Raw genomic sequence first — 57671 nt, forward strand, 5'->3', positions numbered from 1 at the left:
CACCCGTTCCCATTCCGAACACGGAAGTTAAGCCCACCAGGGTCGACAATACTTGGGCGTTAGGCCCCGGGAAAATAGATCGTCGCCAGGTTTTATTTGAAAATAGCCTGCTGTTCATCAAGAACAGCAGGCTATTTTTGTGTGACTAATATCTAATGCAGTGAGCCGTATCACATTCTGGCTTTTTTGGTATCGTGGCAGGTCTCGGGAGGCGGATGATAGAGAGCCTCGCTGGGTCGACGTTTCTGCTCCATCAAAGATGTCTGTGGACTGATCGCCTTGAGCGCTGTATGCAGCCCAAATGCCAGATAACCGGCACAACTTGCGTTCGCCATACCACTGAGGGCATGGCCGGTTTCATGATCTGCTACACTGCAAGCGATCTCATCATCGAGTGAGGCGCGCCTGAGAAAATTAAGCCCCTCTTTCTCGCGGCCCGACAACAAGTCGGCAACTACACTTATGATCGATGGTCCAGAACCGTCACTTACCAACTGAGCTTCAAATGCATTGCCCTTGCCCGAGAGCGTATTGTGCTCCGAATGAATCCATGTAACGGTGTTTTTGTATGTCTGGTCACCTGGAGAACAAAAGCCGAAATAACTGAGCAGTTGCAGGCTGCCGGTCGGATCATCACCGAGCTGATAATTGCCATTCAGATCGATCTCAAACGCGTACATTTTGCCGTAGGGACCGTCCACAATGAAATTAGCCTGTATCGCTGCCTTGATATTCATTGCAAGGAGTTTGGCTTCCTCAGCCCGGTCAATGTCCCGAATTCGATCATAAATGTAGCTTATGTCTAATAGAGAACGCCATACAAGCACATTGGAAAAACAGACATACGGATATATGGAAGCCTCGCCGGAAGGCAAAAGCAGAGTCTCAAAAAGCGCTATCTCGAGATGCCTCTGTGCAGCCAGTATCTGCTGAATGGTATTTACACCTGTCTGCACACGCCTGTCAAAGAGGATCGACATATCCGAGGTCGCTTCCACATACATATCGAGCGCGCGAATAGGTGAGCACAACTGGTCGAGTTGAAGTCCCGGCTCCAACACGATCCCGTCGATAAACCGCGAACGCGTTCCCACGTTGGCCAATTGAGTAGTAAAAGCATATATCAGCATGTTGCGAGCGCGAGGCCAGTCGACCTGCAATACCGCGGGCAACGACCAGCGCATGGCATCACGATCTCTATATGATGCGCACGTGTCGTTTCGGCTGCTGCGTGAGGTCATAAGAATCAACTCTTCCGTATCGAGCGTTACAGCCTGCGAATAAAAATAGTTATAGAACGAATTGACGTTCATCATACGCCTAAAATAAGGATCATCACATTCCATGATGTGCTTGTCCAGCCATTCTCTAAGCCTGGACAACATCCGATCCCAGCTCTGAACATGCATCTCTTCGGCTGATGCGATTGCCGATACCTCTTCAAGCCCCACACCCACATAGACAGGGATATCCATGGTTCGCCCCGGCTTTAGCACATAATCGTCAATCAGTTCGTAATACACCGGTACTCCGGCGGCTGCAGTAAGACTCTCGCCGGTCCACTCTGTTATCTGTCTGTGCTTGTCAAGGTCGCTAATCATCGCAGGAACGGAATTTCCGGACACAAGCGCCATTGCAAACAGGGGAGTGTGACCTCGATACTCGACAATAGGCACACCGGGTTTCCAAGAGCTGATATTGGCGTATTTCATACCGGACATTTGTTTTGAAAGGTTGGCAGTGTGATAACTTGACTTCCAACAACCCTTCCATCCGGCTCTGACATTTACATCGCTGTCGGATGTGTTTTGAAGCGTAAGCACGCACACAAATCCCCTGCGTTCCAGCGGCGCAAATATCACTGATGTCGCTTTCAGACGGGGGGAAGAGACCTCGAAGTTTGGTATCCAGAACGATGTCAGGTCGTGCTTGATATCTTCCTCAAATAGGTCCTCACCGTCGAGTTCGACCACAGGCTTTAGCAGAGGTACCTCTTGCGAGCCATGAAGCTCAACATTCGCTCTGAATGCACGCAGCATAAAACCGATGCACCCTACCCCACCGTTGGCTGTGAGAATTTCAGGTATGGAAACGTACTCATTTCCTGTGCTCAGTCGGCTGATACCCATCTCGCTAGTCCATCTTTCGCAGCACAAGGCCGCTCAGGAGTTTAGGATAAAAGTAGGTCGCTTTCTGCGGCATCTTCTCACCCGCAGACGCGATATCCAATACAGCCTTTACTTCTATATTGTTGAGAAGAAATGCCATCTGCTTCTGGGCGGAGTCGACAAGGCTCATGGCCTCATCGGCATTGCGCGTGTAGATAATGTGCGTCTGGTCCCGAAGCTTATCTTTATCTATGCCGAGCATAGGCTCAAGCACCAGCTTATGTAAAATATTCAGTTCGAGGTTTCGGCTTGCGTCACTGCCTTCAAGCAGTGATCCGGTATCGCCTCTGAGCTTTATAGTAGCGGCTCTCCCAGGTCGATATATACCGATAGCTCCACGCCTGCTCATATCATTTATCAGTTCCGACTTTGTTGATTCCTCGACATCAAAAAACTCAGTGAGACGGTCATCGAGGTTCGCGAGCATATCATCGGGTAGATTATCGACAACCCTGTGCGTGGGAAAGATCGTCATATCCTCTTGATATACGTTTGCTATAGTCATCAGAACGTAATCGGAAGCAAGCTCGCAGCTTCCAGAGCAACAACAGCCGCCTTTGCGGGCTTCTTTTGAATAGGCCAGAGCTGTCTCATAGCGATGATGGCCGTCTGCGATCGCAATCGGCTTATCCGCCAGAAAATCGACTGCCCTGCGAATTTCATCCACATCAGATAAGACCCAAAGCTGGTGGCGGACACAATCGGCGTCGCGCACATCCTCATTGGGCTGCGCGTTCATTACCCGGCTCATCATATCGTCAAGCACGCCATTCTCATCGGCATAAAGGCCGTAGACGCTGTCCAGGTTGGCACGTGTCGCGTTCAAGAGTGGAATAAGATGGCTTTTGGGCTTGGCGAGTGTGTTTTCATGCGGGAGGATCACGCTATCTTCATAATCATGCAGCTTCACAGCCACAGTGAGCCCGCATACAGCGCAGAGCCTGCCGTCACGCTCAAACTCCTGCTTGTATATATAGATAGACGGCTTCTCGTCCTGCAGCATAACGCCCTTTTTAAGCCAATCTTCGAGGTAGCCTCTGGCCCGTGTGAACCGATTGTCCGAATCGCTGTCGGCATCATAGTCCTCGCCGAGGATCAGCCGCACAAAATTGTTGGGGTGAAGCTGCAGATATCGCTGTTTTTCCTCGGGTGAGATAACATCGTAAGGAGGGCATGTAACTTTGCCCATATCTACCGCGTTTTTGTTGTAACGAATCCCTTTGAATGGTGATATTTCCGCCAATGGCAAGCTCCAGTTTCCACATTGAAAGCGGCTGCCGTCATTGCAAGCCGCTCGCTTATTATACCATATGGCGCAGGCGATTCCTATGCCACGCCGGCGTAATCGATGATTTGTGGAGCCTGATCAGTATTGTCGGGTTTGTCCGCTTCATCTTCCGGCTCGGCAGGCGCATATCGAGAGCGCAGACGGCGGTTTACCCAGCTTCTGGCGGTAATCGGATGAGGGGCGTGGCGATGGACAAGTCGGTCCGATCCTATCTCCGGATCTACCGCGCATAGAATGTAGCGCCTTGACCACACTGTCTGTTCGTTACGGGAAAATGGTTTCATCAGAGCAACGATAATTACGCATGCGATAGCTAACACGAATGCCCCCATCATAGATGATGCGGTAGTCGATTCATTTGGAGCCGGATCAAGATAAGTGCTGACAGAGTCCGGTTTGAACTGCATAGACGCCGGTGACAAAACATATCGTCCACCCTGATTTTGCACTGTCTGCATGACAAGGCTCTTGATTGCCGCTTTATATGTGTTGCATCTGGCATCAAAAGACTCGTTGTTTTGTGTCTCCAGCAAATATGCCGCATATCCGAGTGAGCAGTAGTGCCGGTGAAAAAGTCTTTTATCGCTATAAGGGTGACATAATACAAGTGAAAGACCGCTTGAAGCGCCTGCATGTCTTGCGATAGCAGTCATTGCGCTTGCGCGTTCACCAGTCCCTGCGTTCGGCGCTTCTATGGCGTTTCCGGGAGTGGACGATGGCTCGTTCCAATTATGAACGTCAATGAGCAGGTTCGGCTTCCAGGCGCTTATTACGCCGTTTACGAACCGACTCTCGCGAGTGGTCATGGCTATCCAGTCACGGTTTATGTCTACATCCACGCCGTTGACGCGCCTGCAGTCAGCAACACCGTCCGGGTTAACCATAGGGATAACGATTATCGCACATCTCTTGAGCAGATCAGGATCACTGCCCACCGTCAGGCTTTTGCACAGCGCAAGCACGGACTTTACCGGATCAAACTCGTCGCCATGCTGGCCGGCGCATATCAATATCCGGGCTTTGTTTTGCGAGGGAATAGTAAAGTCGGATAATACAAACGCCGGAATATCGCGTTCGTTATGAGATTTGCCAAATGACAGGAGCCTGACGCAAGAAGAGTCCGAGAGGACTCGGACTGTATGCATAGCCTCGGCGTATGGATTGGCTGATACAGCGCCCGCAAGCAAGAGCAGGACTGCTGATATTGCCCATCGAGTCATCTCTGCTTATCCAAAAAGTTCGGCACTGCATGCTTGTGAGCAGGACCGTAGGCGGCATCCAGCTTTCTGCGCTGAACCGACGTTTTTAGCGCACGTGAGGTAGATTCCAGACGCGATTTGAGAATTATCTCGCACTGCTTTTGGCAGTCAAGTATTTCCTGGGCGAGCGAATCAGACTTGCTCTTTTGCACAAGCAGTTCACTTGCAGCATGTCTCAACTGCCCATCCGCTTGCCCGACGGCATTTCTGGCGGTTTCAATCAGAGCTTCGTCGTCTCTGGTTTGCCTGCATATTTCGACAAATTCCAAGCACTGCTGCCCGCGCTGGGCAAGAATACTGTCAATTGATTCGGAAAGATCGTGATCAAGAGCCGTTCGCAGAGACAAGCTTGACTGAGCTATTGAGATCAGATGCTTGTTTTTTTCTTCAAGGAGCGCAATATAATCCCTGATCCGACTTGCGTCTGCCCTTGTCGATGAGTGCTCGGTCATGCCGCATTCTCCCTCAATGAATCTTCCCTCAGGATCCTCTCTGCTTCCACCCAGGCCTCCTGCAACTGAGACAGTATCCTTATTGCCTCGGCCAGTGCAGCCTGATCCTGTTGAAGATTGGCTCGGGCGAGTTTCTCTATGACGTATGTATAAAGGCTTTTCAGCCTGCCTACAAGCACTGGATCGATATCTTCTCGAAGTGTCGAGAGGAGTTCGGCAACTATTGCAACTGTCTTATTTATATATTTGCTTTGCTCCGCCAGGTCGCCCTCTTTCATCTTTTGAGAGGCAATATGCGCGAATTTGATCGCGCCTTCATAAGCAGCCAGAAGCAGCTTAGCGGGAGAAGCAGTAAGAAGCTGGTTTTGCTGATATTGAGCATAACCGTCTGTAGGCATGGATATTGCACCTTCAATTAGTCATTGGATGATAAAGTTATTTGTTCCACATTTTGCCCGATATGCTCTACCCGCATTATGCGCTTTCCACATAATCCGGGCTAGCTGCTACTTTTGCTGTTGCTGGATAGTGCGGACGATAGCCAGTTTCCCTGCTGCTGCAGATCGGCCATCTTCGACTCCATGGCATTGAATTGGGTCCACAATTGGTCTTCTTTTGCGGTTAATTTTGCTTTTTCGTCCGCAATCTGATCGTCGAAGTCACTTATAGTCGTGTTAAGTGAGTCTTGGGCCTGTGTGATGGCGCCAGTTGACGATGTCATATTATTCAGTAAACTTCTGAGCCTGTCGCCTACACCCTGAGTATACTTGACATTGGATGTCATCGGCGCATTGGCAGTAATAATGAGCGACAGACCATTGGCGTCGTTTTTTTCATCTTTTACTGTAAGTATCTGCCCGCTTCCCTTGCACGTCGCACCGTTAATTGTTCCCTCAACATCTTTTCCTGGCACCCCAGTAAGATTTGGGGAAATCAATACACTGCCAACTCCCGTGGTCCCCGACGCGGATTCGACATTACTGCGCACAGAGAAGTTGGTGTTGGAGCCATATCTGACGCTTTTGAATGTGAGATAACTGCCGGTACCAGTGCCGTCGTATCCTGTTGCAGAGACTGTGATGCCGGTATCATTGGAGTTTGCGTTTATCTCCTCTACGACCTGGTCTGTGGTCCAGCCTTCCTTTAGCTGTATATCCTTACCATTGACTGTCAGTGTTTCATCAGCGCCGAGCGTGTCTGCCATCGCAGTTCCTGCCGTGACGCGCGACTGCGTAGCAGCCTGGGTAATTTGAACGCTCCAAGAGCTTTTTCCGGATGACTTTGTGTCGGATGTAGACGTGGCAAAGCTGACATAAGTACTGTCTGAGTCCAAACCCGCGCTGAACACCCGGTTTACACTATCCATGTTGTTTTCCAGAGCTTTACTGAGGGTCGAATTGTTGACTTGCAAATGGCCGTCGGTGTCGTGCGTAATGCCTAAGGAAGCAAGCGAGTTCAAACTGGAATCAAGGCCCGCCACAGGATTGCTGAGGGCAGAAATAATGTTTTGCTGGACCGACTGAAGCTGAAAATCGCCGAACAGAGTTCCGGTATCTCCAGAGCTGGTGTCATAACTGAATTGCTCTTTGAACTGATCTACGAGACCGTTGTATTCGTCCACGAAATCCTGAATTGCGGTCTTTACTGTGCCGGAATCTCGCGCGATGTCGATCTTGATTGGTTTCGTATCGTCAGCAGAAATAAGGTTCAAAGTCACACCGGGAATAAGGTCGGTGACAGTATTTGTGCTCTTAGTAATGGTAATAGCGTCGGCACCCGATCCTAATTTTATCTCGGCATTTTGACCTTGCTGGATAACTTTCGTCAGGACAGGCGCTGTTCCACCGGTTAGAGTGTTGGAGACTGTGAACTGCGAGTCAGCGCCTGAATCTTTGCTGGTCAACAGGAGCTGATATTTAGGATCAGCGGCAGTCCCGGAGTTTATAATAGCTGCCTTAACACCTTTGCCCGCGCGGTTTATGGCGTCACGCATACCGGCAAGTGTGTTATTGTTTGAGTCCAGACTGACGGTGAAGTTCTTCGTTGTATCTGTAAATGCAAAGCTTACATCGCCCGTGCCGACGACATCGTTTGTGCTGGCGTAGGTAATGTCGGTTGGTGACGATATCTGATGCACTTGTGCGCGCTTTGATACCGTCAGATAGTAACTGCCCGGATCGGCAGAAGTGGACGCGCTCGCGGTGAGGATATCTTCGTTGCTCGACGTGACAGTATTGGTTTTGAAATCAGCGGCATCCGCTATTGCGGCGACCTTGGTATTGAGCGACAAGACTTTGGAGTTGAAGCCCTGCCATACCGTGAGCTTTGTTTTTGCCACTGCCTGGTCTGCTTCAAGAGACTGCTCTGTCTTTTTGGCATACTCCATGATCTTGGTGATGATCGATTGAGTATCAAGACCGGAAGACAAACCTGCTACCGACATACTACCAGACATACAGATACCCTCGCTTTCCATGCCAACCAATAACCAAAAGGCTCAGCGACCGCGAGCGACGATGGATTTTTGTTGCGGTCGCTTTGCCTTATGTTTTGGGTTATGGGAAAGAACCATAGTAATGCGGCTCTTTCCCACTAGTTATTGTCGGTTTATCGGAACAAGGACAATAGGTTCTGTCCGCTGGAATTTGCCTGCGAAAGCATAGAAATACCAGCCTGCTGCAGGATCTGATACTTCGTGAAGTTGACCATTTCCGAAGCCATGTCGGTATCGCGAATCGTTGATTCGGAAGCCGAAATGTTCTCGGATGCGACCGTCAGTGAACTGATGCTACTTTCCAGAGTGTTCTTCTGAGTAGCGCCGAGGTTGGCTCGGATGGTGGAAACGTCGGCGATAGCCTTATCCAGAATGTCCAACGCATCCTGCGCGCCGGAAGCTGTGGTAACATCGATGTCGGCAAGAGTCTTAGCTGCGACAGCGCCTATGCCGAGGTCAGCAGTAGCTGTCGAAGCGATGTTGATCTCTCTGGTCTGGCCCGAGTAAGCGCCCACCTGGAAGACCAGGCTTCCAGATTCCGTGGAGACCTGTGCGCCTTTATCACCGGTTGCGGTAGCGGCAGCCACTGTTAGAGCAATCGTGTTGCCCAGGGTGTCCTGAAGCACAGTGCCGTTTCCTGATGTCCATGACCCATCCGATATGGCAGTAGGAGCTGCATCAACCAAGTGGGTGACTGTGGCCTCTGCATCGATGCCGGTTTTGGCATCAGCAGTCTTTCCCATAACAGCTGTTGCACCAGCGCCACCAACATACGAAATTGCAGCTTGTCCGCCATAATCCTGGCTTGTCAGGACAAGATGATCGGAGCCATCATTAGTTGCGACGATTCCTGTCTTATCCGTATGCGCATTGACGGCTGCTATCGCATCATCAATGTCGTCACCAGTGGCTAGATTGATCGCGACGGTTGTGCCATTACCTGTGAGATTGAATGATGCGTCTGCTGCCAAAGCAGTACCAAGATCAACTGTGCCGGTTAATTTAGCCTGCGCAGCGGCTGTAGTCACGTTCACACTTACTGTATCCGTTGCAGCCAGCGTAGTGGCATAGTTCAGATTAGCGCCGGTGACGTCCAGGCCGGTAACTGTGGTCTTAACACCAGCGGAGCCATCGAGCAGTTTCTTCTGGCCGAACTGGGTCTCTTCGGAGATCTTGTTGATTGATGCGAGAGCATTTGCTATCTGCTGCTGGTCTGCAGCAACAGCGGCCGTGTCGTTTGCACCAGCGTTGGATGCATGCACTGCTAGGTCTCTCATAGAGCCCAGAAGGCTGTTGACCTGGGTAAGAGCGCCTTCAGCGGTCTTTATCATGTTGACCGCGTCACCCGCGTTGGATATGGCCTGATTCAGACCGCCAACCTGCGCGCGCAGTTTCTCGGAAATGACCAGTCCCGCCGGGTCGTCCGCGGCGTTGTTGATCTTATAGCCCGAGGACAAGCGCTCGATGCTCTTTGAGAGGGAACTGTCCGATGTGGACAGGTTCCGATACGCGTTGAGAGCTGAACTGTTGAAATTGACTTTTAGACTCATGTTCTATACTTCCTCCCTGAACTAATTCGCCAATCCATTGGCGACGGCGCTAGGCCGAAATACTAGTCGGTATCGCTACCAAGGAAGTTGTTCCATGAAAGATGACAGTAATTCCAACTGTATTTTCAGAAAGTATAGAACTTTTATTTTGGAGCTACCGGACCCCCGGCGCATTTTCTGCGCCGAGAGCCCGATTTAAGCGTTACTGCAGCAGCTTCAACAGGGTCTGCGGTGTCTGGTTTGCTTGAGAAAGCATGGACACACCCGCCTGCTCCAGTATCTGAGACCTTGTCAGGTTCACGATTTCTTCAGCCATATCGGTATCGCGGATTGTCGATTCCGACGAAGCGATGTTCTCTTTCGCTACGCTCAAACTGTTGATTGAGCTTTCGAGAACGTTTGTCTGGGTTGCGCCGAGGTTTGCCCGCAAGCTGGAAACGTCGCTGATCGCTTTATCAAGCACATTGATAGCTTCCTGGGCATCATCAGGCGTCATTACATTCAGGTCCGAGACACTGAGCATTGTCAGGGATGCGCCCATGCCAAGACCGGAAGTGTTGCAGGATTGAATGTTGATATCTCTTGTCTGGCCGGCGTAAGCGCCAACCTGGAAAACCAGACTTCCTTTTTCAACTGCAAGCTGGTCTAAGTAAGAAGTATTGATTCCGGTGGTAGCGGCAGCCACTGTCAGGTTAATAGTATTGCCAAGGCTGTCTTTAATAGTTGTGCCGTTGCCGGAGGCCCATGTGGCATCCGAAACGTTCTCCGTATTGCCATTATGAGTTACGGTTGCTTCTGCATTGACTCCACTCGCGGCTGTCGCCAGTCCGCTTGTCAATATATCTCCTGCGCCGGTGATCGAGATTGTGGTATTTGAACCATAATCCTGGCTGGTGAATTTGATTACGCCTGAACCATCAGTAGTGGCGACTATTCCAGTCTGGGAAGTTTTGGCATTTATTGCTGCCGCCAATTGAGCTACAGTGGTTGAAGACGTATAGTCTATATCAACAGTGGTGCCGTTGCCTGTAAGCTGGAATGAGCCATCTGTTAGTGAAACTGCGACATCGTCATCCGCGCCGAAGTCTTTGCTGCTGAATGTTGCCTGCTCAGCTAATTTAGTAACCTTCACACAAACACTGTCTGTATCATTCAAAGTTTTGGCGTAGTTCAAGTTGCCGCCTGTAACCGCCAGGCCGGTAACGGTAGTTTTGACGCCTGCGGAGCCATCCAGCAGTTTCTTGTTGCCGAACTGGGTCTCCTCAGCAATCTTATTAATGGATGCGATGGCGTTGTCGATCTGGGCCTGGTCGGCGCTTACGGCTGCAGTGTCATTTGCGCCTGCGTTGGCTGCGTGCACGGCCAGGTCTCTCATAGAAGACAACAGACTGTTGACCTCGACAAGAGCGCCTTCTGCGGTCTTTACCATGTTTACCGCGTCACCCGCGTTGGAGATGGCCTGGCTCAGACCACCGACCTGCGCCCGAAGTTTCTCGGAAATTACCAACCCCGCCGGATCGTCTGCGGCAGAGTTTATCCTGTAGCCCGAAGACAATCGCTCTATTGTCTTCGACAGTGTGCTGTCCGTTTTAGAGAGCAATCGCTGCGCGGTTAGAGCCGCTGTGTTCAGATTTATTCTCAGAGACATTTGAGTTTTTTCCTCCTTGAACTTTTGCAGCCTGCCGCAGTAGTTGGTAAATGTCTAAAATTGCAGGCTCTAGTTCTCATTTGTATGGCGCAAACTTCGTGATGCCCGCTCCATCCTTGGGCTGGGCTCTAAGCCGCAAACCGGCTTGAGTTTGATCCATATGACGTATCGACAGTCGATATGGAGGGCTTTAGCGATTTTTTGAGGATTCTGAAAATAATTTTTGCGCAATAATAGCGAAAAGCTAAAGTGAGGGTGGTTTATGTGGGCTATATCCGTGTGTACACGCCAATTTCCCTCCCGAGCCGACATTTGCTTCGGGAGACGGCGCTTGTTATCGCTCCAGACAAGACCTAATCTATGGGCAGTTTGTTAACGGCCCTGGAGACGATGTCAAGATCGGCTTCGGACGCAGCCTGGACGTTTTCCGCCCGGATCTGCTCCAGCAGTTCCTTGCGATGCACGGGGATTGTTCGGGGAGCATCAATGCCCAGACGCACCTGATCTCCACGCACCTCGATTACAAGGACCTCTATATTATCGTTAATTATTATCGACTGACCGATTTTTCTTGCCAGTACAAGCATGATGAGTGCATCCTTTCACTCGCCGTTATATGCTAGGCAGCAACTTTTACAACTGTCCCGGCGTCGGTGTTGCTTGAAATTGCTTCCAGGGGATGGGTGACCGCGTAGCGGTTATCCTGCAGGACAATCTGCAAGCCCATCATGTTCCTTGAGTTGATGACGATCGGCGCCGCGAGGTTCAAAGTTATCTGCTGACCGCCATCACCGATTCTGGCAATTGCCAGTACGAAAGCGTCTTTATCACTTTCCAACTGCAGCTTTTCGACATCCATGTCTGAAATCTCGATGTCATAGTTGTCCATAAACGTGGACGGGTCGACCACCACGAATGCCAGAGACGGTTCCTCGACGCTTTGCAGCCATCGAAACGCGGTGTCGGCTCTGTGCTGAATAGTGATGAACCGTGTGTTGTCCTCGAACCCGAGTGGGCCTTTGGGCATCTTGATTATAGACTCCTCATCTATTTCCAGTGCTCCAAATCTTGTCGTTTCAATCTTCATTTGTTGACCATCCTTTCCTAGGACATGTAATCCATACTAGCAAGAGATACGCTCAGTATTTGAGAAGTGACCGAAAGCGCGGCTTGATAGACATTCTGCTGAGTCTTTAAATTCACCACTGCTTCGGTCATGTCTACATCTTCGGTGTCGGAGAGCATCTCCTTCAATCTTGTTTTTGTATCGGCCAGCGTGTCTGACGCATTTTCCATTCTTGACTCCCATGAGCCCATTCTTGCCTCGCAAGAGAGCAGGTTGTCAAGGTTGTCATCAACATTTTTCAACTCGGCACTTACGTCCTTTACACTTCCATGGAGGATCTTGTCTTTCAACTGCGTGACCATGGTAAATACATCGGTAGATCCTGCTCCGGCGCTGCCATCAAAGTTGAACACGCTGCTGCCCGGTATGTTCACCTGGAGATTAACCCAGGATAGAACCTGTGTTGTACGCGTCCCTGCATTTCCATCATATTGATACGGATTCGTTGCCGATCCGCTAAGAGAAACAGCAGGCTTGTCAGTTGCCGTTCCGCTGAACACATACTGGTCGGTATGTTTCGTATTCGCAATGTCCGCCATCTGCTCCAGTATATCGTCCAACTGATCGGAACATGTTTTTGGCGTATCATCAGAAGCATCCGAAGCTGCCGTCATTAAAATATCTCTAACCGATTGCACACAATCCACCAGAGACGAAAGTGCATCCTCCGTAGCCTGGACTAACGGCTTGCTCACGGTAATATTATCGGCAAACTGTTGCGTAGTACTTATATCAGATCGCAAACTTAGCGCTTTATTTGTCCCTGGCACATCATCTGAGGGTGTTATTATGCGTTTACCGCTGACTGCCTGGTTCTGCGCAAGCGAGAGTTTCTGGCTCGAATTGTTTGCATATATCAATGCGCTCTGTATTTGTTGACTCAGCGATGTTCTCATAACGTGCCTCCTAATAACCAAGAATTGAGAGTGGAGAGCAAGAGCCCGGAACTACCACTGCTCAGTCGCTCTTAAAATTGCTCCGATCGTCTATGTGCCGGTGTTTATCAACACTTGTAGCATCTGATCCATTACAGTCAATACCCTTGATGCGGCATTATATGCCTGCTGGAACTTGATCATATTGGTCATCTCTTCATCGAGCGACACACCTGAAATCGCCTGCTGCTGGGTGGTAAACTGCTGCAAAGACAGGCCGCTGGCTTCCGACTGCGTTTCAGCCGACGCTGAAGAGCTTCCGATATCACCAATGAGGGTCGCATACATCTCGTTGATCGTGTGTCCCGTGCTTGTCGCAGTGCTCTTGAGGTTCGCAATGGCTTTAGCTATGTCCCCATTGCCCGCTCCGGCGCTTGTCGGATCTGAGCCTGATGCGGCCACAAGCTTGGGATTTGACGCGACATTCGGGTCGAGACTGATATTCGCAGCGGTTGTGCCTGCCTTGAAGAAATCTCCACCGGCCACACCCGTAAGCGTCTGGCCTGTATGGTGAGCCGCATTTACGGTAGAGACAAGCTCCGTTGCGATATCATCGAGCTGCTGCATATAACCCGGTATTGTTTCATCACGCAGTTGTAAAGTTGCGTACAACTGCCCGCCGTTTATATTGACCGGCTGCGAGTCTCTCTCCCAAACAACAGCCTGCTGGCCGTTTGTTCCGGTCTCTGTCGTCAACAAGTTTACCTTTGTGCCCTGAACTAATACGTTGCCTCCCAAGGACACCACCAGATCGCTGCCGCTCTCTCCGTTAACCGTCACATCCATGTACTTGGCAATTTCCTGCACCAGAGCGTCCCGGCGGTTCAAAAGATCGTTTACCGGCATCTCGCCGGATGACAATGCGCCTATTTCATTGTTGAGCTTTCCAACTTCCTTAGCCATCAGGTTTATCTGGTTTACCGAATCAACTACTGCCAAGTTAAGATCGTCAATCATGTCGGACATCTGGCCATACTGATACTGTATTCTCTCGCACATGGCGCTCGTGTCTTCAAGCAGCGAGCTTCTGATCGATTCATCTTTGGGAGTATTGGCAACTGTCTGCCATGCGTTCCAAAAAACGTTTATATCATTTTGAAGTCCGGTATCGCTCGGCTCACCGAGCATTGTTTCAAGTTGGGATAGAGTGTTCTGCGTATAATCCCACTGGGCGCTTTTGGTAGTGGCGTCGCGAAGACGGTTTTCTATGAGCCTGTCAACAATTCGCTCGACATCACCACTGGTCACGCCGGAGCCTATCGCGGAATTGCCGAGCGGCGAGGCTTCCTGCGAGGTTGCGAGCACCGCCCCCTCGACCTGAATTGTCTGTTGACGCTTATAGGTAGGGTCATTTGCGTTCGCAATGTTGTAGGCGAGCACATCCATGGCGCGCTTTTGCGCCGACAGCCCCGAATATGCAACTCCTAACCCAAAGAAAGTGCTTGACATACTTTATAACCTATACGCGAGTATCCAGGCTCAAGACCATTGTCTGGCCCGCTGATATGTGCGCGTCCTTTGAATATGACGACGGTCCGGGGTCGTTTGCGATTGCGCGCATTGACCCGGTGATGATCTCAAGTCCATTGGAGAGCAGCTTACGATTGATCTCGTTTGCTCTGCGCATCTTCTCCGCAAGCGACGATATCTCTTTCATCTCGGCCTCAATGGCCAGCGAGTATGGCAGGCCCGCCGCCGATGCAAGAGAGTGAGGGTCCGTATTATTAGGGTCCATATCCGCAGCGATAGCAAGGTCTACAGCCAAAGCTGCCGCCCTCTGGTCGGCCTCGGCGACTCGGCGCAGTATCTCTTCGTGCGCTTTGCAGGTTACCGATATACCTTCAGGATCGCTTGCAACAAGCGCATCACGCTGTTTCAGTGTGATTGTGTGGGCGTGCGCAAGCAGGGAGCTCACTTCTTTCAGGCAGCCTGCCAGCGCCTCGCCGAGTTCTTTACAAGTCGACATATCTACACCTGCCCTTCGACCGCGCGGTTGATAAGCGATGATGCAATATCACTGCTGCCGGCGAGATTGCCTTCGGCAAGAGCTGCTTTTGCTTTCTCAACTACATCGGTCCTGATATCCGGCTGCGCCATAGCACAGGCTCTGGCATGCTCAAGCAGCTCTGAAAACTTGGAAATAGTCACGTTGTCGCTCCTGCCCGTCTGCTGTGCAGATGTGATTGACTGTGTCTTGTATACTTTGTTCAGGTGGACGCCCAACGCGTTGTCCGCGCTATTGATCGGCAGTATCATTGGTCTTCACCTCGCGATTTGCTATGATTCGACATATTGAGTTGTGAGCTCAATTGATTGTAAAGCGCACTTGCTATTCCGACGGAATTGCTCTCGGCGGCCGATTTGCAGATTTCGTCGTCCATCATGCCCTGGTATATCTCCTCTTCCTGGCTCGAACCCATCAGATCGCTCTTTTCAACGGTCTTGCGCATTGATTTGAGCAGGTAGCCAAGGAATATGGACTCAAAATCTTTACATGCCTGCCTGAGCTTTTTGTCATCGGAATCGCTTGCGCCGGTTTTGCTTTTTGTCTTCGCCGCAGATGTGCTGGAACTCGTCGAATCCAGTAAACTGCAAGCCGTGCTCTGAACTTTCATCAGATGATCTCCAACTGAGCCTGCAGAGCGCCGGCTTCTTTGATTGCCTGAAGAATAGAGATTAAGTCTCTTGGCGTCACCTTAAGTGCGTTAAGAGCGCGTACCAGTTCTTCAATGCTTGATCCGTCGATCTCGACCAGATGGCTTGGCGGCTCACTTACGTCGATGTCCTTATTCTTTGTCACAACCGTCTTTCCTTTTGCGAGAGGATTCGGTTGAGAAACAGTCACATCGGACGAAATCTTAATCGTCAGCGCACCGTGAGATATCGCGACCGGCAGCACCCGGACCTGTCCACCGATTATGATGGTGCCTGTGCGCTCGTTAACGATAACCTTGGCAGTCGTATCTGTTGTCAGTTCGACCGACTCGAGCATGGCGATCAGCGGTACCGGGTTATCTTTATACTCCACCGGCAGCTTGACGGATATTACATTGCCGTCCATTGCTTCGGCATACTGGCCGCCTATGCGGTCGTTTATTGCATCGGCTGCACGACATGCTGTCGTAAAGTCGTTCTGGTTGAGTGTTACGTTGAGCTTGTCTTCGGTAGTAAGCTGAGTCTTGGTCTCACGCTCTACAATTGCTCCGCCGGGAATCCTGCCCACTGTGGCATGGTTTTTGGAGACGGAATCTCCGCCGCCGCCCGCATTGAAGCCGCCTATCGATAACGGCCCCTGAGCTACTGCATACACTTCACCGTTTCCGGCCTTAAGTGGAGCCTGGAGGAGCGTGCCTCCCTGCAGAGAACGCGCATCACCCAGAGATGAGACTACGGCATCGATTGTGCTGCCCTGCCTTGTAAACGGGGGCAGAGTGGCCGTAATCATAACCGCCGCCACGTTCTTCAGTTTCAGCTTGTCCGCGGACACCGTGATCCCATAACTTTCGAGCATGTTCGCGACAGTCTGGATCGTAAACTTGGACTGCTGGCTGTCACCGGTGCCGTCAAGCCCGACCACTATGCCGTAACCGACAAGCTGGTTGCTGCGCACGCCCTCTACATTGGCGATATCCTTGAGCCTGACCTGCGCCTGCGCCGACCCGGCTACAACGGTAAGCAGCATTACCGATATTATGATTTGTCTCAAATAAGTTCTCAACTCACAACCCTCAACTCTTAACTCTTAACTAAAACAGTATCTTGAAAATCTTGCTGATAATGCCTTCTTTTTGCCTGCTGCTGATGGCGCCGCTTCCGACATGGGTGATCTTGGCATCAGCAATGCACGCGGAAGAGACAGTGTTGTCCGTAGTTATATCCTGCGGACGGATAATACCGGATAGCTTGACCTCTTCCTTCTCTGCGTTTGTCTGCACAAAACGGCTGCCCTCTATCTGAAAGTTGCCGTTGTCGTTTATTTTAGTAATGGTAGCGGTCATAGTAGTTGTGAACGTGCTGGTTCGCGTGGTGGCCCCGGAGGCCTTCATGCTGTCACCGCCGCTGTAACTCACTGCGGGAATATTCTTTAGAATGGCGCCTGTACCACCGCCGGTGCTAAGGGATGAGTCCTTTTTTGCGTTTGTAGAAGCCGACTGGCTGGATGTAGCCGTCTCCACGATGATCACCGTCACTATATCTCCGACTTTGGCCGCGCGCTTATCGGCGTATTGCGACTTCGCCGCCTCCGGCTGCCACAGCGATTCCGCGCAAGCCGAAGCTGCCATTGTAAAAACAAGCGCTAGAATTATAAATGATCTTCTCATAATGACCTCTTTGATATCCCTTGATATCCCTCCAGGTATCTTACCTGGAGGCCTTCTCTATTTCTACCTGACTATCTCCACCATGCCGGGCTCGACAACCTGTGCCCGGACTTCATCCTGTGAAACCGCGGATACTACACGGACCGTATCACCGGCCCTGCCGTCCTGTTTGACCTGAGCCGTTGTGTGTAGAATCACGTTGCCGCACTTGACGACAAGGTTCACCGTATCGCCGCGGCGCACATCCGGCGGAAGCTCGACCGATTCGGTCGTAATAGTGCTGCCGGGCTGAATTGTCCGCTTCGCTATCAATTCCTGGTTGCCCTGATCGGTATTGCGTATAATCGCGCTCTGGACAAATGTAATGTCTCTTCGCTCCCAGGATGTGTTGGAGGCCGTAATGGCCTCACCCTGGCGCATTGACTTTGTCGCGACCAATACTTCGGCTACCGTCTTGATCGTCAGCGCTGCGCTGCTGGTCGCCACCGTCCTGCCGTCTGAGACAACATCGAGCACAATGGTATTTACTCCCGGCCTGAACCCGCCGCTTGCAAGCCTCGGCCTCACTTCGACATTGTCGCTCTGCGCGATTGTGATCTCTCTGGGAGCGCGATCCACAACTATATCGTAGGTCATCCCTTCGGCAGAAAGACTATTCATAACAAACGACTTCGCCTGACTGCTAAGATCGTCCGAACTGATCTTGATGCATTTACCGACTATGTCGACCGAATCGGGTCCCACGAGATCGACTTTCTTGTCGAGGTTTGCGGACTTCAGCCTTACCTTTATATACTTGGTCTCCACGCTTCGGTGCTTGCCGGGCAGAAGACTTGAAGCCACGACGATATCGCCTATACGCTCCGCCAGTTTCTGTGGAGCTTCTATGCGCGCAATATCCTCGATCTTGACAGACTGTGCGGGCTGCACCTCCGACTCGGGACGCAGGATTACCCTGGCCGCTGCCGCATCAGCCGCGACGCAAGCAAAGAACGCCATATAGACTGTCTGTATGATCAAGATCGCGCGCTTCATCACAATTACCTCTTCAGATTGTTGGCTATGCTGAGCATATCATCCGATGTCTGAATGCTCTTGGAGTTGACTTCATAGGCTCTCTGAGCCTCGATCATGTTGACCATCTCGTCCACTACACTGACGTTTGACATTTCAACCATGCCCTGGCTGAGTGTGCCTGCGCCGTCCTGACCGGGTGTGGCGGTTGCAGGCTCACCGGAGGCGTCCGTGGCGGCATATAAGTTTTTGCCCAGGCTGTTCAGACCTGCCGGGTTAAGAAACTTGACGATCTGGATTTGCCCGATCTGCTGCGGGGCTGTCTGACCCGAAACAGTGACTGTTACCGTCCCATCTTCACCGATTGTAATGTCATCAGCCTCAGATGGAATTGTGATCTCAGGCTGCACTGCGTAGCCGTCGGATGTGACCAGTTTGCCGTCGCTGTCCTTCTTAAATGAGCCGTCACGGGTATATGCAGTTTCACCCGACGGCTGCATCACCTGGAAGAAACCATCACCTTCGATCATGACATCAAGGTCATTATCAGTCTGTTTGTAATCGCCCTGAGTAAATATCTTCTGCGTGGCAGCCATGCGGGTTCCAAGACCTACCTGTATTCCCGTGGGAACCTGCACTCCCTGAGCCTGCGAAGACCCGGCGGAGCGAATAGTTTGATAAAGCAAATCCTGGAAGTCGGCGCGGGTCTTTTTAAAGCCCGACGTGTTGACGTTTGCCAGGTTGTTTGCAGTGATATCCAGATTGGTCTGCTGGGCTGCCATTCCGGTTGCGGCCGTATATAAAGCTCGGATCATTCAAATGCCTCCATGTATTTCTGCTATACGTTTCCTGCGCTGTTGATCAGCTTGTCCAGTGTGCCGTCAACAGCGGTGATTACCTTTTGATTGGCTTCAAAGGAGCGGACGTTGGTGATCATATCCACCATTTCTCGAACAATGTTTACGTTCGCGCCCTCTATGCAGCCCTGCATGATTTTTGTTTGACCGGCCTGCGCGCCGACTATCTTTATCTTGCCTACGCTTGTTCCGTCCACGCTCACTTCGCCATCGGCGGCCACACTCATATTGCCGTTGGGTATCTTGATAGTCCCATTTTCACCAAGCACTTTCGCCCCGTCGGCTGTGCAAAGCTCTCCAGCGGCGTCGAGCCGGAAGTTGCCTGCACGAGTGAGATTTGTTCCACTCGATGCGCTCACTTCAAATGACCCAGGCCCGTCTATAGCAAAGTCGAACGAATTGCCCGTGTCGCGAATCGGCCCCTGAGAGTTGTCAGTTGCAGAGGCTGCGCTTACGATCACCGGGTCCACCGGAGAATCCGGATAAGACGGACGCTCGCGTTCGACTGCCGTTATCATCTGGCTCTGGAGTTCTTTTGCGAACGAAGATGAGACCACCTTTTCGCGTTTGAAACCAGGGGTCTGCGCGTTTGCGATATTGTTGGCTATGACATCCTGCCTGTTAGCCTGGGCGACCAGGCCGCTTGCTGCTGTGTAAAGTGCTCTAATCATATCTCTCTCCAATTGACGTATCGACAGCGTGCGGCATCTTGTTTAGCTGATTTTGGCATGTGATCGGTTATTTTTCAGCGCTTGATTTATTTTTGGGTCAGGGAAATTCGCCATTGACAGACATTAACTCATGTGGTAACTTGCACTTATCAAGTGATCGCTGCGTTTGGCAACTGGGCGACGGCGGCACGAGTAATTATTTCCGACAGCGACAATTATAGACGGTAAAAGCCGCGAGTTGTCGTGTCAGGCACTAATGTAGTAGAAATGGAAGGAAGTGTGAGGATGAGGATACTGGGTTTGTTGGCAGCATGCCTGATCCTTACCGCGTGTGTCGGACCTGCCCTGGCTAATGATGTGGGCAGGACCATCGCCTCAAGTGGGCTGACAGTTCCTGAGCCTGGGAGTTTGCTTGCGCTTTCAACCGGACTTATAGGTCTTGTCGGTTTTGTATTTAGAAAACGTGGTAAGTTCTAAAAAGCAGACAGTAAAATCATATGACTAGCCGGAGGCGCGATGACCTCCGGCTTTTTTTTTATTGCTCCTTACAGGAGGTATTTTCCGGCATGGGGCAGCGATGAGTTGTTCCAGCCATTGGCATGGTCAATAACCGGCTGGAAATCCGACGTCTCAACCACATTGCGACATTTGTTTCGCGCAATTGCAGCCAGCCGATGAATCTCTCAGGGTCGTCCAGTTAAGGATCTCGCATTCACGTTTATTGACATGTGTTCGTTTGCCTGAGTATTATATTGCAGTATAATGCACCATTGTATGAGGTGGCGACAAGTGCCGGTTATCAACGTGGATGGCCTGCGGGTCAGCTACACCGACACCGGTAGCGGTATGCCGATAGTTTTTGTCCCCGGGCTTGCAGGATCGAAGGACTGGTTCGATTATCAGGCTTTGGGACTGGCCGATCACTATCGCATAATCAGCTACGATCTGCGTCAGACCCGCGGTCAAAATGCATATAACCTTGATGTTCTGGTCGATGATCTGGCTCGTCTGCTATCCAGACTGAGGATATTCGCTGCCGTGGTAGCCGGGCATGGCCTGGGTGGATTGATAGCTTTGAAGTTCGCTGCAGTGCATCCCGAATGCAGCCCTGCACTGGTTTTATGCTCCACCACTCCATCATTTCCTCACTCATCCGATGATGAGTTTATCTCACATATGCTTCCGGGAGAGATTAAGTTTGAGAGCGCAATTATCAGGTGGTGGAAAAAGTGGTTCGGATGCAATAACGCCAATGGGCGCAACGCACTAACCAACTGCCTGACTAATATAGACCATGCGACACTGACCAGGCGTTTGGACATCCTGCGAAGCTCTGATTTAACTCCCCTGCTCGGCGATATTGAAGTTCCCACACTGGTAGTAGCTTCCACAGACGATGTGCCTTATGTGCTTGCCGGATCGCAGATTTTGGAAGAGGGCATACCTGATACAAACTTGGAAATAATCGAAGGCGCGGACCGCTTCTATTTCCACACCAGGCATGACCTCTTCAATGCTTTAATCGCTGATTATCTTTCCGAGAAGATTGCGCAGTTTTAGCCTAAAACTTCGTCGACCGCTTCTTCAAACACATCAATCGACTCATGCAGCGCGTCTTCGGCAATTGTAAGCGGAGGCGCTATCTTGAGGCACTCTCCCCCTATGCCGACAGGCGCAAACATCAGCAGACCCTTGTGCACGCACTTGAGATTGATCGCAGTGGCGGTCAATGAGTCCGGCTCTTTGGTTCCCGGCTTTACCACCTGGATGCCGCCGACCAGTCCCAATCCGTGGAAGCAGCCCAACCGGTCCGGGTATTTCTTCTGTATGCGCTCAAGCTCAGGGTTCATTATCTCGCCAAGGCGAGCCGCTCTTTCGGTGAGCTTCTCGTCGAGTATAAGTTTCAGATTCGCTACAGCGGCAGCCACAGGCAGCGGCGAAGCAGAGTGAGTAGATGTCATCGATCCGGGCGGGTACAGACCCATGATATCATCACGACCCATAACCGCCGATATAGGCAGTGATGACGATATTCCCTTGCCGCAGGGGATCAGGTCCGGCTTGACTCCATAGTGCTCAAAGCAGAACAGCTTACCGGTGCGCCCGAAGCCGGACTGCACCTCGTCAAATGTCATCACAATATCATATTTGCGGCAGAACTCCTGCAGCTTTTGAGCATACTCCACAGTCAGAAAATCGGGGCCCACACCCTGATAGCTCTCAGTCATAACCCCAGCTATATCTTCCGGCTTGATCCCCTTTGCTTTGAGTGTGCTCAGGAACAGATCAAATGACCTGTCTACAGTCTTGTAGCCGTCCGGGAAGGGAACCTGGATAAATGTCTGGTCCCTGTCAACCATCCATTCCTTCTGCCTTTCCATTCCGCCTGCAAGCTGCGAGCCCATCGTCCTGCCGTGGAAAGCATTTTCAAATGAGACAAAATACTTCTTATGCGGTCCATGCTTTTTCAGCGCATATGTTTTTGAGAGCTTGACGCAGTTCTCAGTGGCCTCGCTGCCAGTTGAGAGAAGAAATACACGATACTTCTCCGGTTCCGGCGCAAGCGACTGGAGCATCCCGCAAAGTTCAGCACGCTGCTCATGCACAAATACATAACTGGCCAGCAGCCCCTGGTCTACAATCTTTTTAAGGGCATCACGTATCTCTTTGCGGCCATGACCCGCGTTAGCGACCAGCACACAGCTCGACCAGTCTATCCAACGGTTTCCCCAGCGGTCTTCTATAGTGAAATCATCAGCCTTGTGCCAGATTACCGGCGGCTGGCCGGACATACTCTGCGGTTCGCACTGCCTTAATTTCTCGAGTATCGGCAGCGATTCCGGCACCGGAAACTTTGTCTTTATAGTCCTGTATTTTGTATTGACCTGCGGCACATCCACAGGTGTAAGATCATAAACAGCCATTTTTTACCTCAACTTGATTACTTCGCCTGTCTTAACGCTCTCATGAACAGCGACAGCGATGCGTGTAACTTCTCTTCCGTCCTCACCTGAAGCCCAGCAGCCTTTTATCTTGTCGATAGTGCCGCCGTTTTTAAGAAAAGAGACGTTGTATGCAAAGTCTTCAATGCTCTCGATTCCATAACCGCGCAGTATCTTGCGGCCGTATTTGTCATCGAGTCTGCGTGTGAAGTTGTTGTTGTACGTTGCCATACCTTCATCAGTAACACAGGAGCTGGTGCCTCTGTCCTGGCTGTCGCACTCAAAGATTCCCTTTGTGCCGACAATCCGCATCCCCTGGTTTACTACCGCTTCGAAACCTTGAGGGATAACCCACGACGTGTCGCATGCGAATGCAGCTCCGTTTTCAAATGTTATCTTGGCATTAATGCAATCATATGTGTCCACGCCATAGTCTTTGAGAAGCGTGTTTTTAGTGCCGGTCGCGTAGATGCTTTTAGCCTCACTCTTTACGATCCAGCGAATGAGATCGTAGAAATGAACACCAAGAAACCATGCCGGCGATGAGTTTGGAGCCCAGTGCGGGAACCATTTACTTGGCACCTCAATGCGGTCCTCCATGTATATGCTGCCGTAGAGTATGTCCCCAAGTTCTCCCGACTGCACTCTGCGCTCTATAGCCTGATGGTCCGGGTCATATCGCTTGTGAAAATCCACCTGAAGAAGCACACCAGAGCCCTTTGCTGCTTGAATAATCTCCTCGCACCCCTCAACGGTGATATCGAGCGGTTTTTCAACCAATACATGCTTGCCTGCCTTGGCTGCTGCCACGGCGATATTCTTATGCAGATGGTCGGGAGTGGCTATGCTCACGGCATCAATGTCCGCCTTAGCAAGCATCTCGTTGTAGTCCGTATAGATCGGGCAATTGTACTCTTTGCGCAGCTCATCCGCGCGTTTCGGGTTTGCTTCTGCAATAGCGGCGAGTTCGGCCACACCCGTATACCCGAGCTGAGTGAATGCGTCCAGATGCATTTGGCCGAACTTGCCAGCGCCTACTACTGCAATTTTTACTGACATCTAACAACCTCCAGATTATTTATCTGTGATCTCGCGCGATATCTGATCGCGACCGTATGATTAAGCTCCGCACCAGTCAATCAAGAAGAGCGTCAAGACCTGCGCGGCACGCAGTATATCGTCCATTTTGATCTGTTCGTTAAGAGAATGCGCATACCCAAGATCGCCTGCGCCGAAGACGATTGTGGGCATTTGCCCGCCGTGATAGAAGAGCCTGCCGTCGCACGATGCAATCCAGCCCAACGGTGGTTCCGGTCCAAGCACTGATCCCGCGGCATCACAGAACGACTTCACAGATGGGTGCTCAACATCGGTTTCAAACGCTTCGTTATGCAACCGCGAGAACTCGAGCTTGTAATGCTTTTTTGTCCATTCGCTCGCTCTGGTTTCGATAAGTTTGCGCACTTCTTCGTATATCTGAGCAATCCGCTTGTTCGGCAGAAATGCGATTCCACCCTCGATCCAGCACTTTTCAGAGACCATTGAAGGCCAATCGCCACCCTTTATCTGGCCGATATTTACATTCACCGGACTCGGTTCGAATGGAAACAGAGGGTCGCCCTTCGACTCTTCACGCAGCGCCTGCTCATAATCTCTGAGTACATTGATGACGCCTACCATCTCATCAATGGCGCTGACACCGTCCCAATACTTGCCCATATGCGCTGATTTGCCGGTGACCGTCAGCTTATACCATACGGCTCCCCTATTGGCCGGGTGCACCTTAAGGCCGGTCGGTTCCAGCACCACCACAACATCGGCTCTATTGCCCTGCCTGATAACAGAGAGAGAGCCGTTTCCACCCGGTTCTTCTTCGATTACCAACTGCGCTTGCAGGTTGCCTTTTAGCTTTATTCCCAGCGCTTTTAGGGCTTCAATAGCCAGAATAACGGTCAGCACCTGGCCCTTGGCGTCACAGGCGCCGCGGCCATATACTACACCATCTTCATATCTTGCTGAGAACATATTGTCCGGCGCGGGCACAACATCGCTGTGTGAGTTGATGATCGCACTCTTCCCCTGCCCCGATCCGGGGATGTTTACAAGTACATTACTGCGGCCGGAATAGTTCGTGTGTCCTGGAACGATCGTGTAATCGGGATCGCACACGATGTTTTCATCAACAGGGGCTAGTTCGGGTGAAAAGCCCTGCTTGTTCAAGTAATCGAACAGAAAAACCTGTACGTCATGCTCAAATCTCGCGGTGCTCTTAAATGCAATCAACTCCTGCAGAAGCTTTGCGGCATGCTCTTTTCTCGATGCGAGATACTCAGCCAATCTCTCTTTGATCTCCACGGCACTACTGATCCTTTCTTTGTATAAGCGTTTCACCTCTCCTGACGCCTACCGGCACTATAATGCTCTCAGGCGGCATCAGAGGGTCTTCCATTTTCTCAAATAGTCTGTGCATGGCAGTCCTGGCCATTGCCGGATAGATGTCATCAAGGCATGTGATTGTCGGAAACGGGAAGAGCGCTGCCGAGTATGATTGTGCCCACCCGACATAGCTTAAGTCTTGTGGAACTCGGCAGCCCATTGCGCTCAGAGTGCTCAAGATGATTGCATGATCGGATGTAGTCCATGCAAATATTGCTGTCGGTTTTGCAGCCAGCAGATCGCTCAGCAGCTTAGTGTAGACTATGCGTGATTTATGTCGCACCAGCGAGATGTCCGCAGTAATGCCGGCATCCTCATGAGCCTGATGGAACCCTTCCATAGGACCCGACCAGGCGACGTTTTCTGGAAACTGAACAATTGCGGCTATTCGCTTATGGCCTGCCTTAATAATTGCACTGGTCAGATCGTATCCCATCCGGACATAATCCACCTGCACTCTGTCTACGTCAGGGGTTTGAAATTTATCGTCTAGCAGCACAACCGGCATCACATCTGCAAGGTTTCGGGCAAGTTCTTTTGAGAAGCTGCCTGTGAGGATAACTCCGTCCGCTGCAAGTGGGTTTACATACATACTTACCTGTTTGTATGACGCAAGCTCAGGCATGCCTACCAGAAAGACGCGATAACTGTTATGAAATGCTTCATTGCATATCGCCAGATGGAGTTCATGTTGAGCCGGAGCCATCTCTCCGCACACGACAAACGCAATATTGCCGGTGCGCCGTCTTCTGGGTATATATCCCATCTCCCTAGCGGTTTTGAGAATAAGTTTACGCGTGTCCGAAGCAACCCGGTGCAGCGGATCATGGCCGAGCACGCGTGTCACAGTGCTCCGAGAAACACCGAGCTTGTCGGCTATGGCCTGCTGGTCTATTCTGCTTTCAGACATGCATCTCCCGCTTTCTATTTGCATTGCACAGTGGCGCACTGTGCGCAGTGTATCTCAACCTGTTTGAAATGTCAACCAGGATTGCTTGACCTTTGTCGCCGAATGAGGGTATACTTTGCCGAACACAAGTATCCCAAGAGGTGCAGTAAATGGACATACCGGAGTATCCCGATTCAAGAGAAATAACCCTGGAAGACAAGCCGATCTTTGATGTTGTATTCGCAGAAAAACCGCTGGAAATATCGGCTTATACTTTCACCAATATATTCGCATGGCGCGAGCCGTATAACACTAGATTATCGCGCATTGGTGATTTTCTAATACTTACTCAAAGGGTCAAGGATAAAGTTTTATGCCTGGAGCCTTTGGGCATGGGGCATGTTGCAAAAGCAATAGATGATGTGTTTCGACTCTCCAAGAACGATATCGAGTTTAAGTGCATCCATGCGAATGTAGCGCACCGGATCAGTGCTTCAGACTACATAATAGAAAAAGATCGCGACAACAGTGATTATGTGTACCTCGCCTCAGACCTGATCGAGCTAAACGGCAGGAAATATGACGGCAAGCGCAACTGGATTACTCGTTTCAAGTCTCAATACGAGTATGAATATATACGCATGCCGCATGTCAGCCCCGGAGAGGCCATGGAGTTCGCCGATTACTGGTGTGAGCAGCGTGACTGCCGGAGCAGCGAAGGCCTGCAGAATGAACATACGGCAGTCTATGAGATGCTCGCAAACTTCGAGGAGCTAGGTATTATAGGCGGCGCGGTTAAGGTAGACGGCAGCATTGCGGCTTTTTCTCTTGGAGAGGCGCTCAATCCTGAAACTCTTGTTATCCACGTGGAGAAAGCCGGTTCGGGGATGGACGGCATTTACCAGATCATCAACAACGAGTTTGCAATCCATGAAGCATCTGGATTCAAATACATAAATCGAGAGCAGGATCTGGGAATTACCGGCCTGCGCAAGGCAAAGAAATCTTATCATCCCGTTAAAATGGTGGATACCTATCGAATCAGGCGGGCTTGATATTGTTTCGGTTTCATTCCCTATGGAAAAAAGTGTTCTTGAACCACTTTACAGGGGGGATGATAATGAATGTCAAAGAGATAATGACGACCAATGTGGTCACGTGCGGCCCTAACGAGACCCTTATGCAGGTTGCCCAGAAGATGCAGAGTATGGACGTGGGTTCCTGCCCCGTGGTCTCTCAGGACAACCTGGTTGGAATCATAACCGACCGCGATATCACCGTCCGTGCAATTTCCAAAGGCTTTGATCCCGCCAATACGTATGTAAACGAGATCATGAGTAAAGACCCCATCTTCGGCAGCCAGAACATGAGCGTGGAAGACGCATGCGCTCTCATGCAGGATAATCAGATCCGCAGGCTCCCAATAGTAGACAAAGGAAAACTGGTGGGAATTGTAACTCTGGCCGACCTGGCGATAGACCTGGAAGAAGATGAGATGGTCGCAGAGACTTTAGAAAAGGTCTCCATGCCGACTTATTAGAGCTTTTAATCACGGGGCTGCCTCAGTGTTAACTTGAGACGGCCTCTATTTTATACACTTTTGTCCCTCCAGGTATCCCTACCTGGAGTGGTAAGCTATTGTCGGACTTACCCGCCCCCGGCAATAACCTGCCGCACCACCTCAAAGTTGTCGAACGGCGGCATAAAGTATACTCCGCCAAACTCCTGCTTCGCTGAAAGATATATTTGGCGCGCTATCTTGATGCCCTCTGCTTTTGCGGCCTCGGGGTCGGCTGAAGCGAGAGCCTTGCGGATGTCGGCGGGTATATTTATCCCCGGCACCTCATTATGAAGGAACTCGGCATGCCGCGAGCTGCGCAGGGGCAGCACCCCGACAAGTATCGGAATATTCCAATCGCCGGGAATTCTCTTTACGACCTGTCTCAGAGGTTCGAGATCAAAGACGGGCTGGGTCATCAGAAAGTTAGCCCCTGCCTCCCGCTTCTTGGCAAGCCGGGCGATCTCCTTGTCGATATCTTCTGCAGCAGGATTCAGGGCAGTGCCAATCGCAAAGCTGGTCGGCCCGCCTATTTCTCTGCCTGTGTAATCCAGGCCGTGGTTGAGTGAGTTTATTATCTTGACCAGGCCGTCGGATGTGACATCAAAGACAGAGGTTGCGGCAGGATAGTCTCCCGCGCTGGCCGGGTCTCCAGTCAGGGCAAGGATGCCGTCGATACCCAGCGCCGAGGCGCCCAGCAGTATTGAATGCATCCCCAGCAGATTAAGGTCACGGCAGGTAAGATGAAGGATTGTAGCAACCCCTAATTCTTGACGCACAAGGTGGGCAAATGCAACTGCGCTCATATGCATGCGAGCCATAGGGTTGTCCGTGACGTCTATCGCAGATATCCCCGCTGCCACCAGCGGCCTGAGTTTGTCTATAAGTGTATGGTAATCGGCATTTTTTGGAGGTGTGACCTCGACCGTGACAAAGTTGCCGTTCATCCTGCGCAGCAGTGGAGATCTTTCACTCGCCTTGCTGATGGCGACACTCTCTCTTTTTCTTGCGTCTCTAACCTTTGCCGGAGCGGGTCTGGCAAGCGTCTTGACCTTTGCCGAAAGGGCTTCTATATGCGCCGGGGAAGTGCCGCAGCAGCCTCCCACAATAGATGCGCCCGCCCGGACTATCTCAGCGCCTCTGTCGGCAAAATATCCTGCGCCTGAGATAAACAGAGTCCGGCCCTCGATATTTGTGGGGTAGCCGGAGTTCGGTTGAGCCGATATCGGAAGGCCGCTGATCTCATGCAGAGCCTCCACAGCTCGAATTGTCTGCTCTGGGCCAACGCAGCAGTTGACTCCGATAGCGCTCACGGGGTAGTCCGACAGCCTTGAGACGATGTCGTCCAGGCTATCGCCGCGTTCTGTAGTCAGGTCGGTCCCTATCGCGAACTGTACTATGACCGGCAGGTCGCAGTTTTCTATTGCCGCTTCGAGCATTATGCATGCCTGGTCGAGATCGGTAAGGGTCTCGAATATGAGCAGGTCTACTCCGCCGTCGACAAGCCCTCTCACCTGGCCCTTAATGCTGTCTTGCACGTCCTCGATATTTACCGACCCGATAGGGGGCAGGCTCACACCGAGCGGGCCAATCGAACCGGCGACCAAGACCTTTGAACCCGCTACGTCTCTTGCAAGTCTGGCTCCCGCGAGATTTATGTCGTAGACTTTACCTTCAAGGCCATGATGAGAGAGTTTGAACCGGTTTGCGCCGAATGTGTTGGTCTCTATCACGTCCGCGCCCGCCTTGATGTAGTCTGCATGCGCCTGGCAGATGAGATATGGCGAGGATAGATTGAGTTCTTCAAAGGGGTGTTTGTGGCTGACACCGCGCTCAACAAGGAGCGAACCCATAGCTCCGTCAAATACTACGACTCTCTGGTTGAAAATATCGGGAAGTCTTATGGGGTCGGGCATGATTAGCTCCCTAAAAAACAGCTGAGAGCGAAGAGTGGAGAGCTAAGAGCCCGTACTCATGAGCGCTCAGTTGTGCTGTAAATTGCTTCTGTTTATACCTCCAGGTATCCTACCTGGAGGTAAAGGTCAGTTATTGAAAAATTTTAGCCAATACCAAGCTGCTTGAGTTTCTTTTTGCTGCACTCGGAGCATCTGAACTCGGGATCAGGGTCGTCGCGCCTATCATAGCCGCGCGGGTCGAACCGCAGCCTCTTTACGGCAGTGTATTTACCGCAGTCATGGCACCTGCCCAGTTGCATAAACTCCCATTCCTGGACTTTGGCGCTGAAGATAAACCGGTCAACCCAAAAGAATATGCTCGCCCCGATCAAGTTGGCCAGGGCGACGGACCAGAACCCCGTACCGAATATGCGCACTATGGGGTAGAGGATCGGGGTTGAGAGCTGCCAGCGCAGCGCATAGAGAAGAAATTTAAGCATAGGGCTATATCCTGCTTACAATCTTATTGTGCTCATCAACCAGCACAACCTTGCGCTGCACCGGTTCATCAGTCAAACAGAATGCGGCAATGATGACTTTGTCGCCGACACTGCATCTTCTGGCGGCGGCTCCATTGAGGCAGATCACTCCACTGCCTCTCTCGGCAGGTATGGCGTATGTCTCCAGCCTTTCACCATTGTTGATATTCCAGATGTGAACAAGCTCGCCGTCGACTATATCAGCCGCGTCCAACAGGTCCTGATCAACAGTTATACTGCCGACATAATCTACATCACATTGCGTGACGGTGGCTCTGTGTATTTTTCCCTTGCAGATAGTTAACAGTTTCAATTTCCTTGCTCCAATTTTCACTAATAGTATATCAAATTGAGAAGCGAGAAGCGAGAGGTGAGAGGCGGCAGTAGATCGAATTAATCTTTGGAGGCGTGTATTGTGTCAAAGCTTGTCCAGTGTGTTCCTAATTTCAGTGAAGGCCGCAGGGCTGAGGTCGTTACAAAGATAGTCGAGGCGATAGACTCGGCTTCCGGGGTAAATATTGTCGATTACTCCATGGATGCCGATCACAACCGCTCGGTCGTCACTTTTATAGGCAGGCCGGAAGATATCCACAGGTCGGTTCTCGCAGGCGCGCGAGTCGCGGTCGATCTGATTGATTTGAACAAACATACCGGCGGTCACCCGCGGATAGGCGCGATGGATGTTGTACCGGTGGTGCCTCTGGACGAGATGACGATGGACGAGGCTATTGACCTCGGCCATGCTATTGGCCGTGACATAGCGGACACACTGCAAGTTCCTGTATATTTTTATGAGCAGTGCGCATTGCGCAGTGAGTGCGTGAACCTTGCAGATGTGCGCAAGGGCGGATTTGAGACTCTGAAAGAGCGAGGGCTTACAAACGGACGTGAACCGGACGCAGGCCCAAGTCACGTCCATCCGACGGCCGGAGCGACAGTAGTCGGCGCGCGAGGTCCGCTGATTGCATATAATGTAAATCTCAAGAGCAACGATATCTCCGCCGCAAATGCAATAGCCGCAAAAATCAGGCAGCTTAGGAACTCGGGCGAGGCAATGCCGGGTGTGAAGGCGATAGGTGTATACCTGAAGTCGCGAGACATTGCTCAGGTCTCCATGAATATCACACAACCGCATCTTGTGAGCATGTGGGGTGTCTACTCGTTCATCAAGCAGCAGGCGCATGAAATGGGGATAGAGATTTTAGAGTCAGAGCTTATCGGAGCCGTCAGAGAGCATGACCTGACCGATGAAATGGTTTCTGCGATGAATCTCAAGGGCTTTAGTCGCAAGAGAGTGCTGGATTACTGGATGCGCGAGTTTGAAAGGTAGCAATGAAGATAAATATCGCCCTCCATTATCATCCTCCGATATTAATGCTGCATTCAGAGCTGGAAAAGTCGCGACAAAACCAAACTATTTAAAATCTTGATAACTCAAATTCATTGTGGTAGAATATTAAAGATGGAGAGGTGGCTGAGTGGTCGAAAGCGATCGCCTGCTAAGTGATTGCGGGGGGAAACCTCCGCCCCGGGTTCGAATCCCGGCCTCTCCGCCATTTTTTGTATGTGTAGTAACAGCCCTCACTCGTTTTGATTGAGGGCTGTTGTTTTTGACTCTGTTGCATCAAATGAGCAGATTAGCCTGCCGAACGCTTCATAGCTTTTGCAATTTTTGCCCACGAATCGCGTAAGGTAACTGTTCGATTAAAGACGAGCTTCCGGTCAGTAGAGTCGATATCTACACAGAAATAACCCTGCCTCTCGAATTGGTAGCGTGTTCCAGGTTTTGCTCCGACCACACTCGGCTCTATGTAGCACGCGGCTACATTAAGCGAGTTCGGGTTCAGGTTGGAAAACCAGTCTCTGCCTTCCTCAACATCGTCCGGGTCGGGCTTGCTGAAGAGGTGATCGTAGAGACGGACTTCCGCCGGTATAGCCTGGTTAGCAGCAACCCAATGCAGAGTGGCCTTTACTTTGCGGCCGTCAGGAGCATCGCCGCCGCGTGTCGCTGGATCGTACGTGCAGTGCAGTTCTGTTATCTCACCGTTTGCGTCTTTTATTACATCATTGCACTTAATAAAGTAGGCGTTGCGCAGCCGTACCTCGCGGCCCGGAGCCATGCGGAAAAATTTAGGCGGAGGGACCTCACGGAAATCTTCACGCTCGATATAAAGCTCCCGCGCAAAAGGCACTTTACGCGTCCCGGCGCTCGGGTCTTCAGGGTTATTGATAACATCCAGCTCTTCGGCTTGACCCTCAGGATAGTTTGTAATGATAACCTTCAGCGGGTCCATAACAGCCATAACCCGCTGCGAGCGCTTATTGAGGTCATCGCGAGCACAGTCTTCCAACACGGCAACATCCACGACGCTGTCTGTTTTTGCTACTCCGATCCTGCGGCAAAATTCATGAATCGCTTCGGGTGTATAACCTCTTCTACGCAGACCGGCCAGTGTTGGAAGTCGAGGATCATCAAATCCGCTGACGTAACCGCCATTTACAAGCTCGATAAACCGCCGCTTACTCATCACTGTATGGGTGAGATTAAGCCGCGCAAACTCGATCTGACGCGGGTGGTATATCCCAAGCTGATCTAAAAACCAGTCATACAACGGTCTATGGATCTCATATTCCAGTGAACACAGCGAATGTGTCACTCCTTCGATGGAGTCCTCCAAGCCGTGAGCCCAGTCATACATCGGGTAGATACACCACTTGTCACCCTGGCGATGATGCTCGGCATGGCGTATGCGATACATGATAGGGTCACGCAGGTTCAGGTTCGGCGAAGTCATGTCTATCTTGGCGCGCAGAGTTTTTGCCCCATCGGGAAACTCACCCGCGCGCATTCTTTGGAACAAATCCAAATTCTCTTCAACGCTGCGGTTTCGGTAAGGGCTTTCTTTGCCCGGCTCGGTCGGCGCACCGCGCATATCTATGACCTCCTCGGCAGAGAGGTCACAAACGTATGCCTTACCTTTTTTTATAAGATCGATAGCCCACTCATACATCTGCTCAAAATAGTCTGAGCCGAAGAATAGCCGATCGTCCCAATCGGCTCCAAGCCAGCGGACGTCTTCTATAATTGCATCGACAAACTCCTGCTCTTCCTTGGCGGGGTTAGTGTCGTCGAAGCGCAGGTTGAATTGGCCGCCGAACTCCTGGGCAATGCCATAGTCTATCCATATGGCCTTGGCATGGCCTATATGTAGGTAGGCGTTTGGTTCGGGAGGAAACCGCGTGTGAACATGGTCGAATCGACCTTCGCGCAGGTCTTCTTTGATGGCCTCGCGAATGAAGTCTGTAGATTCGCCCCGGTCCGCACCCGCAGGTTCGGTATCTGGTCTGTTTGTCTCATTCATAATCAAGCATCTCTTTTCCCAAGGTTTGACGACTAATTTTGACACATCACACGCACAAGGTCAAGGCAGGTTTCAAGCAGGCTGATAAGCGGAACAATAACTCCGGTCACAACGTAATCTTAAAAAGGTTGGCCTGCCATTAATATATAGTATCGTGCAACCAAAATATAAAATATAATATACTCAATATAAAATAGTCTGACTGGAGGCCGGCGACTTGAACGAGAATAAACCAAAAGATGAAGCGCAGATTCTTAAAGACAAGTTGAACCGCGCTCTGCGACGCCTTGAAGGGCTGAAGGAAAAGAGCAAACTGCTTGAAATGCAGTATGAGGACGCGAAGTCGCGCGAGAATAACTCCAGCGAGCTCGTCATGGAACTGCTCGAACGCCAGCGTGAACTCAATGTGATGCTCAACCGCACCAACATAATGCTCAATCGGACTCAAGAGGCCATGGCCTTAACGTCTATGGAGTTCAATGAGATCGCCAAGGCATTGCCGGAACCAAAGAAAGCTGAGTGGTCCGAACGTGTGGCAAAGGTCAATGAACTCTTTAAGAAAACAGGCATTCAGGACGCTGAGGTGCTTGGGCTGGACTCTCCGGACCCGACAAAGTTTAGTGCTGAAGAAATAAGAAAAGAGTCTGAGCAGGCTTTTGGCCGCAAGGAATCGTTCTGGACACGAGAAGCACACAGCGAGCCTCCGCGTGTGGAAGCTGAAATAGTCGATGAGCATGAGGCGGATGTGATCGCAGCAAAGCCTGTTGTGGAAAGCGCAGTTTCAGACAAAGACCCACTAAATAAGATCACTGAGGATTATGCTGAATCCGGCGAGTCATGTAAGAAAAGCTGGTGGCAAAAGGCTTTCGCCAAATCCGGAACGGATGACTGATCTATAACCTCTGGAGGCGCCGAAATGGCACGCAAACCCGCTGTGGCAGGCATGTTTTATGAAGCCGATGAACAGGACTTGATTCAGAGCATCGAAAAGTGCTTTGCGAGCAGGCTCGGTCCCGGCAAAATCCCCGAAGCAGCGAAAAAAAGAGTCGGTAATGTGCTTGGGCTTGTCTGCCCGCATGCCGGATATATTTATTCAGGCCAGGCAGCCGCGCATGCATACTCCGAGCTTGCGAAAGACGGCCTGCCGGATACAGCCGTTATTCTAGGGCCCAATCATCATGGCTTGGGCGCCGCGGTGGCTGTCGGGACTCAGGACGAATGGATCACCCCTTTCGGATCAATGCATGTTGACCTGGAAATCGCCAATGAGATCGTACGTCTTGCCGAGTTTGCGAAAGCAGATGATTCGGCTCATGTCCGTGAACACTCCATTGAAGTGCAGCTTCCTTTTTTGCAGTATATAAGCCGTGGTCATAAGGAAATCCGCATCGTTCCGATTGCGATTGCATACATGAACAAATCAGACGCTCTGCTTTTGACGAAGGACCTTGGAGATGCGATAGCTCAATCGGTCAGGGGAAAGAGTGCTGTTATAATTGCAAGCTCCGACCTCACACACTATGATTCACGCGAAAGCGCTCGAGCAAAAGATACTCTGGCATTAGAGTATGTAATGAACCTAGACCCCGAAGGACTCATAGAGACTGTGTATGAACGGTCGATAACAATGTGCGGTGTCTTGCCGGCAGCCGTGATGCTCCATGCCTGCAATGCGCTTGGCGCGACCGGCGCACGCAAACTGGCCTACTACAGTTCCGGTGACGTCACCGGCGAAACGGACCAGGTGGTCGGCTACGGAGCGCTTAGCATAGAAGCTTGACACCTAACTGCCCCGCTCATATAATCTACCCAGGGTAACTCGCTCCACCCAATGCTATTCAATCCAATGCAGGACGCTGCTAAGTTTGTGAGTTAAATACATGAAGCACATTAATATCTTTTCAATGATTACCGTTTTTCTAATTCTCGTCACGAGTGCCTCGGTTGCTGATACGACAAATACTACAACAGCTAAGCCCACGGTTCAAACTCAAACTGGAACAAACAACGGTACTAACACTAATTTCAGGACCCAAAAACAGGGATCCACGCCCGTAGAGGGCGCTGTTGCTGAGCAAACAAAGGCCGAGGAACTGCAGGAATCCGAAGTTCTTGTCCAGCAGAAAATGGCGGATATAAAGGGTGTGCTTGAAGACGTTAATACTCGCATTGACGATCTGCGCAGACAAACATCCCGACCGATGCAGGTAAATATGGATCGTTTGGCCAGGGACCTTAAGGCAGCTGAGGATGAGCTTAATGGGATAGACATTACAAAGCTTTCCCCTCTTACCAAACTGCAGCGTGAGCAGCTTCAGGACAAGATGTTCGAGTGCGACCTGTCTATGGAGATACTCAACCGGCGTTGGAACAGCGAGTGGAATGTTTTCGGAATGGATTTCTTCCAGAGCGCACCACCTGTCGGCTCGCCGGACAACAGGCAGGTGCCTGACAATTATATTATTCGAAAGGGAGATACCCTTCTTATTGTTGTCCACAGCAGTCTGGGGGCTCAGGATGAGTATTCACGCCAGGTGGATAATGTCGGAGACATCATGCTTCCCGGAGCCGGACGGGTGGCAGCCGCCGGACGAACCGCGTCAAGCCTGCGGAAAGTGCTGGCGGGAAGGATATCGTCAAAATTCCGCCAGTTGACTGTAGATGTTACGGTCCAAGCCATGTCTGCGGTTCAGGTACAGGTAACCGGAGACGCGGTAAGACCTGGCACATATGTGCTTAACGGTTTGGCTACGGTGACAAATGCCCTTTATCAGGCAGGCGGTCCCCAAAAGACAGGATCCATGCGCCATATATCGCTTCTGAGGAGCGGCCATCCTGCAAAAAATATCGACCTGTATGATTTCGTCCTGAAAGGCAATAAAGACAAGGATGTCATCCTCAAAGATGGGGACTCTATATTTGTATATCCGGTAGGTCCGACAATTGTGATCAGCGGCGAGGTAGTACGCCCTGGCCGCTACGAACCGGATTTCCCGATGACCCTGGGACAGGCAATCAAGATGGCTGGAGGCACTAAACCTGGCGGGTATCTTAAAAGCGTCCAGGTAGAGCGAGTCGAGAACGGCGAATACAGGGTGCTGCTCAGCGAAAATATTGATGGAAAAACGTCGTTTGCACTTCAGCCGGGCGACCAGGTCATCGTTTCGACAGTCAGGCAGGATCCCACCAATCAGGTCGAAATAAACGGGCTGGTGGGCGCACCGGGGATGTACGGTTACAAAGATGGTATGCGCGTCAGCGAACTGATAAAGATGTCGCAGGGCTTGGCAAAAGATAAAGAGATATATGGCCCGAGAGCCGATATTTTGCGCATTGAACCGCTGAAGGGCACCCAGATAATATCTTTCAACCTGGACAAAGCTCTAAATGGTGATGTGAGCAACAACATAGAATTGCACAAGCTGGATCGCGTGTTTGTTTATTCTCCCGATCAAGTAGCGTTCCAACCCAGGCTTGTTACTCTAGAAGGTTGTGTGGCTCGGCCGGGAACCTACAAAAGGACCGGCGGGATGAGAGTGAGCGACGCTATCGCGGCGGGAGGCGGCGTGCTGCCTCAAGCCTACTTGCAGCGCGCAAACCTGATACGCATTAAGCCCGACAATACGACGAGTCTGATTAGAGTAGACCTGCAGGAGGCATTAAGCGGCGTTCCTGAAGCAAATGTGGAATTGCAGGATCGTGACAAATTGACTGTCTACACTCATGATGAGGTCCAGTGGCAAAACCATAATGTGCGTATCGAAGGGGCCGTACAAAAGCCGGGAACATACACAAGGTCCGAGAACATGCGAGTCAGCGACCTGATTTTTCTTGCCGGAGGCCTGATGCCTGAAGCGGCGGATACTGTAGAAGTTGCACATTGTTCTCAGCTCGGCTGCAGTGTGGTAAATAAAATAAAAGCTGCTGACTTGAAGCCGGAAAGCCAGACGAATATACTATTGAGCGACCTCGATGTTGTGACTGTCCCCTCCAACAATCCGTATCTGCGCGAACCTAATGTGGTTTATATAGATGGAGAAGTGGCAAAACCCGGACCTTATGTACTGACCAGCCCGGATGAAAAGCTGACCGACGTGATTAAGAGAGCGGGCGGACTGACACAATATGCCGATATGAGCGGTCTTTTGTTTCTAAGAGATAAAGATACTTTCGAGAATGCGCATCAGAACCGAGATTCGGATGTGATCCTGGAGAAAGCACAGCTCTTTGCAGACAAGCAGTTCCTCACACAATTGGCACAAATGGGTGTAAAACTACCTGAAGACTTTATGCTCTCCGACAACAAAAATGCCGATGTGTTGACCAGGCCGGTGGATGTTCAGGGAAATCCGAAGTTGGAAACCGGCAATACGCAGACCGAAATGGCGGCGGACGAAGCGAGTAAACAAAAAGCCGAAGACATTATGCGCACGATGGCGAAAGAAAAAGAACCGGACCAACTCAGTGCGATGGGCGCGCCAATGGATGAGAACAATGCCGGTTCCAAGGAAGATGAAGTAAAACCAAAGCTCCTTAATGTTACGAGCACGCGAATTTCTATTAATCTTGCAAACGCACTCAAAGATCCAAACTCTCCCAATAATTTGCCGCTGCGCGATGGTGACAGGATATACATTCCGAAAATTACTACTATAGTTACCGTGATAGGAGCAGTGCTGCACCCGCATCCATCCGCTGCGGTGCCGGGTCAAAGTGTCGATTACTACATAAAAAGATCGGGCGGTTACGCTCAGGATGCCGCGCGGGCCAATGTGGTCGTCGTTAAGTCTAACGGAGATGCGCTGCCGAAAGGCGACGTCAAATATGTGGGCGCAGGCGACATCATTGTTGTTCCTAACTCAGGCCTGATCGATATCGCAAAGAAATGGGAGAGAGCCGGCACGGTGACTAAAGTAATATCCGATGTGTTCAGCTCGTTATACATGATTGCAAGGCTTTAATCTTTCTCAGAGCACGGAACGATAGGCATCGGTGAGTCGTAAACTGAATGATGACTGACAAGCAATTAAGTAAGGAAGCAGGATCTGAGATGCCGTTTCGAAGGCTTTGCGCATGGATTTTTGCCGGCTTGCTGGCAGCCACAGCAATAACCGTCAGGCTGGCTATAATGACGCCGGGTGTGAGGATATTGCTGATTGGAACACTGCTTTTTGGCATGTTTACCGGATTGATATATCTCATTAAACAATCCGGCTTACATCCGCGCGCCCTCTATCCAGGACTTTTCTTCATTGCATTGTTTGTGGTCTGGATGGTTCTTGCTGACAGGCCGCCTAATGTGCCTTTGTTTCGAGCGACTTATGTCAAACGTCTGATGAAATTCGAAGGCACACGCTACGTCCGGGGTGGTGAGACAACCAGCGGGATCGATTGTGCAGGGCTTGCGCGCAGCGCACTATGGCAGGCTATGTTGGTAGAAGGAGGACGCGAGTTTAATCCGGAGCTTATCGGCAAGAATTTCTGGGAGTTCTGGTGGCGTGATTTGAGCGTCAATGCAATACTTAATGGTGATTACGGTTATACGAAGAAAATAGGCAGAGCAGCCAGACTTGCAGGGTATGATACTTCTAAGCTGGAATCGGGGGATATGGCTGTTGTGGGGGATGGGGTCCATGTCCTTGTCTATCTAGGTCATGGCAGATGGATCGAAGCGGACCCGGATAATAAGAAAGTTGTTATAAACAAGGCTCCTGCAAAATCCAAGCGCGCATGGTTCAATGTTCCCGTTACTTTTGTGCGCTGGAAGATTTTGCAAGAACCTCACAAAAACTGATCTAAGCAATTTACGCTAAGTAAATTGCACGTATTGATCTGGAACCGGTATGTTCAAAGCGCATTCCTAAATGCAAGTTCAAGGCCGTATTTTACTTAGTGCCTTAGTTTGGATATCACCCATCCTGTGATCAGCAGGAGGAACATGCAGGCGACTATCGCCGGGCCTGACGGCAAGTCCATCTTAAAGGAAGCATACAACCCGCATACTGTCGCTATGGCTGATGATCCGATTGCGATGGCATAAATCCTACCCAGGCGCTGGCTTAGCAGCAGTCCCGTAACCGCAGGAATCACCAGGAATGCAAACACCAGCAGCGTTCCGGCAAGCCGAATAGCCAGAGAGATTATAACCCCCAGTATCAGGAAGAAGAGCAGGTCCCACCATCCGGATTTGATTCCGCAAGCGCGAGCAGTCTCCGGGTCGAACATAGAGAACAGAAACTGCTTGCAAAGCAGCGAATGCACGGCTATAGCCGCCATGCCTGCTCCAGCCATAAGCCATATCTGGCCGGGTGTTACGGTCAGTATATTGCCTGAGAGCACATCCAGCATCCGGCCTTCGCCCTGGGCACTTTTGGCGACAAAGAGCACGGCCAGCGCCGACGCCAGCGCATAGCCGATTCCAATCAGGCTTTCCTGTGTTGTCCGTCGGTCTCTCGACTTTATTGAAAACGCCGCCACTCCACCCAGCGTAAGAACCAGAGATACGATAGACGGATTGCTGCCCGTGCACAGCGCCAGACCGACGCCCGCACTCGATACTTGAGCGAGAGCTGCTCCGACAAAAACTATCCGCCGCAGCACTACGTATACGCCGAGATATGCGCACACCGCCCCTACTATCAGGCTGGCAACCAATGCTGTTTGAAGAAATGAATCGTGAAAAGCGCTAAGCATCTCTGCCTCCTGTGACTATCACCCTCTGTCCACCGAAAGCGCCGACTTCTACCCCGACCTCGTATATATCCGAGAGGTTTTTTGATGACAGGACTTCGTCTATATTGCCGATCATCCGTAACCCTCCATCTATAAGGGCGATTTTCTCGACGTAGTTGATGATGACGTTAAGCAGGTGGCTGACCATTACTATTGTGATATTATCGGACTCGTGAAGATCGCTTAAAAGCTCCATTATCGCGTGCTCGCTGCCGATGTCCATGTCGTTAGTCGGCTCATCAAGGATCATTACTTTCGGTTCGGCTGCGAGGGCGCGAGCAATAAGCGCCCGCTGCTTCTGGCCGCCGCTGAGTTCTCGATACGCCTTTTGCGCAAGGTCTGCGATCCCAACATGAGAAAGGCACTCCAGTGCATAGTCTCTATCTCGTCTTGAAGGTCGTCTGATAGCTCCAAGCAGCGGATATCTGCCCATGAGAGCTATATCCATAACGGTAAGCGGAAAGACCTCGTCTATAAACTGTCTTTGTGGGACGTACCCAAATCGAGTCTCTGAATTTCTGTGGACATGTCCGGCTAAAGGCTTTAATATTCCAAGCATCGCTTTGAGCATAGTCGTCTTGCCGGTGCCGTTAGGCCCCACTATACCCAGAAAGTCTCCTTCATTGAGCACGAAATTGAGATCGCACAAAACTTTATTGTTGCCGTAACCTAGATCAGCATGGTCGAAGGAGAGCATTTCATTTATATGTAATTGAATTTCTTTATTGTCTGTAGCTTTAAGCATAAAAACTTCTTTCTTGAGGCGTGGAAGCATCTCAGTGGCCAGGGTTAAGCCCGGAACACTGAGATGCGACAGATATCTGAATTAGCGTAGGGCCTGTTTGTATTTGTCGACCCACATGTCAATCATATCGATATAGCTCTTAGTGCCCATTGAGCCTACAGAATAAGGAACCACCTGATATTTTGCCCCCGTTTGTCTTTCTATGAGATCAGGAAAACGCTTCGGGTAAATGGATTCAATTGCCACAGCCTTAATATGATGATCTTTCATCCGCTTTATCAAGCTCGATATATGAGAAGCGGACGGCGGAATCCCTGGCTTGACCTCCAGAGTGCCGAAAGACTTCAGGCCGAACCTGCGCAGGAAATAGATTGCGCTTTGATGATAGGTGACAACTCTTTCACCCTTATATGGAGCGAGTTCTTTCTTCCATTGATCCATTTTGTGGTCTATCTTCTCAGAAAACTCCTTACAGTTATCTTTGAAATATGACTTGTTGTCAGGCGATACTCTATCCAGACCTTCTAGAATGTTATCAGCTATGATCTTGGCATTTTCCGGATCATAGAAATAGTGCGGGTTTCCATAGACATGAATGTCGCCTGATGCTCCTGTTATCTGTCCTTTGGGGACCTCGAGTTTTTTTATTCTCTCCGACGCGTCTACATAGCCGCGAGCACCGCGTCTTACTTTGGGATTACTTGCTGCGTTGGAAAGCGCATCAAACCACATATCCAGGTCAAGCCCAACGCGCACGACCATATCGGCACGCGCAATCTTAGATACATCGGACGGCCTAGGCTCGATCATATGATAATCCTGGTTTGCTTTGGCAATCGAATAGACATGGACTTTATTGCCGCCTACCTGTTTTGCTATGTCGGCAAGTTCGGGTGTAGATGCTACGATATCTATCGCGGCAAACGCGGATGATGCTCCGCAAAGGAGCGCTAATATTATAGCTATACGCATTAATGCTTTCATTATTATTTCCTTTCGTGTCTGAGTCAGTATTGGGCATAACGATGACGGCCATTACTCCAAGTTGTGAGTATGCGGGCCGACACCCCAGACCCATTGCAGCCAGCACTCGTTGTAAGAACCACAGTCCGGTCTCGCTCCGTGGATCGCCTGAAGACGGACATAATACTGCTCCGAGAACTGTTTCGTTAGTATCAGGGACATGGAAGATTCATGTAAATCCACCGCCTGCGGGAACTCATTCCAGTCATAGAGCAAGCCGATGCTGCCATATTTGTTCCAGCGGTAGTTGCCGAAGAGGTAGTATCCTTGCGCAGTTGCGTCGTTGGAATCGGTAGTTCCACTGCGCCAGAAATACTCACTGCGCAGCAGTGTTCGGTTGGAACCCTCGCCAAAATGTCTATAGCTGAGGTCCATTCCCTTTAGGTGAACATAATCGGTTTCAGGGTGATCCTGGTCTTCAGCCGATTTTCCGCCTGCCCATGAACCGCCAAACTCCAGTTCACTGTTTTCACTTGTCGGGTAACTTGTCCAGAGCCTGGCTGTGTTGAACCTGTCGGTCATATTGGCGCCAGGGCCCATTATGATGTCAGGAAGATCGGACTGCTCCCCGCTTTCACCGTTAGCCCATGTGCCCAGATCGAGCTGAGCAAAGAAATTACAATTTGTCGGGATTACATAACTTGCGCCTATTCCCTGTCCGGTAAGGCTTTCAGGCGCGACAAAGTTGCTGATTACTGTCGGTTGGCGCGTATACAGCCATGAATGGTTGTGAAGTAAATTAGTGCGCCCAAAGGCTACGTGTTTCTTGCCAACGTTGAAGTTGAGGCCCTTGCTAACACCTAGATATGTCAGATAGGCCTCTTCAACGCCAAATGGCTCATCTTCAGCAGGGCTTGCTGCAAAGAACGCGTCTGCTTTCACATTGGGATACACATAACCCTGTATGCCCAGTTCGGCTTCTGAAAGTAGGATTTTTTGTTTGTCCGGGTCATTCTTATCATCAGTGAACTTACCTTTAGACTGAACTATCAGGCTGATATCAGGCAGGGCAAGATGCCTGCCGCCTTCATTAGTCTGGCTGCCGGGTTGATATGTCGCAGGCTCAGTCTGAAGAGTTGAATCGGACTGCCGGCCCGCTTTGATCTCATTGATCTGTAGCTGCAACTGCTCTATCTTTTCATTGAGCAAGTCCAAATCGGACTTAGGAACGGTTATGGTTTCCTGAGTTTCCTGTTCATCTTGTATATTCTGTGCGTCATCTGAATCCTGCGCCATTACGCTGCAGGCACACAAAAGCACGCACACGAGCACTGCTAATGTGGTTCTCATTGCTATACCTCCCAAATTGTGCACAACCAACACACCACGCGAACGCAGGATATGGCCTGCCCGCGAAGTGCTGGAAGTCGTTTATATGTGTTGAATTTAAGGGAAGTCAGCTTATTGGAGGATCACGAGAAGATTTTATTGGTATTGCTGCATTATGCAGCGGGGATGGTTTTGCTACAAACGATGACACTATTTCATCGGTGGGCACATAATCCGCCGGTGAAATAGGTTCATATATGCTGGTTCTTGCGAGTGAGCAAACAGCACAAGGACTGTTATGACTCGAAGCAGTATGACCGGATGAGTAATGAGCGGGATTTACACTTGCAGTGGTGAGTCTAACGCACACTTGTTCGCGATCACGCGAACAAGTGTGCATAAGCGGGCCGCCTATGCATAAAATCACATAAGGCAGCAGCAGCCATAGAATAGTCTTGAATCTGAATTGTTTGCGTGATAAGGACATATCAAGCATCCGGTTAGTTCAACAACCTCACCAATTGCATTGTAACTAACCGGACACAGCATGTCAACTATTTACGGAACCATAACTGCCTTAATGATCGGCCCGCTTCCGTCAACAACAGAGGTCATAACAGCCTTCGCGTCATCAAAACCGAATGTGGTGGTGACAAGGTCTTTTGCGTCCACCAGGCCATCGCGCAGCAAACGGTTTGAAATCGGGAAGTTGATGGCCGGCTCTGCAAATGTCGGGATGAGTCTTATCTTTCGGAAGATAAGGTCGTTTACGTCAACCTCAATCTTGTTCTTTCCACCGAAGTGCAGACCCAGGAACGTTATCAGGCCGCCGAACCGGATTATCTTAAATGCATCCAGCATGCTCTGCGGGGGTGATGTGACGATCACCCTGTCCATACCCTTGGGGAACCTGGATAGAATCTCATCCTCCACACTCTGCTTGCCTACTTCTATCGCCATATCTACGCCGAACTTCTTTGCCAGATCAAAGCGGGCGCTCTCACGGGCATTGTCGGCGACCAGGCCGGTTATAGCAACAAAACTGGCTCCCTTGAGTTTGGCAAGCCTTGCAGCCATCAGACCCAGAGGACCGTTTCCAAGCACAGCCACTTTGCCGCCGAGCGGGATATCCGCATTGAGCACTGCCGTGAGCGATACGGCCAGCGGCTCGGTCAGAGATGCCGACACATGATCAAGACCGTCATACTTGTTCAGACTGTTGAACCGGACGGACATATACTCGCCCATGCCGGGCTGACCTTCCATATCATACATATTGCGGCAAAACTGCGGGTTGCCGCTCTTGCAGTCCTCGCAGACCCCGCACATGGAGCAGTCTTCCACTATTACGCAGTCGCCTGGTTTGACCGACTTTACGTTCTTTCCGACCTCGACTACCTCTGCCGATATTTCATGGCCCAGCGGCATGTGGTCATCTGCCCAGTCACGGACGAAGTTGATATCGGTCCCACACACGCCGCATGCCTTGACCTTCACCAGCACGTGATCCTCGTCAAGCGGGCCTATCTCGCTCTCGCGGAGTTGTATGTCAAGATACTTCTTACCGAAGAGTCCTTTGCTTTTCATTTTTCACCTCAAATAATGTAGGTATTAGGCAATAGGTAACAGGCAACAGTGAGAAAGCTATTACCTGTTACCTGTAACCCGTTGCCTGTTACCTAATACTAACCTGCGCCATAGAGTTTTCCGTCGGCTCCAGGGTAGATCTCGTCATCTGCATGAGCGATAGCAGTATGCAGATCGGCGAAGACCTTCTTCACTGCTACAATAAACTTGTCCATCAGGTCCTTGCCGTTAGGAGCATGGATTCCGTGAACGATTGTGTAAGTGTCGCAGAGGTTCTTAGCTACAGGGAACTGATCCACGCTGTAGTCATACTTGATGCCCTTGGCCTCATTGATGCTCCACGGATAGCCCGAGCCGCCGTAACCGAGCTTGCTCTGGAAGAGGTCCTGTGCGGGGACTGGCATGGTCTGCCACTGACCCAGCAGCATTCCCTCTTTATAAAGCGCCTTCTCCACAGCGATTCTAAACTTCAGAGGATCACAATCGACTCCGGCAGCCTTCGGATCGAACCTGACGTTATACATAAAGTAAACGTGCTTGCCCTCCGGCGGGCAATATGGCGGTATGACGCCGGGAATCTTGCTCAGTTCTTTGGTAAGATAATCGGCGTTTGCGATGCGAGTTGTATTGAACTCATCCAGGTGCATGAGCTGTGCGCGGCAGAGAGCTGCAGGAAGTTCCTGGTTGCGATACATATAGCCCAGAATAGAGGCGTTATATACCCTGCGGCGGCTAACTTCATCTACCTCGTCGCCGAAACAGCGGACCAGCGCAGCCTTGTTGAGAATATCTTCGTCGTCAGTGATGAACAGACCGCCCTCGCCTCCGCAGAGGTTCTTGAAGTTGTTCAAGCTGAAGCAACCGACGTTACCGATGGTGCCGACTTTCTTGCCTTTATACAAGGCTCCATGGGCCTGGCAGGCGTCTTCTATCACGAAGAGATTGTGCTTCTTGGCGATTGCCATTATCGGGTCCATATCGGCGGGGCAGCCCTGGATATGGACGGGAATGATAGCCTTAGTGCGCTCGGTAATTGCGGCTTCCAGCTTGGCAGGGTCCATGCAGTAGGTCTTGGGGTCGATGTCGACAAAGACCGGGATCGCATTCTGATGAATAGCACATGAAGCTGATGCAAGGAACGTGAACGCCGATGTGATAACCTCATCGCCGGGTCCGACTCCTGCAGCGGCGAGAGCCATGTGAAGAGCAGCCGTGCCCGAACAGGTGGTAAGGCAGTGCTTTGCGCCATTATAGGCCGCCCACTCTTTTTCAAGACCCTTTACCTGCGGGGCAGTACCGCCGGCAAGGATGCCGCTGTCGAGCACCTCGTTAACCAGCCTGCGCTCGTCATTACCGATAATGGGCCAGTTCTTAAAATCGCTTCGCGCCAGCACCGGGGCGCCGCCGTCAATTGCCAATTTCTCAGACATTTGTTTCCTCCCTAGAAATAGTTGAGAGCGGAGAGTGGAGAGCTAAGAGCCCGAACCCGTTGCCGCTCAGTTGGTTGTCGCGCGCTACATCTCGACGTTGTGACGCAAGATGTTATGACGCATGACAGGTTTCGAGTAGTTTTATGCTCATATCTTCAATTGCCTGGGCTGCATTTTCGTCGACATGTCTTGTCTCGACTTCATAGCCCCCCTGGCCTATGGCTTCGCGTGTCGGCACGTAACCTACATAGCCATTCGCAAGACCAATTATGTAAGTGTGTTTGAAAGGACTTCGCGCCTTGATCTTTAGGCCTATCTCTGTAAAGAGTTCACCCGGAAAACTGATAAAAGCCGTGTCGCCGATGCTGAAAGCGATCTGATTTATCCGGATGTCCTGGCCCTGCAGATTGCGGATCTTTTTGTAGAAAGTCGCCTTGTAATCATCTCCGACTCCATCGGCCACTGCTGCAAATGACCCACCGGTCTGCTTGAGGACTTCATCCGCCCAGGCGATTTCCTGGTCTGTGACTTGTCTGCGCGGCAGGATATAGCCGGTCTTGGCGAACTTGATCTGTGTAGATTTTGATGCCTCTGAGCCTTTACATGCTGCGATTACTGCATCTGCAAGGCGTCCGCCAAGTATCTCAACAGCCGCCCAATCGCGAAACCGCCAGTTGTCCATATCTACAGAGCCCTGCGCGCCGTTTACAAATATCGCTTCACAGCCGAGTTTTTCGCCAACTATTCTGGCAGCAGCCCCGGTGTAGTCGCTGCTGATCATGTAGTTATCGCCGGACATCACATTCGGGTGGCCTGCATGGTTAAAGAGCACGCAGATAGGGTCGTTGGTATCGGGGTCGACAACTTTCATCACGCCGACCTCCGGGTCGGGCTTGCCCAACACTTTAATCCTGCCCTCGGTTGGGTCCTGCTCCCAATACATGACTATATTGCCGTTGACGTCGGTAAAACGTCTGTAGTGGCTGATTGTCTCCTCACGCCCACTGCAGCATGAGATGGCTGCCGGCCTTATATTGGCTTTAGCTTTTGCGACCGAGCCGGCTATGAGACCGATCAGTTCATTTACGTATCCTTCTTCCATCTCCTGGAAGATGCCGAATGCCGCCGGGCCTGAGTGCGAGTGGGTTGCGGCTATGATAACCCTGTCGTGGAATATGCCTGTCTTCTGAGTGATCAGTTCTTTTGCTTTGTCTACTGACGGTGTGCCGATCACACATACATCCAGTGAGACTATCGCCATGCAGTCGTTAGCGTCTTTATCGTTTGAGATCACAACCGTATGCGCATATATAGGGTCATGGACGCCCTCGGATTTGTGGTCCCTTATCATCCCATCCAGCCACACGCTGTAGGCGGGGGTGATATCTGTCCTGTCGGTTCCGGCAAACATAGTTATTCTCCAATTACTCCGCGTTCGGTCTTTCTCTGTGCCAGCACTACTGTTCCCGAAAGCCTGCCCCTGTCGGCTCGATACCGGCTGACGATCCATGCACACGGCATGTCTTTATTGTCTTGAACAAGTTCGCCTGTGACCAGCACAGGGCAGTCCTGCGTGATCTGTAGGGTCTGCTGGTCATCAAAAGATGACTTTTCAGCCCATATCTCGTAATCTGTACGCATGAGTTGAAGCCCGGATGCTTCCTGCCAAAGATGCATAAACGTCGGCGAGGCAGCAATCTCGTTTGTTATAGCCGAGGCGAACGCGGGTGGGATAAAGACTTCATCAGTAGAAAGCGGGGCGTTGCCTTCGCAGTCCAACCGGACGAGATGCCGCAGCACCGAACCGGGCTGCACATGCAATCTTTCGGCTATGTCCGGTGCGGCAGGAATCATTTCATCGGCCAGCAGAGTTCGCACAAGTCTGAGCCTGCCATGAGCAACGTCAGTTGTAAAGCTGGACATACCGATCACTACGCTGCTGTCTGCAGGTTCACGCACTATATTGCCGACGCCCTGCCGTGGCTCGACCAAACCATCAAGCGCAAGTTCATGGATGGCCCGGCGTACTGTGATAGTACTGACCCCAAACTCTTCTTTGAGCCTGGGTTCCGACGGCAATGCGTCACCGGGCAGATAGTCTCCAGCTATTATTCGCCCCCGAAGAGCTTCATAGACCGCTTTATATAGGTGATTGTTCGTCATTTGCCCAATGGCCATGTAATGTGTTCCAACTCATAATAGTCATTATAATGAGTATTATAATCCATACAATAAGCTTTGTCAACGCGCCGCCTTGTATCCGAAACGCCAGGCACTGTATAATATGCATGGTATGATTGGTATAATTGAAAGGTTCTCAGCTATTTCCCGAGGAGCAAGGTAAATGTCTGAAGTCGAGTTAATCTGCAAAAAGGCTAAAGCCGCCGCGCCTGGACTGGCTTCACTTGGAGCCGCCGTAAAAGACAAGGCGCTGATGGCAATGGCCGACTCTTTCGAGGCTAACAAGGCCGCCATATTCGATGCAAACAAAAAGGATCTTACGGCAGCCGAAAAGTCCGGCATCAGCCCGGCCATGCTCAAACGTCTTGAGCTGACCGATAAGAAGATCTCTCAGATGGCTGACGGTGTCCGGCAAATAGCTGCTCTTCGCGACCCTGTGGGCGAGACCATCGACGGCTACCTGCGTCCGAACGGGATGGAGGTACGGCGAGTGCGCGTGCCTATCGGTGTGATCGGGATTATATATGAGTCCAGGCCAAATGTGACAGCAGACGCCGCAGCGATCTGCCTGAAGTCCGGCAATGCGGTGATACTCCGAGGCGGGTCCGAAGCGATCAATTCAAATCTCGCCATAGCCAAGCTCATAAGCGATGCGATAACTGCACTCGGTGTGCCTGACGGCGCAGTCCAGATTATTACAACCACCGACCGAGCGGCGGCGCGCGAGCTTATGACGATGAAACCGTACGTTGACTGCCTTATTCCTCGCGGCGGTAAGGGGCTTATCAAAACCGTGATAGAAAACTCGACCATCCCTGTGATCGAACACGGCGACGGCAACTGTCACGTATATGTGGACGGCGCGGCGGATATCAAAATGGCCGAAGAGATCGTCTTTAACGCCAAGGTCCAGAACCCCAGCGTGTGCAATGCAATGGAGACTCTGCTGGTGAGTGAACAAATCGCTTCTGAATTTCTTCCTGTAATATGTAAGCGTCTGGCCGATGCGGGCGTTGAAATAAGAGCTGATGAAAAGGCTCGCGCCATCGTGCCCGGGCTCAAAGAAGCGACCCAGGAGGACTGGGCAACCGAATATCTCGACCTGATAATCGCCATAAAGACCGTCTCGGGGATTGATGAAGCAATCGAACATATAGGCGAGTATGGCAGCAGGCATACTGAGGCGATTGTGACCCAAGACTACAGTGCGGCGCGGAAGTTTACAAACCAGGTCGACGCGGCGGCTGTGTTTGTCAATGTCTCTACACGCTTTACAGACGGCTATGAATTCGGCAAAGGAGCCGAGATGGGTATCAGTACTCAAAAGCTCCATGCGCGCGGGCCTATGGGCATTGAGGAGATGACGACGTATAAGTATATAGTGACGGGCAATGGCCAGCTCAGAGGATAAGCTGTTTCGGGAAAAGGGTTTCCCGAAACAACAAGAAGCAACCGCCAATCACCCGACACCCAACACCTGTCACCTGGGAGTGATGGGAGGGACGTTCGACCCGATCCATTATGGCCACCTGATCCTTGCTGAGCAGGCGCGGGAGAGATTCGGGCTGGACAAGGTGCTCTTTATAACAGCATCCGACCCGCCTCACAAGACGGGCAATGATATAGCTCCTGCGCTCGCGAGGCACCAAATGGCATGCCTTGCCGTAAAAGACAATGCGTATTTCGAGTGCTCGACCATAGAAATCGAGCGCGGCGGAACGTCTTATACAATAGATACGTTATTACAATTGAAGCAGCTCTATGGCGATGTCGACATCCGTCTATTGCTTGGAGCCGACGAGGCCGCAATGCTGATGAGCTGGCGCGACCCATACGGCATCCAGGAACTGGCGAAGATAGTCGTAGCGAACAGACCAGGTCAGGAAGTGCAAGACACATTAAAGCTCCTGCCGGATGATTTTGCGAGAAATATCGAGCCGCTGAAGATGCCCGGTGTGGACATATCCTCCACCGACCTGCGCGAGAGAGTGCGCTCAGGCAAGTCGATCAGATATCTGGTGCCCGAATCGGTGGAAAACTATATCATGAATAATGGTTTATACAGGGGGTAAGGATGCGAGGCACATCCTTTTGGGTAATTGCCCTGGTTGTTGTTGTTGGAGCCGCGTTAGGAGTTGCCGGGGGAAGTTTCCTGGCTGTAATACTTCCATCCATGCGAGCGACAGGAACCGGCTGGGAGTCGCTGCTGAATGGTCCTTTCGGCAATAAGCGTCAGGTCAGAATATTGATGATGGGTGAGGACGACACTTCAAAGCGCAATGCCAATGGCTACGGTCTGTCGGACACGCTTGTGGTAATGGCCATCGACACCAAGACCAAGGAAGTGCGGGCGGTCTCCATCCCTCGCGACACAATGGTCGAAATTCCAAATCATGGCACATGCAAAATCAACTCGGCTAATGTTCATGGCGGCCCTAAGCTGGCCATGCAGGTCGTTCAAAACCTTCTCGGCGTGCCTATCGACTATTACGTCATGACCAACACCACTGGCCTCAGAGGGCTGGTCGATTTGGTCGGCGGCGTATATATTGTCGTCGACAAAGACATGCACTACAACGACAATCATGGTGGTCTGCATATCAACCTTCATGCGAGCCCCGATAAGCAGCTTTTGAGCGGCAGAGAAGCTGAAGGTTACGTGCGATTCAGACATGACGCGACCGGCGACAGCGGCTACAAAATGAAAGACGGCAAGATGGTCGCTGCAGGCAGGATCGTGCGACAGCAGTATTTTATGCGCGCGCTTGCAAACCGGGTCTTGAGCATTTCGACCAAACGCGGGCGAGCGGACGTATTGCGCCAGGCTTATGAAAAGAAATATATAATGAGCAACCTCAACCTGTCCGACTGGGACGGTCTGGCCGATTTCTTAAAAGATTTCAAGCCTGAAGAGATGACTATGAACGTTCTTCCGGGTCACCCGCAAAATATCCATGGAGCCAGCTACTGGGTCGCCGACATGGACGAGGCTCAATTAGTAATATCGCACAATCTGCTCTTCCTTGGAAGCAGCAGTAAGGATGCGCCCAAAATCGAGGTCCTGAACGGTTCCGGCATAACGGGAGCCGCGCGCAGGGCTGCAGTAAAATTGCAAAATGCGGGTTTTGAAGTAACCCACACGGATAATGCGCCGTCCGATTATCCTGAAGGCTGTATTATAACGCATAAAGGCAGAACTAAACCGGTTGAACAAATTGCAAAGCTGATGAACTGCAGTGACATTCGCGAGGAATCAAAGTTAGATAGTAAGAATAAAGCGGATATAACAGTTATCGTCGGACGAGACTACAGCGACTAGCAAGGAGTCAAAACTATCGAAACACAAGAAAAACTGGACACAGTAATTAGAATACTCAACGAGAAGAAGGCCGAAAATATCGAGGTGCTGGATGTAGCCAAGCGAACGCTTTTGGCTGACTATTTTGTGGTCTGCAGCGGCACATCCAATACCCATATCAAAGCCATCGCGGATGGGCTTTTGGTTGACGGCAAACAAGCCGGCCTGCGCAAGGACCATGCCGAGGGTTATACGCAGGCAAAGTGGGTCCTGGTAGACTACGGAGACGTGGTCGTGCATATATTCGCAGCCGAAGAGCGCGAGTATTACGACATCGAATCTCTCTGGAAAGAGGCCGCGGTCAAGCTGGAGCGAGAGACTCAATAAACCGCAGGATATGGAAATCAAACAAAAAACAGAATTTGACCGGCTGATGACCGCCGCGCATGTGCACAGGCGCAGAGGCGACTATGACGAGGCTGAGCGTACAATTAAGCAGGCTCTCGAACTCTCACCCGATGACTTGGGTGCGCGGGAGTTTGCCGCCGATATGCTCTTTGCCCGCGGCAAGTTGGAGCAGGCTGCCGAGGCATATAAGGCCATAATGTCAGCCGATAAGTCGTGCGCATCCGCTGAGGAAAAATACGCGAAGGCGATCCTGCAGATAGCCGAAGGCAAGCGTCAGCAGGACCTTCTGCATGACATATTGGAAAACCCCAAGAAATACCGCCAACCCGCGCGCAGCCCTATTATAGCCGCCATCCTCTCGATTGCTCCCGGCTTCGGCCAGATATATAATGGCGAGTTCGTAAGGGGCGTTGTGATCTTTGTTGTCACTATGGTCTTCTGGGTGTTCTTCTACCTGCTTACGCCCGACGTAAGCACATATCGTCCCGACGATCGTCTCACGGCCTTTATGCAAAACCTCCCTCCGTTAGCTGTCATCTTTGCGCTTGCAGCCATCTTTTTGCAAATATATGCGTTCGTGGACGCCCCGGTGTGCGCGAGCAAACAGAAAGAAAAACTCGACGCCCAGAATCGGTCGGATTCCGATTAAATTATGCCATTACATCGCTGGATAAAGTATTCATCCGCCGTCATCTTCCTTCTGGGTATAGCCGCGCTTTTGTATATAAAGCTAAACGTGTCACCGAGGGAATCTCTCTTTGCTGACTTCACTCCTTCGGCAGACGGCAAGCTCTGGACTGTGATAGGCAGTATCGATTCACCCATAGAAGCATATGTCGGTCTGGATGGATCCATTCAGACCGGCAGGAATGATTACGCCGCCTATTGGTATCTCTACGACCGTCAGTCGCACAGCCTGCTCAATCCGAAACATGCGCGCAGGTCTTTGCTGGACGGCAGCCTACCCGCTCCGGTAGTTCAATGGTCCGACAAAGGCATCAGCGCGCGGATCATGTCGTTTGTCATGCCTATTGATGGGACGGACATTTGCTTCTCCTCGATTACCATAAAAAATACCACCCGGCGCACTCGCTCACTTAATATGTTCCTGGCGGCGCTGCCATACGGCGTGACAGGCAAGATGCAAAGCGCGAAAAGCATCGGCTACGATCATCAGAAGCGCACATTCCAGATCGGCACACAGAGTATCTATTGCGATAATCAGCCGCAGGGTTTCGGAGCCGTCATCTCAGGCAAGAAAAACAACAAGCTGATAGACATAACGAGCTACATAGCAAACGGCACTCTGCCCAGATACGGTGATCTCAAAACCAATGCCAAAGCGCAAATCATATCCGGGGCAATCGGCTATGAGATAAACATCAAACCCGGCGAAACCCAAACTCTCACATTCAAAGCGCCTATGCCGGGCACAACCCGTTGTTTCTGGAAACCCCTTTCCCGAAACGCCGATTACTCCAAGGCTCTAAAATCCTTCAGGCAAAGTTGGGATAAGCAGCTAAACCATGTAAGGCTGTCACTGTCGGACAAGCGTTACACCAATTGTTTCTATGCAAGCCTCGCATATCTGATGATCTTGAGTGATAACGGCGCGCCCAGACCCGGCTCCGCCATATACGGGCCGTTTTGGGTCCGCGACAACGCCTATATAGCCGATGCCTATTACTTTGCCGGTCGGCAGGACCTGGCCGCAAACAGTCTAAAACAACTCTATCGCATGCAGCTTCCAAATGGAGGCTTTCGCCCGCATACTGGTACAAACGAAGACAGCGAATATGACGCGCCCGGCCAGGCGATATACACATTTGTGCAGCTCTATCGCCGCACGGGCGATATAAAGAGTCTGCGACGGACGTGGCCTGCTATCAAATCCGCAGCACGGTATATCGATAGACAGCGTATTGATGCAAATGGAATTTTACCACCATCAATGTCGGCGGAGGACCTGGGTTCAGAGAGGCAGCAGCACTATTGGGACGACTTCTGGGCAGTGCGCGGTCTTCGCGACGCCTCATATGCAGCCGAAACACTAGACTACCATGAAGATGCAAAGCAGATCAGCAATCAGGCTCAGTCACTTCTGGGCGCGACCTGGGCGAGTATCCGCACGCTGGCAAAGAAGCACTCGCTGGACTATATCCCCAACGGGCCGCAGGATATGACAAGTTCGGCTATGGCGCGCGGAACATCCTGTGGAATATGGCCGTGCGGAGTATTGGATACATCTGATCCGTTCGTCCGGTCTGCGTTTGATGTGTATTGGAAAAAGTGGATTGAACCGCATAACGGAGGGTTCGAGCACAAAGGCGAGTTCTGGCCTTATTCCGGTCTGGACCTTGCAATGGACTATCTGACCCTGCGAGAATATGAGCGCTCGGCATCTATCATGCGATGGAGTATAAACCACGACCCCACCAACGGCTTCTACTCCTGGCCCGAGGGGATGAATATGAAGAGCTTAGCCCTCGCGGCAGGTGATATGCCTCATGGATGGATGTGCGCATCATATATCAGCCTGATACGCAACATGCTCGTGCGTGTATCGAACGGCATTGTATTGATCGCGTCAGGCATACCCGCAGAGTGGCTTGCTCCGGGGCGACAAATTAAAATCACCGGTTTCCCCATATCCGGCGGCCGCATTACATATTCTCTAGAGGTATCGAAAAACACTATCGACATAGATTTACAGTGCGCTGCAGACATCAAAACATGCCGGATGATATTGCCCAGGTCGATAAAAGTGACCGGTCTGGAGATTGACGGACGTCAAATGAAGTCGTTCTCAGCCCACGAATGCAGCTTTCCAACTACTGCTGGCAGCATCAAGATCAACATAATTCGCACCTAAGGATTAATTGCAAAATTCTTGAAATCAAGGCTCTTGTATTGCGTCTAATGTATTGTATACGCAATGAGGAGGGCAATCGAAATGTCAACACGAAGTTTCATTCATCCGACTCGCTTTATGCAGGCACTATTAATCCTGTCACTGTGCTTCGTTATTACCGGAAGCGCATTTGCCGACCGCCCCGACAATAAAGACCACGGCAAAAACGACAAACCAAACGTCTCAAGACGCGATCACGACAGCAAGGACAACGCAAGGGACTCCAAGCGCCCGGATAACAACAATCGCGACGCAAAGAATGGCCGCGATGACAAGAATGATCGCTGGTCCTATCCGGCGCAGGATAAGAACCGACCAAACCAGCCCGACAGGCACGTAAGCGATTGGGATAGAAACAGAGACCGTGATCGACATGTCGGCCAACCGAGGAATTATCAACCCCCGGTCCGTCGCAAGATCACGGTTCAATATCGCTACCCATCGCACGCTGACTACAGACCTGCTCATTATACACATTGGGTATTCGATATAAGAAATACATCCAACTGCCGCAGGTCGGTCTATTTCTACTTCGGCTATCTACCGTATGTGAGTGTGACGCATGTTTATATTGAGCCTTATATCCATGTGCAATATCGCTCTGCGCCGGTAGTCATCAACAATGGCTACTATCTATACAGGCAGAACGCAACCGAGCTTGATAGTGCGCTCTCCGATATCCGAAGCGCATGGCTCAACGGCAGGGTCGATCTCATCAAGAGACATATCAACTCCGGCCAACGGATAGCAATCCTGCTGGACGGCAGCTACGACTACTCAGTCGATTCGGATGATTATGCAAATATGACAACCGACGCAATAGACCAGATGGATACAGTCGGGTTTGTATGGGATTCGGTCAGGCAGCGGACGGACGGCTATTATACCGCATTTGCAAAGCATACTTATGTAGACGATTCCAATCAGCAAAAGTCGGTATATGTAAGTTATACTCTCGACAGATACTATAATATAGTGGAAGTTGGTTCTTCTGAATCTTCCATGAACTACTATTGATCTCAACAACACTTAGGGCCGGGATCGAGTGATCCCGGCCCTTATTTACTTATATAACCTATAATGCCCGTCATCTCAAGCTATAGCCAGAAATTGCGGGATTTCTGTTTCGGACGCGATCAGATATCGCGTCCGAACACTAGTAGGAATGGAAACTTTCCACTCTCCACTCTCATCTCTCTACTTTTTGACGTAGAGCTTTACTGTCTTTATCTCGCTCTTGCCAAAGTCCAGAGCTATGGAGTTGCCGCCCACTTGCAGAGCCTTGCCCTGCTCTTCCAGCATGTTTGTCTCCTCGGCCTTTATCACAGACCATTTGGTAGAAAGAACCGCCTTAGCGGGCTCACCATTGCTCTCAAAGAGCCTTACTATAACCGCCGCGCCCTCGCCCGGCTGGTCTTCAGCAAGTTTCACAGCAGAGACAACCACACTATCAGAGTTAAGGCTGAGCATACCCTCACCAGGCTTCAGAGCGCCTGAGTGAGCCGCCTCTATTACGCTAACCAGCGGCTGATTCAACTGCGATGCGCCGCTGACTGCATTTGATTCCTTCCAACTTCCCATGTGCGGGAAGATCGAATAAGTGAAGTGGTGCAGACCCTCGTCCGGGTTGTTGTCCGGCTCATACGAAGCCCTGACAAGCGTGAGAGCAAGAGTATTGCCCTGCGCGCTGTGGCCGTATTTGCAGTTGTTTGCAAGCGTGATACCTGCTTTGGAGTCGGATAGGTCGGCCCAGCGAAGCGCGGGGACCTCCTGACCGTTGGCCGTGCGCTCAACGGCTCCGAACGGGACCTCATAAGTCGCTTTGCTGTCTCCGAAGTATGGAGTAAAGGTAGTCTTGAGCATGGGAGCGTCGTGCGTTGCCCCACCCTTTTCGTGCCAATCGACCTCGGTGACAAAATCAATCCGCTCCATACCTGCGTATACCCTTATCTGCTGAGTGAGGCCGGAGTTGAGGAACTTGTGCTTCACTTCAATAACAGCCACCGCCGGGCCGCTCTCAATCAATTTGACCTCTGCCCCGGATATCAGGCTCTCCACTTTGGTGATGTCGCCGATATTCCAGGCGGACATAGGGTGCGGCTGCTCAAAGTAGATCATAAAGCGGTTGAGCATACCGGCGTTGACCTTGCCCTCGGGTCCCCAGCCCTGCCCGGGTTGAGCAAACTCGATGTTGTCTTTCTTGAGCAGGAGAGAGCTGACCGCGCCGGAGTTCGGATTGACACTTATCTTGATAAGGTCGTTCTCAATTGTCAGTTCAGCCTCATCGACCTTTATGTCGGTGTCGGCATTTTCATTAACGATGGAATAGACCTTGCAACCCAGTGAAGGCACATCCTTTGCCACAAACACCAGCTTGCCGTCCAGGACCTGGGCGGGGAAGAGATTGCCCGATTCGTCTTTTACCGACACATTCGCCGGGTCTTTGCCGATGGACTTCACATCGACCTCTGCAATATCAGTGCGCTCCCAGGCAAGCTGATTGATGACCACGATCTTCGGTTCACCCGAACCGGTATCCACTTTGCCGGCGAATTTGGACGCAGAGTCGGAAATTATCGACTTGAACGCGTCCTGCGAAGGCTTCAAGGCCTTGGCAGCGTCTCGATAAGTCGAGCCTATAGCGCACCCGCAGAGTATATCGTGGAATTGATGGAAGCTCTG

At 51.1% G+C, this 57671-nt stretch carries 53 protein-coding genes, 1 tRNA gene and 1 rRNA gene (1 of these 55 running past the window's edge); 18 read left to right on the top strand and 37 right to left on the bottom strand.

Annotated features, from left to right (window positions below; genetic code table 11):
- A 5S ribosomal RNA gene (rrf, locus tag ABFD83_00695) occupies nt 1–91 on the top strand; the annotation flags it as partial.
- 79 nt (nt 92–170) lie between these two features.
- Here the strand turns inward: rrf and ABFD83_00700 are convergent.
- The 20 genes from ABFD83_00700 to ABFD83_00795 all read right to left on the bottom strand — a co-directional run bounded on the left by ABFD83_00700 (nt 171) and on the right by ABFD83_00795 (nt 19784).
- Entirely contained in the window at nt 171–2129 is a 1959-nt protein-coding gene (locus ABFD83_00700) for a glycoside hydrolase family 125 protein (protein MEN6355581.1), read from the bottom strand.
- 4 nt (nt 2130–2133) lie between these two features.
- Complete coding sequence (locus ABFD83_00705; GenBank protein MEN6355582.1) at nt 2134–3411, bottom strand: DUF1015 domain-containing protein; 1278 nt, start codon at nt 3409–3411, stop codon at nt 2134–2136.
- Between the two features lie 83 nt (nt 3412–3494).
- Nucleotides 3495–4676, bottom strand: a complete 1182-nt coding sequence (locus tag ABFD83_00710; protein ID MEN6355583.1) for a M14 family zinc carboxypeptidase — start codon at nt 4674–4676, stop codon at nt 3495–3497.
- On the bottom strand, nt 4673–5167 hold the full coding sequence (locus ABFD83_00715) for a hypothetical protein (protein MEN6355584.1): 495 nt from the start codon (nt 5165–5167) through the stop codon (nt 4673–4675). Before ABFD83_00715 ends, ABFD83_00710 begins: the two co-directional genes overlap by 4 nt.
- Nucleotides 5164–5565 carry a flagellar export chaperone FliS gene (gene fliS / locus ABFD83_00720; GenBank protein MEN6355585.1) on the bottom strand — a complete coding sequence of 134 codons (402 nt, stop codon included), beginning with the start codon at nt 5563–5565 and terminating at the stop codon, nt 5164–5166. Before fliS ends, ABFD83_00715 begins: the two co-directional genes overlap by 4 nt.
- Before the next feature lie 101 nt (nt 5566–5666).
- Nucleotides 5667–7622 carry a flagellar filament capping protein FliD gene (gene fliD, locus ABFD83_00725; GenBank protein MEN6355586.1) on the bottom strand — a complete coding sequence of 652 codons (1956 nt, stop codon included), beginning with the start codon at nt 7620–7622 and terminating at the stop codon, nt 5667–5669.
- 152 nt (nt 7623–7774) lie between these two features.
- Nucleotides 7775–9211, bottom strand: a complete 1437-nt coding sequence (locus tag ABFD83_00730; GenBank protein ID MEN6355587.1) for a flagellin — start codon at nt 9209–9211, stop codon at nt 7775–7777.
- A gap of 202 nt (nt 9212–9413) precedes the next feature.
- On the bottom strand, nt 9414–10859 hold the full coding sequence (locus ABFD83_00735; GenBank protein ID MEN6355588.1) for a flagellin: 1446 nt from the start codon (nt 10857–10859) through the stop codon (nt 9414–9416).
- Nucleotides 10860–11212: 353 nt separating this feature from the next.
- A complete protein-coding gene (gene csrA, locus ABFD83_00740; GenBank protein ID MEN6355589.1) occupies nt 11213–11446 on the bottom strand; it encodes a carbon storage regulator CsrA in 234 nt (77 codons plus the stop codon).
- Nucleotides 11447–11478: 32 nt separating this feature from the next.
- The gene (gene fliW / locus ABFD83_00745) at nt 11479–11946 is read right to left on the bottom strand and encodes a flagellar assembly protein FliW (protein MEN6355590.1); all 468 of its coding nucleotides are present in this window, start codon (nt 11944–11946) and stop codon (nt 11479–11481) included.
- Between the two features lie 17 nt (nt 11947–11963).
- Complete coding sequence (gene flgL, locus ABFD83_00750; protein ID MEN6355591.1) at nt 11964–12881, bottom strand: flagellar hook-associated protein FlgL; 918 nt, start codon at nt 12879–12881, stop codon at nt 11964–11966.
- Nucleotides 12882–12971: 90 nt separating this feature from the next.
- Nucleotides 12972–14369, bottom strand: coding sequence for a flagellar hook-associated protein FlgK (gene flgK, locus ABFD83_00755; GenBank protein ID MEN6355592.1), 1398 nt, complete (start codon nt 14367–14369; stop codon nt 12972–12974).
- Nucleotides 14370–14379: 10 nt separating this feature from the next.
- Nucleotides 14380–14886 (bottom strand): flagellar export chaperone FlgN, encoded by a 507-nt coding sequence (gene flgN / locus ABFD83_00760; GenBank protein ID MEN6355593.1) that lies wholly within the window; start codon nt 14884–14886, stop codon nt 14380–14382.
- A 2-nt stretch (nt 14887–14888) separates the two neighbouring features.
- Nucleotides 14889–15176 carry a flagellar biosynthesis anti-sigma factor FlgM gene (locus tag ABFD83_00765; protein ID MEN6355594.1) on the bottom strand — a complete coding sequence of 96 codons (288 nt, stop codon included), beginning with the start codon at nt 15174–15176 and terminating at the stop codon, nt 14889–14891.
- Entirely contained in the window at nt 15173–15535 is a 363-nt protein-coding gene (locus ABFD83_00770) for a rod-binding protein (GenBank protein ID MEN6355595.1), read from the bottom strand. The genes ABFD83_00765 and ABFD83_00770 overlap by 4 nt, the downstream gene beginning before the upstream one ends.
- On the bottom strand, nt 15535–16638 hold the full coding sequence (locus tag ABFD83_00775) for a flagellar basal body P-ring protein FlgI (GenBank protein ID MEN6355596.1): 1104 nt from the start codon (nt 16636–16638) through the stop codon (nt 15535–15537). Before ABFD83_00775 ends, ABFD83_00770 begins: the two co-directional genes overlap by 1 nt.
- Before the next feature lie 28 nt (nt 16639–16666).
- Nucleotides 16667–17242 carry a flagellar basal body L-ring protein FlgH gene (locus ABFD83_00780; GenBank protein MEN6355597.1) on the bottom strand — a complete coding sequence of 192 codons (576 nt, stop codon included), beginning with the start codon at nt 17240–17242 and terminating at the stop codon, nt 16667–16669.
- Nucleotides 17243–17305: 63 nt separating this feature from the next.
- Nucleotides 17306–18277 carry a flagellar basal body P-ring formation chaperone FlgA gene (gene flgA, locus ABFD83_00785; protein ID MEN6355598.1) on the bottom strand — a complete coding sequence of 324 codons (972 nt, stop codon included), beginning with the start codon at nt 18275–18277 and terminating at the stop codon, nt 17306–17308.
- 5 nt (nt 18278–18282) lie between these two features.
- Nucleotides 18283–19071, bottom strand: a complete 789-nt coding sequence (gene flgG / locus ABFD83_00790) for a flagellar basal-body rod protein FlgG (protein ID MEN6355599.1) — start codon at nt 19069–19071, stop codon at nt 18283–18285.
- Between the two features lie 23 nt (nt 19072–19094).
- Nucleotides 19095–19784, bottom strand: a complete 690-nt coding sequence (locus ABFD83_00795) for a flagellar hook-basal body protein (protein MEN6355600.1) — start codon at nt 19782–19784, stop codon at nt 19095–19097.
- Between the two features lie 285 nt (nt 19785–20069).
- On the opposite strand from ABFD83_00795, the gene ABFD83_00800 reads away from it, so the two are divergent.
- Both ABFD83_00800 and ABFD83_00805 read left to right on the top strand, forming a co-directional pair.
- Entirely contained in the window at nt 20070–20261 is a 192-nt protein-coding gene (locus ABFD83_00800; protein ID MEN6355601.1) for a PEP-CTERM sorting domain-containing protein, read from the top strand.
- A 312-nt stretch (nt 20262–20573) separates the two neighbouring features.
- Complete coding sequence (locus tag ABFD83_00805) at nt 20574–21344, top strand: alpha/beta hydrolase (protein ID MEN6355602.1); 771 nt, start codon at nt 20574–20576, stop codon at nt 21342–21344.
- Here ABFD83_00805 and ABFD83_00810 read toward each other — a convergent pair.
- Genes ABFD83_00810 through ABFD83_00825 form a run of 4 tightly spaced genes read right to left on the bottom strand, consistent with a single transcriptional unit; the run spans nt 21341 to nt 26072 of the window.
- Nucleotides 21341–22708: an aspartate aminotransferase family protein gene (locus ABFD83_00810; protein ID MEN6355603.1), complete on the bottom strand. Its 1368-nt coding sequence runs from the start codon at nt 22706–22708 to the stop codon at nt 21341–21343. The genes ABFD83_00805 and ABFD83_00810 overlap by 4 nt on opposite strands.
- A gap of 3 nt (nt 22709–22711) precedes the next feature.
- On the bottom strand, nt 22712–23785 hold the full coding sequence (locus tag ABFD83_00815) for a Gfo/Idh/MocA family oxidoreductase (protein MEN6355604.1): 1074 nt from the start codon (nt 23783–23785) through the stop codon (nt 22712–22714).
- A gap of 60 nt (nt 23786–23845) precedes the next feature.
- Nucleotides 23846–25117: an ArgE/DapE family deacylase gene (locus ABFD83_00820; GenBank protein ID MEN6355605.1), complete on the bottom strand. Its 1272-nt coding sequence runs from the start codon at nt 25115–25117 to the stop codon at nt 23846–23848.
- Nucleotides 25086–26072, bottom strand: coding sequence for a LacI family DNA-binding transcriptional regulator (locus ABFD83_00825; GenBank protein MEN6355606.1), 987 nt, complete (start codon nt 26070–26072; stop codon nt 25086–25088). The genes ABFD83_00820 and ABFD83_00825 overlap by 32 nt, the downstream gene beginning before the upstream one ends.
- Nucleotides 26073–26221: 149 nt before the next feature.
- Between ABFD83_00825 and ABFD83_00830 the strand changes: the two genes are divergently transcribed.
- Both ABFD83_00830 and ABFD83_00835 read left to right on the top strand, forming a co-directional pair.
- Nucleotides 26222–27106 (top strand): phosphatidylglycerol lysyltransferase domain-containing protein, encoded by an 885-nt coding sequence (locus ABFD83_00830; protein ID MEN6355607.1) that lies wholly within the window; start codon nt 26222–26224, stop codon nt 27104–27106.
- A 65-nt stretch (nt 27107–27171) separates the two neighbouring features.
- Nucleotides 27172–27591: a CBS domain-containing protein gene (locus ABFD83_00835; protein MEN6355608.1), complete on the top strand. Its 420-nt coding sequence runs from the start codon at nt 27172–27174 to the stop codon at nt 27589–27591.
- A 107-nt stretch (nt 27592–27698) separates the two neighbouring features.
- Here ABFD83_00835 and ABFD83_00840 read toward each other — a convergent pair whose 3' ends face one another.
- The 3 genes from ABFD83_00840 to panD all read right to left on the bottom strand — a co-directional run bounded on the left by ABFD83_00840 (nt 27699) and on the right by panD (nt 30350).
- On the bottom strand, nt 27699–29525 hold the full coding sequence (locus ABFD83_00840; GenBank protein ID MEN6355609.1) for a bifunctional homocysteine S-methyltransferase/methylenetetrahydrofolate reductase: 1827 nt from the start codon (nt 29523–29525) through the stop codon (nt 27699–27701).
- A gap of 143 nt (nt 29526–29668) precedes the next feature.
- Entirely contained in the window at nt 29669–30004 is a 336-nt protein-coding gene (locus tag ABFD83_00845) for a hypothetical protein (protein ID MEN6355610.1), read from the bottom strand.
- A 4-nt stretch (nt 30005–30008) separates the two neighbouring features.
- Nucleotides 30009–30350, bottom strand: coding sequence for an aspartate 1-decarboxylase (panD, locus tag ABFD83_00850; GenBank protein ID MEN6355611.1), 342 nt, complete (start codon nt 30348–30350; stop codon nt 30009–30011).
- 108 nt (nt 30351–30458) lie between these two features.
- Here panD and ftcD point away from each other — a divergent pair, with 108 nt between their 5' ends.
- Both ftcD and ABFD83_00860 read left to right on the top strand, forming a co-directional pair.
- Nucleotides 30459–31373, top strand: coding sequence for a glutamate formimidoyltransferase (ftcD, locus tag ABFD83_00855; GenBank protein ID MEN6355612.1), 915 nt, complete (start codon nt 30459–30461; stop codon nt 31371–31373).
- Between the two features lie 134 nt (nt 31374–31507).
- Nucleotides 31508–31599: transfer RNA gene (locus ABFD83_00860), tRNA-Ser, on the top strand.
- A gap of 81 nt (nt 31600–31680) precedes the next feature.
- On the opposite strand, the gene ABFD83_00865 is transcribed toward ABFD83_00860, so the two are convergent.
- Nucleotides 31681–33405: a glutamine--tRNA ligase/YqeY domain fusion protein gene (locus tag ABFD83_00865; protein ID MEN6355613.1), complete on the bottom strand. Its 1725-nt coding sequence runs from the start codon at nt 33403–33405 to the stop codon at nt 31681–31683.
- Nucleotides 33406–33622: 217 nt separating this feature from the next.
- Between ABFD83_00865 and ABFD83_00870 the strand changes: the two genes are divergently transcribed.
- From ABFD83_00870 to ABFD83_00885, 4 genes are all read left to right on the top strand, one after another.
- Complete coding sequence (locus ABFD83_00870; protein MEN6355614.1) at nt 33623–34297, top strand: hypothetical protein; 675 nt, start codon at nt 33623–33625, stop codon at nt 34295–34297.
- A gap of 24 nt (nt 34298–34321) precedes the next feature.
- Nucleotides 34322–35185: an AmmeMemoRadiSam system protein B gene (amrB, locus tag ABFD83_00875; GenBank protein MEN6355615.1), complete on the top strand. Its 864-nt coding sequence runs from the start codon at nt 34322–34324 to the stop codon at nt 35183–35185.
- Nucleotides 35186–35285: 100 nt separating this feature from the next.
- Nucleotides 35286–38366 carry an SLBB domain-containing protein gene (locus ABFD83_00880; protein MEN6355616.1) on the top strand — a complete coding sequence of 1027 codons (3081 nt, stop codon included), beginning with the start codon at nt 35286–35288 and terminating at the stop codon, nt 38364–38366.
- Nucleotides 38367–38455: 89 nt separating this feature from the next.
- Nucleotides 38456–39199 (top strand): NlpC/P60 family protein, encoded by a 744-nt coding sequence (locus ABFD83_00885; GenBank protein ID MEN6355617.1) that lies wholly within the window; start codon nt 38456–38458, stop codon nt 39197–39199.
- Between the two features lie 95 nt (nt 39200–39294).
- Here the strand turns inward: ABFD83_00885 and ABFD83_00890 are convergent, their stop codons facing one another.
- From ABFD83_00890 to ABFD83_00925, 8 genes are all read right to left on the bottom strand, one after another.
- Complete coding sequence (locus ABFD83_00890) at nt 39295–40098, bottom strand: metal ABC transporter permease (protein MEN6355618.1); 804 nt, start codon at nt 40096–40098, stop codon at nt 39295–39297.
- Nucleotides 40091–40882 (bottom strand): metal ABC transporter ATP-binding protein, encoded by a 792-nt coding sequence (locus tag ABFD83_00895; protein ID MEN6355619.1) that lies wholly within the window; start codon nt 40880–40882, stop codon nt 40091–40093. Before ABFD83_00895 ends, ABFD83_00890 begins: the two co-directional genes overlap by 8 nt.
- Before the next feature lie 81 nt (nt 40883–40963).
- On the bottom strand, nt 40964–41866 hold the full coding sequence (locus ABFD83_00900) for a metal ABC transporter substrate-binding protein (protein ID MEN6355620.1): 903 nt from the start codon (nt 41864–41866) through the stop codon (nt 40964–40966).
- A 51-nt stretch (nt 41867–41917) separates the two neighbouring features.
- Nucleotides 41918–43195 (bottom strand): hypothetical protein, encoded by a 1278-nt coding sequence (locus ABFD83_00905; GenBank protein MEN6355621.1) that lies wholly within the window; start codon nt 43193–43195, stop codon nt 41918–41920.
- 537 nt (nt 43196–43732) lie between these two features.
- The gene (locus tag ABFD83_00910; protein MEN6355622.1) at nt 43733–44761 is read right to left on the bottom strand and encodes an alcohol dehydrogenase catalytic domain-containing protein; all 1029 of its coding nucleotides are present in this window, start codon (nt 44759–44761) and stop codon (nt 43733–43735) included.
- Nucleotides 44762–44859: 98 nt separating this feature from the next.
- The gene (locus ABFD83_00915; protein ID MEN6355623.1) at nt 44860–46191 is read right to left on the bottom strand and encodes a DegT/DnrJ/EryC1/StrS family aminotransferase; all 1332 of its coding nucleotides are present in this window, start codon (nt 46189–46191) and stop codon (nt 44860–44862) included.
- Between the two features lie 112 nt (nt 46192–46303).
- Nucleotides 46304–47602 carry a neutral/alkaline non-lysosomal ceramidase N-terminal domain-containing protein gene (locus tag ABFD83_00920; GenBank protein MEN6355624.1) on the bottom strand — a complete coding sequence of 433 codons (1299 nt, stop codon included), beginning with the start codon at nt 47600–47602 and terminating at the stop codon, nt 46304–46306.
- A gap of 2 nt (nt 47603–47604) precedes the next feature.
- The gene (locus ABFD83_00925) at nt 47605–48369 is read right to left on the bottom strand and encodes a GntR family transcriptional regulator (protein MEN6355625.1); all 765 of its coding nucleotides are present in this window, start codon (nt 48367–48369) and stop codon (nt 47605–47607) included.
- Nucleotides 48370–48535: 166 nt separating this feature from the next.
- Between ABFD83_00925 and ABFD83_00930 the strand changes: the two genes are divergently transcribed.
- The 7 genes from ABFD83_00930 (at nt 48536) to ABFD83_00960 (ending at nt 56006) form a co-directional block, all read left to right on the top strand.
- Nucleotides 48536–49783 carry a glutamate-5-semialdehyde dehydrogenase gene (locus ABFD83_00930; protein MEN6355626.1) on the top strand — a complete coding sequence of 416 codons (1248 nt, stop codon included), beginning with the start codon at nt 48536–48538 and terminating at the stop codon, nt 49781–49783.
- Nucleotides 49764–50444, top strand: a complete 681-nt coding sequence (gene nadD, locus ABFD83_00935; protein MEN6355627.1) for a nicotinate-nucleotide adenylyltransferase — start codon at nt 49764–49766, stop codon at nt 50442–50444. The genes ABFD83_00930 and nadD overlap by 20 nt, the downstream gene beginning before the upstream one ends.
- 2 nt (nt 50445–50446) lie before the next feature.
- On the top strand, nt 50447–51691 hold the full coding sequence (locus ABFD83_00940) for an LCP family protein (GenBank protein MEN6355628.1): 1245 nt from the start codon (nt 50447–50449) through the stop codon (nt 51689–51691).
- Between the two features lie 45 nt (nt 51692–51736).
- Complete coding sequence (gene rsfS, locus ABFD83_00945; GenBank protein ID MEN6355629.1) at nt 51737–52057, top strand: ribosome silencing factor; 321 nt, start codon at nt 51737–51739, stop codon at nt 52055–52057.
- A 10-nt stretch (nt 52058–52067) separates the two neighbouring features.
- Nucleotides 52068–52727 (top strand): tetratricopeptide repeat protein, encoded by a 660-nt coding sequence (locus tag ABFD83_00950; protein MEN6355630.1) that lies wholly within the window; start codon nt 52068–52070, stop codon nt 52725–52727.
- Between the two features lie 3 nt (nt 52728–52730).
- Nucleotides 52731–54950: a hypothetical protein gene (locus ABFD83_00955; GenBank protein ID MEN6355631.1), complete on the top strand. Its 2220-nt coding sequence runs from the start codon at nt 52731–52733 to the stop codon at nt 54948–54950.
- An 81-nt stretch (nt 54951–55031) separates the two neighbouring features.
- Nucleotides 55032–56006, top strand: coding sequence for a hypothetical protein (locus ABFD83_00960; protein ID MEN6355632.1), 975 nt, complete (start codon nt 55032–55034; stop codon nt 56004–56006).
- 180 nt (nt 56007–56186) lie between these two features.
- On the opposite strand, the gene ABFD83_00965 is transcribed toward ABFD83_00960, so the two are convergent.
- Nucleotides 56187–57671, bottom strand: partial view of a glycoside hydrolase family 38 C-terminal domain-containing protein gene (locus tag ABFD83_00965; protein MEN6355633.1) — the 3' end only. It continues 1620 nt past the right edge of the window; only the last 1485 of its 3105 coding nucleotides appear in the window; its start codon lies off the right edge, out of view; its stop codon occupies nt 56187–56189.

The organism is Armatimonadota bacterium (assembly GCA_039679645.1).
Lineage (GTDB): Bacteria > Armatimonadota > UBA5829 > UBA5829 > UBA5829 > UBA5829.

What these genes read in the sequence shown, in the direction of transcription:
- ABFD83_00815 (MEN6355604.1), bottom strand. Translation starts at nt 23,785, where the DNA reads ATGTCAGTAAAAATTGCAGTAGTAGGCGCTGGCAAGTTCGGCCAAATG.
- ABFD83_00830 (MEN6355607.1), top strand. Translation starts at nt 26,222, where the DNA reads ATGGACATACCGGAGTATCCCGATTCAAGAGAAATAACCCTGGAAGAC.
- ABFD83_00800 (MEN6355601.1), top strand. Translation starts at nt 20,070, where the DNA reads ATGAGGATACTGGGTTTGTTGGCAGCATGCCTGATCCTTACCGCGTGT.
- ABFD83_00880 (MEN6355616.1), top strand. Translation starts at nt 35,286, where the DNA reads ATGAAGCACATTAATATCTTTTCAATGATTACCGTTTTTCTAATTCTC.
- ABFD83_00715 (MEN6355584.1), bottom strand. Translation starts at nt 5,167, where the DNA reads ATGACCGAGCACTCATCGACAAGGGCAGACGCAAGTCGGATCAGGGAT.
- csrA (MEN6355589.1), bottom strand. Translation starts at nt 11,446, where the DNA reads ATGCTTGTACTGGCAAGAAAAATCGGTCAGTCGATAATAATTAACGAT.
- ABFD83_00930 (MEN6355626.1), top strand. Translation starts at nt 48,536, where the DNA reads ATGTCTGAAGTCGAGTTAATCTGCAAAAAGGCTAAAGCCGCCGCGCCT.
- ABFD83_00950 (MEN6355630.1), top strand. Translation starts at nt 52,068, where the DNA reads ATGGAAATCAAACAAAAAACAGAATTTGACCGGCTGATGACCGCCGCG.
- ABFD83_00735 (MEN6355588.1), bottom strand. Translation starts at nt 10,859, where the DNA reads ATGTCTCTGAGAATAAATCTGAACACAGCGGCTCTAACCGCGCAGCGA.
- ABFD83_00955 (MEN6355631.1), top strand. Translation starts at nt 52,731, where the DNA reads ATGCCATTACATCGCTGGATAAAGTATTCATCCGCCGTCATCTTCCTT.
- ABFD83_00920 (MEN6355624.1), bottom strand. Translation starts at nt 47,602, where the DNA reads ATGTTTGCCGGAACCGACAGGACAGATATCACCCCCGCCTACAGCGTG.
- ABFD83_00925 (MEN6355625.1), bottom strand. Translation starts at nt 48,369, where the DNA reads ATGGCCATTGGGCAAATGACGAACAATCACCTATATAAAGCGGTCTAT.
- flgK (MEN6355592.1), bottom strand. Translation starts at nt 14,369, where the DNA reads ATGTCAAGCACTTTCTTTGGGTTAGGAGTTGCATATTCGGGGCTGTCG.
- ABFD83_00810 (MEN6355603.1), bottom strand. Translation starts at nt 22,708, where the DNA reads ATGGCTGTTTATGATCTTACACCTGTGGATGTGCCGCAGGTCAATACA.
- flgA (MEN6355598.1), bottom strand. Translation starts at nt 18,277, where the DNA reads ATGAAGCGCGCGATCTTGATCATACAGACAGTCTATATGGCGTTCTTT.
- ABFD83_00840 (MEN6355609.1), bottom strand. Translation starts at nt 29,525, where the DNA reads ATGCCCGACCCCATAAGACTTCCCGATATTTTCAACCAGAGAGTCGTA.
- flgL (MEN6355591.1), bottom strand. Translation starts at nt 12,881, where the DNA reads ATGAGAACATCGCTGAGTCAACAAATACAGAGCGCATTGATATATGCA.
- ABFD83_00770 (MEN6355595.1), bottom strand. Translation starts at nt 15,535, where the DNA reads ATGAAAGTTCAGAGCACGGCTTGCAGTTTACTGGATTCGACGAGTTCC.
- ABFD83_00730 (MEN6355587.1), bottom strand. Translation starts at nt 9,211, where the DNA reads ATGAGTCTAAAAGTCAATTTCAACAGTTCAGCTCTCAACGCGTATCGG.
- ABFD83_00710 (MEN6355583.1), bottom strand. Translation starts at nt 4,676, where the DNA reads ATGACTCGATGGGCAATATCAGCAGTCCTGCTCTTGCTTGCGGGCGCT.
- ABFD83_00895 (MEN6355619.1), bottom strand. Translation starts at nt 40,882, where the DNA reads ATGCTTAAAGCTACAGACAATAAAGAAATTCAATTACATATAAATGAA.
- ABFD83_00890 (MEN6355618.1), bottom strand. Translation starts at nt 40,098, where the DNA reads ATGCTTAGCGCTTTTCACGATTCATTTCTTCAAACAGCATTGGTTGCC.
- ABFD83_00940 (MEN6355628.1), top strand. Translation starts at nt 50,447, where the DNA reads ATGCGAGGCACATCCTTTTGGGTAATTGCCCTGGTTGTTGTTGTTGGA.
- nadD (MEN6355627.1), top strand. Translation starts at nt 49,764, where the DNA reads ATGGCCAGCTCAGAGGATAAGCTGTTTCGGGAAAAGGGTTTCCCGAAA.
- ABFD83_00960 (MEN6355632.1), top strand. Translation starts at nt 55,032, where the DNA reads ATGTCAACACGAAGTTTCATTCATCCGACTCGCTTTATGCAGGCACTA.
- ABFD83_00795 (MEN6355600.1), bottom strand. Translation starts at nt 19,784, where the DNA reads ATGATTAGAGCACTTTACACAGCAGCAAGCGGCCTGGTCGCCCAGGCT.
- ABFD83_00700 (MEN6355581.1), bottom strand. Translation starts at nt 2,129, where the DNA reads ATGGGTATCAGCCGACTGAGCACAGGAAATGAGTACGTTTCCATACCT.
- fliD (MEN6355586.1), bottom strand. Translation starts at nt 7,622, where the DNA reads ATGTCTGGTAGTATGTCGGTAGCAGGTTTGTCTTCCGGTCTTGATACT.
- fliS (MEN6355585.1), bottom strand. Translation starts at nt 5,565, where the DNA reads ATGCCTACAGACGGTTATGCTCAATATCAGCAAAACCAGCTTCTTACT.
- ABFD83_00885 (MEN6355617.1), top strand. Translation starts at nt 38,456, where the DNA reads ATGCCGTTTCGAAGGCTTTGCGCATGGATTTTTGCCGGCTTGCTGGCA.
- ABFD83_00910 (MEN6355622.1), bottom strand. Translation starts at nt 44,761, where the DNA reads ATGAAAAGCAAAGGACTCTTCGGTAAGAAGTATCTTGACATACAACTC.
- fliW (MEN6355590.1), bottom strand. Translation starts at nt 11,946, where the DNA reads ATGAAGATTGAAACGACAAGATTTGGAGCACTGGAAATAGATGAGGAG.
- ABFD83_00835 (MEN6355608.1), top strand. Translation starts at nt 27,172, where the DNA reads ATGAATGTCAAAGAGATAATGACGACCAATGTGGTCACGTGCGGCCCT.
- ABFD83_00780 (MEN6355597.1), bottom strand. Translation starts at nt 17,242, where the DNA reads ATGAGAAGATCATTTATAATTCTAGCGCTTGTTTTTACAATGGCAGCT.
- ABFD83_00765 (MEN6355594.1), bottom strand. Translation starts at nt 15,176, where the DNA reads ATGATACTGCCGATCAATAGCGCGGACAACGCGTTGGGCGTCCACCTG.
- ABFD83_00900 (MEN6355620.1), bottom strand. Translation starts at nt 41,866, where the DNA reads ATGAAAGCATTAATGCGTATAGCTATAATATTAGCGCTCCTTTGCGGA.
- ABFD83_00905 (MEN6355621.1), bottom strand. Translation starts at nt 43,195, where the DNA reads ATGAGAACCACATTAGCAGTGCTCGTGTGCGTGCTTTTGTGTGCCTGC.
- ABFD83_00825 (MEN6355606.1), bottom strand. Translation starts at nt 26,072, where the DNA reads ATGTCTGAAAGCAGAATAGACCAGCAGGCCATAGCCGACAAGCTCGGT.
- ABFD83_00915 (MEN6355623.1), bottom strand. Translation starts at nt 46,191, where the DNA reads ATGTCTGAGAAATTGGCAATTGACGGCGGCGCCCCGGTGCTGGCGCGA.
- flgG (MEN6355599.1), bottom strand. Translation starts at nt 19,071, where the DNA reads ATGATCCGAGCTTTATATACGGCCGCAACCGGAATGGCAGCCCAGCAG.
- flgN (MEN6355593.1), bottom strand. Translation starts at nt 14,886, where the DNA reads ATGTCGACTTGTAAAGAACTCGGCGAGGCGCTGGCAGGCTGCCTGAAA.
- amrB (MEN6355615.1), top strand. Translation starts at nt 34,322, where the DNA reads ATGGCACGCAAACCCGCTGTGGCAGGCATGTTTTATGAAGCCGATGAA.
- ABFD83_00845 (MEN6355610.1), bottom strand. Translation starts at nt 30,004, where the DNA reads ATGCTTAAATTTCTTCTCTATGCGCTGCGCTGGCAGCTCTCAACCCCG.
- ABFD83_00865 (MEN6355613.1), bottom strand. Translation starts at nt 33,405, where the DNA reads ATGAATGAGACAAACAGACCAGATACCGAACCTGCGGGTGCGGACCGG.